At 62.9% G+C, this 46037-nt stretch carries 41 protein-coding genes; 18 read left to right on the top strand and 23 right to left on the bottom strand.

Annotated elements, in window-relative coordinates:
- Window positions 1-97: 97 nt before the first annotated feature.
- On the bottom strand, window positions 98-1081 hold the full coding sequence (locus BAUR9175_RS16150; protein WP_180959265.1) for a hypothetical protein: 984 nt from the start codon (window positions 1079-1081) through the stop codon (window positions 98-100).
- A gap of 194 nt (window positions 1082-1275) precedes the next feature.
- Between BAUR9175_RS16150 and galE the strand changes: the two genes are divergently transcribed.
- A complete protein-coding gene (gene galE, locus BAUR9175_RS16145) occupies window positions 1276-2274 on the top strand; it encodes a UDP-glucose 4-epimerase GalE (RefSeq protein WP_096157438.1) in 999 nt (332 codons plus the stop codon).
- 45 nt (window positions 2275-2319) lie between these two features.
- On the opposite strand, the gene BAUR9175_RS16140 is transcribed toward galE, so the two are convergent.
- The 4 genes from BAUR9175_RS16140 to BAUR9175_RS16125 are packed head-to-tail and all read right to left on the bottom strand — an operon-like array spanning window position 2320 to window position 6167.
- Window positions 2320-2997, bottom strand: coding sequence for a DUF6320 domain-containing protein (locus tag BAUR9175_RS16140; RefSeq protein ID WP_009883302.1), 678 nt, complete (start codon window positions 2995-2997; stop codon window positions 2320-2322).
- Window positions 2994-4397 (bottom strand): alcohol acetyltransferase, encoded by a 1404-nt coding sequence (locus BAUR9175_RS16135; RefSeq protein WP_101584494.1) that lies wholly within the window; start codon window positions 4395-4397, stop codon window positions 2994-2996. Before BAUR9175_RS16135 ends, BAUR9175_RS16140 begins: the two co-directional genes overlap by 4 nt.
- Complete coding sequence (locus BAUR9175_RS16130) at window positions 4394-5359, bottom strand: alpha/beta hydrolase (RefSeq protein ID WP_257944356.1); 966 nt, start codon at window positions 5357-5359, stop codon at window positions 4394-4396. Before BAUR9175_RS16130 ends, BAUR9175_RS16135 begins: the two co-directional genes overlap by 4 nt.
- Before the next feature lie 55 nt (window positions 5360-5414).
- Window positions 5415-6167, bottom strand: coding sequence for a class I SAM-dependent methyltransferase (locus BAUR9175_RS16125; RefSeq protein WP_101584492.1), 753 nt, complete (start codon window positions 6165-6167; stop codon window positions 5415-5417).
- Between the two features lie 231 nt (window positions 6168-6398).
- Here BAUR9175_RS16125 and BAUR9175_RS16120 point away from each other — a divergent pair, with 231 nt between their 5' ends.
- Entirely contained in the window at window positions 6399-8192 is a 1794-nt protein-coding gene (locus BAUR9175_RS16120) for a formate--tetrahydrofolate ligase (protein WP_101584490.1), read from the top strand.
- A 100-nt stretch (window positions 8193-8292) separates the two neighbouring features.
- On the opposite strand, the gene BAUR9175_RS16115 is transcribed toward BAUR9175_RS16120, so the two are convergent.
- The 4 genes from BAUR9175_RS16115 to BAUR9175_RS16100 all read right to left on the bottom strand — a co-directional run bounded on the left by BAUR9175_RS16115 (window position 8293) and on the right by BAUR9175_RS16100 (window position 12123).
- Window positions 8293-8856 carry an antibiotic biosynthesis monooxygenase gene (locus BAUR9175_RS16115; RefSeq protein WP_101584489.1) on the bottom strand — a complete coding sequence of 188 codons (564 nt, stop codon included), beginning with the start codon at window positions 8854-8856 and terminating at the stop codon, window positions 8293-8295.
- A 124-nt stretch (window positions 8857-8980) separates the two neighbouring features.
- Entirely contained in the window at window positions 8981-9754 is a 774-nt protein-coding gene (locus BAUR9175_RS16110) for an NAD(P)-binding domain-containing protein (protein WP_101584487.1), read from the bottom strand.
- A 92-nt stretch (window positions 9755-9846) separates the two neighbouring features.
- On the bottom strand, window positions 9847-11094 hold the full coding sequence (locus tag BAUR9175_RS16105; RefSeq protein ID WP_101584486.1) for a cytochrome P450: 1248 nt from the start codon (window positions 11092-11094) through the stop codon (window positions 9847-9849).
- A 30-nt stretch (window positions 11095-11124) separates the two neighbouring features.
- A complete protein-coding gene (locus BAUR9175_RS16100) occupies window positions 11125-12123 on the bottom strand; it encodes a PDR/VanB family oxidoreductase (protein ID WP_101584484.1) in 999 nt (332 codons plus the stop codon).
- A 147-nt stretch (window positions 12124-12270) separates the two neighbouring features.
- On the opposite strand from BAUR9175_RS16100, the gene BAUR9175_RS16095 reads away from it, so the two are divergent.
- A complete protein-coding gene (locus tag BAUR9175_RS16095) occupies window positions 12271-13152 on the top strand; it encodes an IclR family transcriptional regulator (RefSeq protein WP_180959264.1) in 882 nt (293 codons plus the stop codon).
- A gap of 103 nt (window positions 13153-13255) precedes the next feature.
- Here the strand turns inward: BAUR9175_RS16095 and BAUR9175_RS16090 are convergent, their stop codons facing one another.
- Window positions 13256-13723, bottom strand: a complete 468-nt coding sequence (locus tag BAUR9175_RS16090; RefSeq protein WP_101584505.1) for an SRPBCC family protein — start codon at window positions 13721-13723, stop codon at window positions 13256-13258.
- 115 nt (window positions 13724-13838) lie between these two features.
- Window positions 13839-14753 carry a class A beta-lactamase gene (bla, locus tag BAUR9175_RS16085; RefSeq protein ID WP_101584481.1) on the bottom strand — a complete coding sequence of 305 codons (915 nt, stop codon included), beginning with the start codon at window positions 14751-14753 and terminating at the stop codon, window positions 13839-13841.
- A 147-nt stretch (window positions 14754-14900) separates the two neighbouring features.
- Between bla and BAUR9175_RS19760 the strand changes: the two genes are divergently transcribed.
- Window positions 14901-15839, top strand: coding sequence for a LysR family transcriptional regulator (locus BAUR9175_RS19760; protein ID WP_101584480.1), 939 nt, complete (start codon window positions 14901-14903; stop codon window positions 15837-15839).
- Window positions 15840-15871: 32 nt separating this feature from the next.
- On the top strand, window positions 15872-16771 hold the full coding sequence (locus BAUR9175_RS16075; RefSeq protein WP_101584504.1) for a serine hydrolase: 900 nt from the start codon (window positions 15872-15874) through the stop codon (window positions 16769-16771).
- A gap of 10 nt (window positions 16772-16781) precedes the next feature.
- On the opposite strand, the gene BAUR9175_RS16070 is transcribed toward BAUR9175_RS16075, so the two are convergent.
- Window positions 16782-17768: a helix-turn-helix transcriptional regulator gene (locus BAUR9175_RS16070; protein ID WP_101584478.1), complete on the bottom strand. Its 987-nt coding sequence runs from the start codon at window positions 17766-17768 to the stop codon at window positions 16782-16784.
- A gap of 108 nt (window positions 17769-17876) precedes the next feature.
- Between BAUR9175_RS16070 and BAUR9175_RS16065 the strand changes: the two genes are divergently transcribed.
- The gene (locus BAUR9175_RS16065) at window positions 17877-18293 is read left to right on the top strand and encodes a VOC family protein (RefSeq protein WP_101584476.1); all 417 of its coding nucleotides are present in this window, start codon (window positions 17877-17879) and stop codon (window positions 18291-18293) included.
- A 51-nt stretch (window positions 18294-18344) separates the two neighbouring features.
- Here BAUR9175_RS16065 and BAUR9175_RS16060 read toward each other — a convergent pair whose 3' ends face one another.
- Together BAUR9175_RS16060 and BAUR9175_RS16055 are read right to left on the bottom strand one after the other, a co-directional pair.
- Window positions 18345-19133, bottom strand: coding sequence for an ABC-2 transporter permease (locus BAUR9175_RS16060; RefSeq protein WP_101584474.1), 789 nt, complete (start codon window positions 19131-19133; stop codon window positions 18345-18347).
- On the bottom strand, window positions 19130-20104 hold the full coding sequence (locus tag BAUR9175_RS16055; RefSeq protein ID WP_101584472.1) for an ABC transporter ATP-binding protein: 975 nt from the start codon (window positions 20102-20104) through the stop codon (window positions 19130-19132). Before BAUR9175_RS16055 ends, BAUR9175_RS16060 begins: the two co-directional genes overlap by 4 nt.
- A 241-nt stretch (window positions 20105-20345) precedes the next feature.
- On the opposite strand from BAUR9175_RS16055, the gene BAUR9175_RS16050 reads away from it, so the two are divergent.
- Both BAUR9175_RS16050 and BAUR9175_RS16045 read left to right on the top strand, forming a co-directional pair.
- The gene (locus BAUR9175_RS16050; protein WP_101584471.1) at window positions 20346-21749 is read left to right on the top strand and encodes a sensor histidine kinase; all 1404 of its coding nucleotides are present in this window, start codon (window positions 20346-20348) and stop codon (window positions 21747-21749) included.
- Complete coding sequence (locus BAUR9175_RS16045) at window positions 21749-22519, top strand: response regulator (RefSeq protein ID WP_101584469.1); 771 nt, start codon at window positions 21749-21751, stop codon at window positions 22517-22519. The genes BAUR9175_RS16050 and BAUR9175_RS16045 overlap by 1 nt, the downstream gene beginning before the upstream one ends.
- A 135-nt stretch (window positions 22520-22654) precedes the next feature.
- Here BAUR9175_RS16045 and BAUR9175_RS16040 read toward each other — a convergent pair whose 3' ends face one another.
- The 4 genes from BAUR9175_RS16040 to BAUR9175_RS16025 all read right to left on the bottom strand — a co-directional run bounded on the left by BAUR9175_RS16040 (window position 22655) and on the right by BAUR9175_RS16025 (window position 26363).
- Complete coding sequence (locus BAUR9175_RS16040; RefSeq protein ID WP_101584467.1) at window positions 22655-23491, bottom strand: MetQ/NlpA family ABC transporter substrate-binding protein; 837 nt, start codon at window positions 23489-23491, stop codon at window positions 22655-22657.
- Between the two features lie 84 nt (window positions 23492-23575).
- Entirely contained in the window at window positions 23576-24250 is a 675-nt protein-coding gene (locus tag BAUR9175_RS16035; protein WP_101584466.1) for a methionine ABC transporter permease, read from the bottom strand.
- The gene (locus BAUR9175_RS16030) at window positions 24250-25305 is read right to left on the bottom strand and encodes a methionine ABC transporter ATP-binding protein (protein WP_101584464.1); all 1056 of its coding nucleotides are present in this window, start codon (window positions 25303-25305) and stop codon (window positions 24250-24252) included. Before BAUR9175_RS16030 ends, BAUR9175_RS16035 begins: the two co-directional genes overlap by 1 nt.
- A gap of 203 nt (window positions 25306-25508) precedes the next feature.
- Window positions 25509-26363 carry an NmrA family NAD(P)-binding protein gene (locus BAUR9175_RS16025; RefSeq protein ID WP_101584462.1) on the bottom strand — a complete coding sequence of 285 codons (855 nt, stop codon included), beginning with the start codon at window positions 26361-26363 and terminating at the stop codon, window positions 25509-25511.
- Window positions 26364-26487: 124 nt separating this feature from the next.
- On the opposite strand from BAUR9175_RS16025, the gene BAUR9175_RS16020 reads away from it, so the two are divergent.
- From BAUR9175_RS16020 to BAUR9175_RS16005, 4 genes are all read left to right on the top strand, one after another.
- Window positions 26488-27060: a TetR/AcrR family transcriptional regulator gene (locus tag BAUR9175_RS16020; protein ID WP_101584460.1), complete on the top strand. Its 573-nt coding sequence runs from the start codon at window positions 26488-26490 to the stop codon at window positions 27058-27060.
- Window positions 27061-27289: 229 nt separating this feature from the next.
- Window positions 27290-28303 carry a glycosyltransferase gene (locus BAUR9175_RS16015; RefSeq protein ID WP_101584459.1) on the top strand — a complete coding sequence of 338 codons (1014 nt, stop codon included), beginning with the start codon at window positions 27290-27292 and terminating at the stop codon, window positions 28301-28303.
- Window positions 28304-28365: 62 nt separating this feature from the next.
- Entirely contained in the window at window positions 28366-29988 is a 1623-nt protein-coding gene (locus BAUR9175_RS16010; protein ID WP_101584457.1) for a hypothetical protein, read from the top strand.
- Window positions 29989-30058: 70 nt separating this feature from the next.
- A complete protein-coding gene (locus BAUR9175_RS16005; RefSeq protein ID WP_257944355.1) occupies window positions 30059-30571 on the top strand; it encodes a GtrA family protein in 513 nt (170 codons plus the stop codon).
- Between the two features lie 138 nt (window positions 30572-30709).
- Here BAUR9175_RS16005 and BAUR9175_RS16000 read toward each other — a convergent pair whose 3' ends face one another.
- From BAUR9175_RS16000 to BAUR9175_RS15985, 4 genes are read right to left on the bottom strand one after another with little or no spacing between them, the layout of a single operon-like run.
- Window positions 30710-31972 carry a DUF6716 putative glycosyltransferase gene (locus tag BAUR9175_RS16000; protein ID WP_257944354.1) on the bottom strand — a complete coding sequence of 421 codons (1263 nt, stop codon included), beginning with the start codon at window positions 31970-31972 and terminating at the stop codon, window positions 30710-30712.
- Window positions 31959-33131 (bottom strand): hypothetical protein, encoded by a 1173-nt coding sequence (locus BAUR9175_RS15995; RefSeq protein ID WP_257944353.1) that lies wholly within the window; start codon window positions 33129-33131, stop codon window positions 31959-31961. Before BAUR9175_RS15995 ends, BAUR9175_RS16000 begins: the two co-directional genes overlap by 14 nt.
- Window positions 33131-34666, bottom strand: coding sequence for a polysialyltransferase family glycosyltransferase (locus tag BAUR9175_RS15990; protein ID WP_101584454.1), 1536 nt, complete (start codon window positions 34664-34666; stop codon window positions 33131-33133). The genes BAUR9175_RS15995 and BAUR9175_RS15990 overlap by 1 nt, the downstream gene beginning before the upstream one ends.
- On the bottom strand, window positions 34666-35637 hold the full coding sequence (locus tag BAUR9175_RS15985) for a glycosyltransferase family 2 protein (RefSeq protein ID WP_101584452.1): 972 nt from the start codon (window positions 35635-35637) through the stop codon (window positions 34666-34668). Before BAUR9175_RS15985 ends, BAUR9175_RS15990 begins: the two co-directional genes overlap by 1 nt.
- Before the next feature lie 226 nt (window positions 35638-35863).
- Here BAUR9175_RS15985 and BAUR9175_RS15980 point away from each other — a divergent pair, with 226 nt between their 5' ends.
- Window positions 35864-37684 (top strand): polysaccharide pyruvyl transferase family protein, encoded by a 1821-nt coding sequence (locus tag BAUR9175_RS15980; RefSeq protein ID WP_101584451.1) that lies wholly within the window; start codon window positions 35864-35866, stop codon window positions 37682-37684.
- A gap of 1120 nt (window positions 37685-38804) precedes the next feature.
- Here the strand turns inward: BAUR9175_RS15980 and BAUR9175_RS15965 are convergent.
- A complete protein-coding gene (locus BAUR9175_RS15965; RefSeq protein ID WP_180959263.1) occupies window positions 38805-40163 on the bottom strand; it encodes an aminotransferase-like domain-containing protein in 1359 nt (452 codons plus the stop codon).
- Between the two features lie 779 nt (window positions 40164-40942).
- On the opposite strand from BAUR9175_RS15965, the gene BAUR9175_RS15960 reads away from it, so the two are divergent.
- Genes BAUR9175_RS15960 through BAUR9175_RS15940 form a run of 5 tightly spaced genes read left to right on the top strand, consistent with a single transcriptional unit; the run spans window position 40943 to window position 45511 of the window.
- The gene (locus tag BAUR9175_RS15960; RefSeq protein WP_141322659.1) at window positions 40943-41917 is read left to right on the top strand and encodes an ABC transporter substrate-binding protein; all 975 of its coding nucleotides are present in this window, start codon (window positions 40943-40945) and stop codon (window positions 41915-41917) included.
- Window positions 41914-42756, top strand: coding sequence for a nitrilase-related carbon-nitrogen hydrolase (locus tag BAUR9175_RS15955; protein ID WP_219618416.1), 843 nt, complete (start codon window positions 41914-41916; stop codon window positions 42754-42756). The genes BAUR9175_RS15960 and BAUR9175_RS15955 overlap by 4 nt, the downstream gene beginning before the upstream one ends.
- An 11-nt stretch (window positions 42757-42767) precedes the next feature.
- Window positions 42768-43685, top strand: coding sequence for an ABC transporter substrate-binding protein (locus tag BAUR9175_RS15950; RefSeq protein WP_219618415.1), 918 nt, complete (start codon window positions 42768-42770; stop codon window positions 43683-43685).
- A gap of 54 nt (window positions 43686-43739) precedes the next feature.
- Window positions 43740-44708 (top strand): amino acid ABC transporter permease, encoded by a 969-nt coding sequence (locus BAUR9175_RS15945; RefSeq protein ID WP_101584444.1) that lies wholly within the window; start codon window positions 43740-43742, stop codon window positions 44706-44708.
- Window positions 44705-45511 carry an amino acid ABC transporter ATP-binding protein gene (locus BAUR9175_RS15940; protein WP_307722861.1) on the top strand — a complete coding sequence of 269 codons (807 nt, stop codon included), beginning with the start codon at window positions 44705-44707 and terminating at the stop codon, window positions 45509-45511. The genes BAUR9175_RS15945 and BAUR9175_RS15940 overlap by 4 nt, the downstream gene beginning before the upstream one ends.
- The last annotated feature ends 526 nt before the right edge of the window (window positions 45512-46037 follow it).

The following is a 46037-nucleotide window of genomic DNA, read 5'->3' as shown; positions in this document are numbered from 1 at the left end:
GACGCACTTTCGCGATGACCTGATCCGGGGTATGTCTACGTGCCATAATCTGTGAATTTCCTCCTTGCATCCATTATCGGATGCGAAACTCACATAGTCACCGGACTCCTACCCGGGGGCCCAACCAGGTGAACTTCGCCTCCGGCCGGTGGATGGTCTGGGCCATGAAGTCCGGGTCGATGACGATGAGGCTGCCCACCAGAATGCCCGCGACCAGCAGTATATAGAGGGCGCCTACGCAGATGATGAGGGTCAGGACAGTGGACAGATTGTAGTAGAAGACGACCTGGACCAGTCGCTTCCTGGACGGTCTGTCCCAGAGGCCGTTGACCGTCAGCAGCCATCCGACCATCACTGCGATCGCGATGAGTCCGATGGAGATCAGGCGCGCCGTGGACAGGTGGTGTGACATCTGCCAGATCGAACTGTAGAAGATGCCGAACGCCCCCGTCGCCGAGGCTGCGGCCAGAGCGCGCGAGAGCTTCCGTGCCATGCGCAGCGGTTCATTGGCCATGGTCATGCCCAGCACCAGGCGCGTGCCACCGGTGAATGTGTGAGCATGCAGGGTGCGGCGCCCGGAATCAGCCCGGCTCGACCATTGTCCCCACCTGGGCAGGCTGTGCTTCGGAGCCGTGTGGCCGTCGGGCAGCAGCTGATTCGTGCAGCTCATGAAGATCTTGAGCAGACGACGCCGGGTAGTCAATGCGCCGAGGGTGGGATTCGAGACCACAGCAACCTTGCGGTCCGGCAGCACCTCGGCGATGAGCGGTTTGTCCTGGGTGTGCCGAGGAATGTCGGTGAACATGATGACGAGGTCAGCGCTGGGGTACCTGTCCACGATCGAGTCGAGGGTCGACATCTCCAATTGATGATCTGCCTGCACCCGAATCGTCTCGGTGCACGTGTCGACGTGGACGTCGACAGAGAAACTCTGTCGCAGCAGCTCTTCGAACTCGTCCTTGATCGCCGCGACCCGACGACTCGGCGGGCCGGGATCAGCAATGAGGAGCAGATGCATCGCAACAAGTGCTTTCGTCCATGGTGTCCTCCACAGGGCAGGCATCGGGCGGATCGCCGACATTCTCACTCTCGCAGTGATGGGCGGCGTTGAACAGAGGCCGAGCTGACTTCGGGTATTTCCACACTGCTCATTCAGTGCGTCTTGATGTCTGGGAAGCCCTGATGTCGGGGAAGCGGGATGGTCACGTATTCTGATGTGGGTATGACGCAGCGTATCGACCGCTGTGAGAGAGCTAGTGAAAGTGAGATCGGCACATGAGTGTTCTGGTGACCGGAGGGGCCGGCTACATCGGCTCCCACGTAGTACGGCTGCTGTCCGAACGCGGTGATGAGGTCCTCGTCGTCGACGATTTCTCCACCGGCATCGAAAGCCGAGTCACCGGTCTGCCGATCGTCAGCCTCGACCTTGCCGCCGCCGATGCCGAGGACCGCCTCGTCGCTGCGATCGAGGAGCACTCGGTGGACTCGATCATCCACTTCGCCGCGAAGAAGCAGGTGGGGGAGTCCGTCGAAGAGCCCATCATGTACTACCGCCAGAACATCGGCGGACTCACGAACGTCCTCGCCGCGGCCGAACGCACCGGCATTGAATCCCTCGTCTTCTCCTCCTCGGCCGCAACCTACGGCATGCCCGATGTCGAGATGGTCGCCGAGGACCTCGACTGCCGACCGATCAACCCCTACGGCCAGACGAAGCTCATCGGCGAATGGATGATCGACAATGCGATCACCTCGGCGAAGATGCGCGGTGCGAAGTTCAACGCCGTGAAGCTGCGCTACTTCAACGTCGCCGGAGCCGGCTGGACCGAGCTCGCCGACACCGCCGTCATGAACCTCATCCCGATCGTCCTCGGACGCATCGCCGACGGCAAAGCCCCCATCATCTTCGGCGACGACTACGACACCGCCGACGGCACCTGCATCCGCGACTACGTCCACGTCAAGGACCTGGCAGAGGCGCACATCGCCGCGCTCGACTACATGAAGTCCGGCAACACCTCGGAGACGGTGTTCAACGTCGGCACCGGAACCGGAGCATCCGTGAAGGAAGTCATCGACGCCATCGCCGAGGCGACCGGACGTGACATCGTGCCCGAAATGGGCGAGCGTCGCGCAGGCGACCCACCCGCACTCGTCGCCGATGTCTCCCGCATCGGTGCGCTGTTGAGCTGGAAGGCCGAGTTCGACCTCGACGAGATCGTGCGCAGCGCGGTCGAGGCCGCGGGGATGCTGCCGGAGCAGACCAAGGACTGAACTCGCTGCCTCGGCGAGGGCCGCTCTCGACTGTGTGTGCGGCTCTCAGAGATGCAGTCGCTTGGCCAGTTCGAGGCGGACCTCCCGGCCCCGGGCAAGCTGCAGCAGCACCAGAGCGAGGATGCTGAGAGCACCGCAGACAGCCGACGGCAGGGGGTAGGTGACCCAGCCGAACGTGAGGAACCCGATGGGTGCCAGACCCAGGATTGCCGCCAATCCGCCGTAGATTATGTACTCCGTCGCTTCGAAGCGCATCGCCCTGACCATGATCAGCAGGGCGGCAATGGATGACGCACAGACGATCGGCACCGCGTACGTCAGCGACCACGCCCGCCAACCGGTGAGGTAGTCCCAGTACACGCAGACCAGGCCAATGAGGACGACGAGGTACACGGTGCCCTTGGCGACATTGCGTCGTTTGCTCACCGCCATGAGGACGACGAGCCACATGGCGGTCACCCCCAGCCAACCGGAGCGAAGCACTCCGAAGCCTTCGGGTCGGTGGCCAAACACGAGCTGGGCAGCGAAGGACACCGCGATCACGAAGAGCGATGTCAGGAACAGTCTCCTGAGCAGTCGACGCCTCGAGAACGTGAGGGGAACCGTCGGCAGCGGACTCGGCGCTGCGTCCCCCGCCGCGTCCACCTCTGCGGGTGCAGCACACAGCGGACATCGGGTCCACACACCTTCAATGGCGATCGAGCACTTGGGGCAGCGTCTCACGACAGCCCCTCCGCGATCTCATCCTCGGTGACTCGTTCCGCAGCGACCGTCACATCGATCCCTTCACTAGTGAGCATCCGAGCGAATTCCCTGATGTGATCGGTTTCGACGAACGGCGATGTGAAGCTGACGGTGAGCAGTCCTGCATGGGACGTCGCACAGAACTGAGGGCGGACTGCGGAGACGTGGAACAGGACGCGGCCCACATGTGATTCAGCCGGCTCGGGCAGGCTCAGACGACCCAGGTTCGAGACGGCGACGCTCAGACCGCGATTGCTGTGCCTGTTGGCCAGTCCAAGGATCACATCCTTGAGCGGGCGCGGCACGATCCGCAATCCCGGCATCCGCTCGACCCGGATGAACCACCGCAGCTTCTTCTCCAACGCCTCCTGGGTCACCTGGGGCAGGAATTGGCTCTCGAGCTGTTTGCAGATCGAGCCGAGATCATCCTCCCCCTGACCATAGGTGTGTTCGACGCGAACGGTGGTGAAGAAGTTCCGTGCAGACGGCGAGGGAAAGAATTGGCGCAGGTTCACCGGCACCGAGGCTGCCAGGGTGCGGGCCTTTCCCAGACCGCCCGAGGAGATGCGAATCGACTCGAAGAACAGCGCCGTCAGGTACATGGTCATCGAGACATCTGCGGCTCGCGCAAGCCCGAGCACCGCATTCGCGGGCATGGTGAGCTCGACTACGCGCGTGCGATTGTCCGGAGTGCGGATTCCTCGGACATGATGGACCTTCTTCTCCGCCGGACGGCGCAGCCGGCTGATATTCCTGTGCGCAGCAGACGACTGTGCGCTGTCATCGACGGTGAATGCGGCGGGACCGGCTGCACGACTGAAAGCGGACCCTGAAGCATGCGACTGATGCCGGCGGTGGAAGTAGTGCGCGAAGCTGTCGATGCTCAGGGCATGCTCGGGTTCGAGTGGTGCCTCGTCGGCTTCGCTCGTGTCTTCGAGCGGCAGCTTCCTGTCGGAGTCGGAGAACCGCCGCCTGCTGTATGCATTCACCAGGTCCGAGAGGAACCATGCCGCACCGGTGCCGTCGGTCAGCGCGTGGAAGACCTCGAGGCTGATCCGCCGGCGATGGTGGATCACGCGGAACAGCAGATTGCGCCGACCTGCCTGATAGATGGGGGCGCACGTGTGCTGCTCCTCTGCGGTGACGAGCGGGCGCAGTTCGCTGTCCTGCAGGTAGTACCAGAACAGACCGCTCTGCAGCACCGCGTGGTAGAGGCGGTACCGGTCATATGTTTCGTCGAGCGCCTCCTGCAGCAACTGCGGGTCCACGTCATGATCCGTCTCGGCGCTGAGTCGGAAGACTTTGGGGTCGGCAGCGCTGCGAGCAGCGAGGAAGATGTTGGAGGCGTTGTCGAGTCGCACCCAGTCCCGGTGGGTCATATCGGTTCCCGCCGGTTGCGTCGTTCGCCCTCGACCGGGTCACCGTCGAGGAATGCGTTGATCACCTCGTAGGCGTCTTGGACGGACTGGGAGATTCTGGGCAGCGAGATGAAGCCATGCAGCGCTCCCTCTACCCGATATGTCTGCGCCGTGTTCCCGGCATCGGCCAGAGCACGCCCGTAAGCCTCGCCCTCGTCGCGCAGCAGGTCCAACTCGGCAGTGATCACCAGGGTCGCCGGTTGGCTGGAGAGGTCGGGCGCCAGCAGTGGAGCGACATGAGGGTCGCGGCGCTGCTGGCGGTCGGGAACGTAGAGGTCGAAGTAGTCTTCGACTTCGGCGTTGGTGAGTCGATAGTCCCCGCCATGGCTGCGCACCGAGTCGAACGGGGAGGTCTCTGGATCATGGTCCCAATGCGTCACCGGATAGATGAGGATCTGGCGATTCGGTGGGAGATGTCCGCGTTCTCGCAGCAGCGATGAGATCACAGCAGCGAAGTTGCCTCCGGCAGAATCTCCGACCAGGATGATCTGGCCGGCATCGGCGGCCCCCACTCGATGCGGTTCGTCCAGCAGCACCCGGGCGACGTCATAGCAGTCCTCCAGACCCGCCGGGAACGGGTGCTCCGGCGCGAGCCGGTAGTTGACGGACGCGACGGCGCAGCCGGTGAGGTCCGCCATCCTGGCACACGCCGGAGTGTACGTGTCGATGTCACCGGTCACCCAGCCGCCGCCGTGGAAGAAGACGAGGACATCCTCGCGGCGCTTCACTTTAGGCTGGAAGATCCGGACAGGGACATGCAGGTGTTCGTCGCAGGGGAGGGGTTGCCAGCGCGATGTCCGATACGGCGGCATCAGCAGCGCGGCGACTCGACGCTGTATCCGACGGACCTTCTCGTAGTCCTCACGGATGTTGAGTCGGGGTGCGGCGAACAGGTGCAGCACCGCCCGAGACAGCCTGTTCACTGGCGGGGGACGGTTCGGGGAGGGGATTTTTCCATGCCCCCAGTTTAGAGGCAGGTCAGTCGGGTTTCCGAGCCACGACGAGGTGGCGAGTGGAGTGTGCGACGAATGGGTCGCCTCGGCGGAGTCGAGCATCGAGTTCTCGCAGCTGGGGCAGGTAGTCCTCGACGCTGAAGTCCGGCACCCACCAGGGGCATTTGCGCAGGATCCAGATGACGGCGCCGATATCGCGGAACTCCATGCGGCAGCGCGCAGTCCGAAGCGTTTCGAGTGCGAGTCCGGCCGCCTCGGCGTCATGGACCTCTGTGTCGGTGTGTCGGCTCCTGCGATTTGCCGGCTGGGGTCCGAGGAAGAACTCAATGAGTTCGAACGCCGAGGCCGGTCCGACGTGCTGAGCGAAGTAGGTGCCTCCGGGCACGAGGACCCGCGCGATCTCCGACCACTCGGGACGTACCGGATGGCGAGAGCTGACCAGGTCGAAGCTGCCGTTGGCGAAGGGAAGATTCTCGGGACCGGACTCGACGACATCGACCCTGCGCGGGCCCAGGCGCTTCCGGGCGCGGGCGACGTTGGGCGGGTGGGCCTCGGTTGCGGCCATGCGCGGTGGCAGCAGTGGAGCTTCGGCGATGACCTCACCACCGCCGGTGTCGATGTCGAGGGCGGCGCTTGCAGTGGACAGGCGCTGGGCGAGGAGTTGGGCGTAGCCCCACGGCGGCCGTTCTTCGGTGGCGCGGCCGTCGAGCCAGGAGAAATCCCACCCGGCGACATCGGCGGCCAGTGCCTCGGAGACCAGTGTGTCGAAGGTGCGCATAGTGCAATCGTTGCCTATGCGTCGAGTGCTTGTACAGGCGATCCTGCGAAATCGGCGGCAAGCCGGGCCCCACCTCGCGAAATGACCAGTGGTCGCCAAATCACCGGTCCATCCAATGCTCATGTCGGACCGCCTCGGCGGATGTTGCGGAGTGTGAAACTCAGCGCGCATTGCGCAGATTCTTAGCTGACGGGTGGTCACAAATCGACGCATAAGCGGCATGATGGCCTTATGACCACAGATATGGATATTGCGCTCAACGCCGAGCTCGACTCGATCATCGATATCGCCGCCGGCCTGGGCCTGGAATCACACGACATAGTGCCTTACGGGTGGACGAAAGCCAAGGTCCCCATCGACGTTCTCGACAAGGCTGCCGAGACCACAACCGACGGTCACCTCATTCTCGTCACCGCCATGAGCCCGACACCGGCGGGCGAGGGCAAGACCACGACGAGCATCGGGCTGGCCGACGGGCTCAACGAACTCGCACGGTCGAAGCCGGAGGTGGGCAAAGCGGTGCTGGCTCTGCGCGAACCCAGCATGGGCCCGGTCTTCGGAATGAAGGGCGGAGCAGCCGGCGGGGGATACGCCCAGGTCGTGCCGATGGAGGACATCAACCTCCACTTCACCGGCGATTTCGCCGCCATCGCCGCAGCGAACAATCTCGCCGCCACGATGCTCGACAACCACATCCACCACGGCAACGAACTCGACGTCGACTCGCGCCGCATCCATATCCGGCGCGTCGTCGACCTCAACGATCGTGCGCTGCGCGGCGTCGTCATCGGCCTCGGCGGACTCAACGGGGGAGCGCCGCGAGAGGACGCTTTCGACATCGTCGTCGCCAGCGAAGTCATGGCGGTCTTCTGTCTGTCCACCTCCTTGATCGACCTCAAGCAGCGGCTGGGGCGAATCGTCCTCGCCCACAACCGGAGTCGCGAACCGATCACGGTCAGTGACATCGGCGCGGCCGGGGCGATGACTGCGCTGCTGCGAAGCGCCCTGGCACCCAACCTGGTCCAGAGCCTCGAGCATTCGCCGGCGTTCATCCATGGCGGTCCCTTCGCCAACATCGCCCACGGATGCAACAGCCTGCTCGCAACGAAGGCGGCGCTGTCCCTGGGGGATTGGACGGTGACCGAGGCGGGCTTCGGCGCCGACCTGGGAGCCGAGAAGTTCCTCGACATCAAGTGCCGCACTGCGGGTATCTGGCCCTCGACCGTGGTCGTCGTGGCAACCCTGCGGGCATTGAAGTACCACGGCGGCATCGAGGTCGCCGAGGTGCAGACGCCGAACATCGATGCTGTCATCGACGGAATGAGCAACCTCGAACATCACTGCGGCAATCTGCTCAACATCTACGGACTGACCCCGGTCGTGTGCTTCAACAGGTTCCCCACCGATACGGACGAGGAGATGACCGCGGCGATCGAGCACCTGCGCTCGAAGGGCATCTCCGCGGTCGAGTCGACGCACTGGGCCGATGGCGGCAGGGGTGCGCTGGCGCTGGCCGAGGCGGTCGTTGAGGCTGCCGGTGGTGTCGGGAACGCAGGGGCAGCCGTCGACGACGGTTCGGTCTTCGTCGGAGGCGTTGCATCCGGCGACGCTGAGGCTCCTGCGGCGGGAGCGTCGTCTGAGGAATCGTCGCGGGCGCAGTACAGCTACGAACTCGACCGGCCTCTGGAGGAGAAGATTCGTACGATCGCGCAGCGAATCTACGGTGCCGCCGACGTCGACCTGCCGGCCAAGGTCACGCGCAAGCTCAAACAGTTCACCGACGAAGGCTATGGCGATGCCCCGATCTGCATTGCCAAGACCCAGTACTCCCTGAGCACGGATGCGAGCCTGCGTGGGGCGCCCAAGGACCACATCATCGAGGTCAAGGACGTGCGGCTCTCTGCCGGCGCCGGCTTCGTCGTCGTCATCGCCGGAGACATCATGACCATGCCGGGCCTGCCCAAGGAGCCCTCCGCACTGACAATCGACGTCACTGAAGACGGGAACATCACCGGTCTGTTCTGAGCCTTCTGCCTGAGACGTCGAGAACCGGTCTCTGCTCCGAGTACCGTACGCACGCACCCGATAGTCGGCTCCCCGTGCGGTTTTCGGGGCGGTCTGGCAGTCAGCGTCGGGGTTTCTGCAGCCAGGGGCGGAGCAGCCGGGTGCTCACCGGCAGGAATATGTATGTCATCAACGGCGTGAGAATGCAGATATTGAGCAGGACTGCGAGGGCGGTCGGCCAACTCTCCAGATGAGGAAGAAGGAGGAAGGTCGAGAGCAGGCTCAGCGGGAAGAACGGGAGGAAGATGCTCACCGCCTGTTTCCACCGAGGGGGAACAACCGTCTCAGGGATCGTCAGAGTCTCTTCTCCGCGAGGTTCGAACCAGCCCTCGATCCCGGTCCGATGCTCGACACGGGTGGTCTCGACGAGTTCGGCCGCGCTGTCGATCCACCACCGCCGGTCTTCGGACTCATCCCAGGCCCGCAGCGACTTCTCGTCGGCGAACCGGTAGAGCACATGCCACTCGTCCGACTCGGGCGCTGTCCTCACCCATCCGGATCCCAGGTACCCGGGTCTTTCGCGTGCCAGTTCCTGTCCCGCCTGCACCCAGGCATTGAAGCGCCGATGATGCTCGGGCAGGACTGTGCGAGTGATCGAGACTGTGATCGGGGAGTGTTGGGGCATAGGCTGATTTTAGCGAATTCAGCGCTCGCAGAATCCCATCCTGCGGGGCACCTCGGCGATCCTCGGATCCGTTCCAGCGGTGATCGCAGAGGGCCGGCGAGCACAGTGCGTTGCTGCGGAGTCCTCAGTCCTTGCCGGTCACTCGGGCGAAGACGCGGTCGAGAGAGGTCGAGAGCGCGGCAACGTTATTCTCGTCCATCCACTCTCGGTGAAGCATTTCGTTGAGTCCGCCGGGGGTCTCGTGCCCGGCGACGAGATCTGCGAACGAGGAATCGGTCGTTGAGAGCTTGTTGCCCAGGCCGGCGAACTGCCCGCGGATGATGCGATCGGCATCAACCCTGCCCCATCCCTGACTTACGAGCCAGTCGGCGATCGTTTGGAGATAGGCGTAGTAGGCTGACATCGTCGCGGTCGTAGCCGACAGCGTGCTGAAGAGCTGCTCCGTTTCCGCGACGACGGTGCCGACGAGGACGTCGAAGAACTCTTCGACCTGGGGGTGATCGGGATAAACGGCAGTGACGCCTTGGCGCTCTCGTACAGGCGGCAGGGGGATGACCCTCACGATTGAGGGCTTCTGCGGCAGCAGCGGAGACAGCGCCTCGACCGAGACGCCTGTGATCGCACTGATCAGCGTGCGGTCGGATGGAATGTCGAGTGCGGAGAGTACGGATTCGGTCTGCTGGGGCAGCACAGAGACGATGATGTGGTCGCTGCGATCGACCACGTCCTGGTTGCTCTCACAGACCTCGACCCGGTCGAAGTCACTCGCCAACCGTGCCGAACGCTCCGCATTCCTGGGGGAGAGGAAGAAGCCCGGGTGATCCCCGCTCGCACACGAGCCCTCGACAATCGCCGAGGCGATCTCGCCGACTCCGATGATCCCGATCGTTCTGCTCATGATGGTCCTCCCGCGTTCTGGTCGGTCGACGTTGCTCTGGTGCTCCTGTTCGGCATTGTTTCACCGCGTAGGTGACCGCACCAGCGGAGACTCTACGCCGGGATCAGTCTCAATGGCAGCGTCTTCCAACCGAGGAGCGTGTTGTTGATCTTCCTCTCGGGAGCAGTCGAGAATTCGATGCGCTCGATCTTCGGCACGAGCGCCTGCAGGAGGGACGCTGCCTCGAACCTGGCGACGTGCTGTCCCACGCACTGATGGATTCCCGACCCGAACGCGACATGTCCCGACGGGTCACGCCCCAAGTCGAACTCGTCGGGATTCGCCCACCGACGGGGATCTCTGTTCGCAGCACCGAGGAACATGAGCACCTTCTTGCCTTCAGGGATGACATGGCCGGAGATGGGCACATCACGAGTCGTCGTGCGGAAGAAGGTCTGCACAGGGGATTCGAGGCGCAGTGACTCTTCGATCGCAGCTCGAATCAGTTCGGGCTCATCGCGCAGCCGCTGATACTGATCCGGGTTGTCCGCGAGGTGATAGAGCACGGCGGCTATGCCGTAGACCGTGGTGTCGACCCCGGCCGTCAGCAGGGAGCGGACGATGAGTGGTGCCTGTGCCTCGGTGATATCGGTATCATCACTGGCGGCCCAGATATCTGCCCCGAGGCCGGATTCCGTGAGCGCATGCCTGGGGCACTGCTCGCCGACCCATTCCATCACTGGCCCGATCGTCTTCTGGGCTTCGGTGACGAGACGGTTCCTTGGGCCGAAGGCATTGAACGCGAAATTGCCGTAGGGGAGGAGGTTGTCCAGGCCTTCGCCGCTGAGACCGAGTGCTTCGGGGAAGACCGACAGCGGGAATGGTTCGGCGATGCTCGGCACAGCATCGATGACGACGGCCGAGTTCTCATCGCGCTCCCCATATTCAAGCAGACAGTCGACGAGCTGGTTCGCTGTCCTATCCCACTCATCCTCAAACGCTCTGATGCGGCGCGGCCCGAGGATCTTCTGCAGGACCGACCGGGGTGCGTCGTGGTGAGGTGGGTCGGCCTCGAGCAGGAGCGAGGGCGGACGCCAGGGCTCCTCATAGCGGAAGTTTGCGAGTCCGGCCCCAGCCGCACTGGAGAAGTCCTGCCAGTTCTCCAAGGTCTCGCGCACGGGTGAATAGCGCGCCACCGCGTAGATGTCGTGCTGAGCGAGGTAGACGAGGTCACCGGCATCACGGATGATCGAATGCATGTGGTGTGGCCCGGCGAGTACCTCCTCGTCGAACGGGTCGACATCGTCGAGAACAGGAACGGAGGCGTCCACCGCCGAGGTGGTCTTCGGTTGAGCAGTCATGACGGAGCCTTTCGTGGTGAGGTTTCGACCTCAGAGGTCGATGACGAGACGATCGCTGGCAGCGCGGGAGACGCAGGGGAACATACAGGTGCCTGCCGCTCGTTCCTCGTCGTCGAGAATCGTGTCGCGGTGGTCCACCTCTCCGGCGAGCACGCTCAGCTCGCAGGTTCCGCACACGCCTCGGGAGCACGAGGTGATCAGGCCGATTCCAGCGTCGCCGAGCGCCTCGGCGACGCTTTGATGCCCTTCCGCACGAACGGTCTCACCTTTGCGGTCGAGGACGATCTCATAGGGGTCGGTGCGGATCGGTGCTGAGTTCAAACTGTCGTTGGTGAAGTGTTCGACGCGGATCCTCTGGTCCGGCAGGCGATCGCATTCTGATGGGAGCGCATCGAGCAATGACTGCGGTCCGCAGGCGTAGACCATTGACGTGTCATCGACCTCGCCGAGCCATTCGCGGATGCTCGCACGTTTGCCGTGCGCGGTCGTATGGGTCCTCACCTGTGCGGGGTACCAATTCTCAAGGTCGCGGTAGGCCATGCGGAGTGGGTTGCGGCCCAGGTAGAGCAGCCGCCATTCGATGCCCATCCGCTCGGCCTGATCGATCATGGGCCTGATGGCGGTGATGCCGATTCCCCCGCAGATGAAGTGGTACTGCTCGGCCGGGGCGAGTCTGAAGTTGTTGCGGGGGCCGCCGAAGCGCACGTGGCTGCCTTCGGCGGCGACCTGATGGATCTCCTTCGACCCTCCTGTGCCGTCTTCTTCTCTCTGCACGGCGATGCGATAGCTGTGGCCATCCCACCGATCACCGCACAGCGAATACTGGCGCACCGTCCCGCTGGGAAGGATGAGGTCGATGTGTGCACCTGGTGACCAGTCCGGCAGTCGCGAACCGTCGGGTCGCCGCAGGGTCAGCTCGATGACGTTGGCGGCGACTTCACGCCGTGCCTGAATGACGAGTTCGTCGGAGTTCTCCGGGCGGCGGTTGGAACTGTCCGGGGAACGTCGGCCGACCTCGGTGACAGTCATGGGTATCTCCTTTGAGAAGCGTCGTTGCTCGTTCACGTCACTATGGCATGGGTCACGTTAAGCTTGGCGTACGCATTTCCACTCATCGGAAGTAACGGCAGGTTTGGGCAGTCAGTGTTGGACGGCAATTGTCGGGGAGGATTGATCATGAGCGGAGCCCGCACGAACGAGTCCCTGCTGTCGCGGCATCTGCGGATTCTCGATGTCTTCGAAGTCGGTGCCGCGTTCCTCAGCCTTTCCCAGATTGCAGAACGCTCCGGCCTGCCAGTGTCGACGACTCATCGGCTGCTGCGGGAGCTGGAGGGTGAGCGGCTGGTCGAACGGCTGCCGGACCGGACATATCAGCTGGGGCTGCGGCTGTGGGAGTTGGCGGCACGGACGCCCGGTGCGCTGGGGCTGCGGGAGATCGCGTTCCCGCTGATGCAGTCGGTCCAGAACTCGATTCGCCAGCACACTCAGCTGGGGGTTCGCGACGGTGTGGATGTCGTCTACCTTGAGCGGCTGTCCAGTCATGATGCCGTCATCAACGCAACCGTTATCGGCGGCCGGATCAATCTTGCGGCTTCGGCCATCGGGCACGTGCTGCTTGCTGCAATGCCCGATGAGGCAGTCCGAGCACTGGTCGACCTCGGCATCCCGCGATACACGGAGCGGACTCCGCAGACCGCCTCCGAGGTCGAGCGCATTCTCGATGCTGTTCGACGGCAGCACTATTCCTCAGGAGATGGTTTGGTCCACCGCGATGCTCGAGGAATCGCCGTGCCGGTGCGTGGACCTGATGGCGACATGGTTGCAGGCCTCGGTGTGGTGGTGCCCAACGATCGTCAACCTGTCGCTCCGACTGTCGAAGTGCTTCACCGGGCTGCAGCGGGGGTCGAGAAGTCCCTGCGCAGGGCATATGTCGCACCGGGCCATCCGCACGCGTTGCCGGGTGCTCGATACCGGCCGCTGATCAACTCGTCCTCGCTGTCGATGAAGTATTTCGACGAAACCGGGTCGGGTTACACGAACTCGGACTGGCGGGGCTGAGCCGCGGGCGGTCCTGGATCGTCAGAGTCCAAGTTGACCTTGATTCGCTGAACTGCACTTCGCCGACAGATCGATCATCTATCTCATCATTGCCGACGATGCTTTAGCGCGCTTCGATGACCCTCTTGATCGCCCTGAGGGTCTCGGGGATTCCCGAGCGCGCGGCTGAAGTTCGTTCGGCGATCTGCTCGGCGGCTTGGTCCCCGTATTTCTCGTTGAAGAATTCTTGCCCCTCCGGCAGGAACTCCCACGTTTCGGTGAGCCGTGTGCCGCCTTCTGCTTCCTTCATGCTGTATGTCCAGTGAACCCGGCCCGGCCCCACGCTCCACCCGAACGCACGCCCTTCATCGGCGACAATCACCTGACTTCGGGTCTGCCACTCACGATCCGGAGTGACGTTGCGCCCGGTGAACCAGGCTCCGACCCGCGGACCGTCGCCCTCGTCCCACCAGCACTCTGCGCAAATCGGTGACCACTCGCCAGTTCGAATCACGTCTGAAACGGTCGCGTAGACGGTTGCCGGGTCGGCTGCAACGAGGATGGAATCGGCGAAGGTGAGAGATTCGGTCATGCCGGCCACTCTACCGAGCAACCCTGCTTCCGTGCAGCCGGCGGCAGAGTCCGCACTCGGCGCCGACTCGCAGTGTGCCATCGCCGTGCGGATCGCACCACGCTGAGACGGCCCCTCATTCGAAGCTGCCGAGAACGGCCTCCGCAGCTGCCTCGACGATGGCCGGCCCGTCCTCGGACTCCGGGTCCTCGGTTTCCGTGAGCACGGTGATGACGATCGGGTCCTCATCCGGCGGATAGACGAAGGCGATGTCGTTCTGGATCGCATCGGAATGTCCCGACTTGTCCTTGACCGTCCAGCCCTCCGGCGCGCCCGCGCGGATGAGGGGGTCGCCGGTCTCATTGTCCGACATCCATTCGAGCAGCACCTTACGGTCGTCCTCGGACAGCCGCTCGGAGTCGAGCAGGCCTTGCAAATCAGCAGTGTAGGCAGCGGGTGTCGTGGTGTTGTCGGAGCTGCCGGGTTCGATGTCGTTGAGTTCCGGTTCTTCGTCGATGACCTCGGTGGTCGGGTCGCCGGCGTCTTCGAGTGCGGCATCGAGTCCCTGGGGTCCGCCGATCTCGTCGAGCACGATGTTCATCGCCGCATTGTCACTGACCCTCAGCGCGCTCTCGGCAACATCTTCCAACGGCAGTCCCGTATCGACATGCTTCTCCGTCACCGGTGTCCAGCCGGCGGCGTCGACATCGGCTTGGGTCCATGTCACCACTTCGTCGAGCTCTTCGGGCGAGGTTCCGGCAAGCAGCTCTGCCACCGCGAACACCTTGAGCGTCGATGCGAAGCCGAAGCGCTCGTCGGATCGGTAGTCCACCGATGAGCCGTCGCCGGTGTCGATCGCGCTAATTCCGACTCTCGCATCGTATTCATCCTCGACGGCTTCGAGCTGCGCGGTGATCTCCTGCTGCTGCGTTTGGTCCGGACTCGGTGTCTGACCATCCGATTCCGTCTGCGCGTCGGCGGGTGAGCAGCCGGTGGTCATGACAAGCGTCAGGGCTGCTGCGGTCAGAAGCTTCACTGGTCGTCTGTTCATATGTTTGATCCGTTCTCTCGTCGGTTCACATCTCACGCCGGGCTCGCCCCGTTGGGAACCACTGTTCACGACTTCTCCCATGCGGTCGAACACGGTTTCAGTGCATCGCATACCGAAAACGCATAACAGGACGCATACTATGGGGTGATGGACCTGATTGAGGCCTGCCGTACCTTCACCGCTGTCAGCGAATTGGGAAGCATGACGCTGGGCGCCGCAGCCAATGGAATCCCGCAACCGGTCGCGAGCAGGCGCATCGCCGGCCTGGAGGAACAGTTCGGTGCTCGTCTGCTCGATAGGACGGGCCGGGGCGTGAGCCTCACACCGTTCGGCCGTGACATGCTCGCCTCTGCGACCCACCTGGTCGAACTGGCCGATGAGATGATGCTTGATGCCGACAGAGCCAAGCTCCGGCCGGTTTCCCTCGCTGTCCCGGCATCGTGCGCGACGCGCGATCTCGCTGTGCTGGCCGCCTCGGCGAACTCTCGGGGGCTGCGCATCGACTTCCATCCGGGACCGCCCGGCCGAAGGGATGAAGACCTCACCGCTCGTCGGGTCAGAGCGGCACTGCGCTCCGTCCCCGCTCCGGAAGGGGCTTGGACGGTTCCGCTGGGGTGTGCTCACCGTTCCGGAACACTGAATCAGGTGCGCATCGCCGATCTGCGGCGGGCGCGGACACGGGTCCCCGGAGACGGCGCGAGGCTTGCAGGTCAGCGGCTCAGGCTGTTGAGCGAGGACAATGTCGCGCATGTGCGAGATCGTCTCCGCCGGTCCGCCGAAGAGTCCGGGCTTCTGCCGTATCAAGTGGTGACGGACTCCTCCGACCCCGCTGCCGTCGCTGGGGTCCTGGCAGAGGGGGACCTGCTGGTCTGCAGCGCGGACGAAGCCGCAGCACTCGAGCTGTCATGGGCCCCGCTGCTCGACCCGGTCATCGCGAGGGGATACGTCCTCGCAGCCACCTCGGCGGAAGACGTCTCGCTGCTCGGCGACCTCGACGAGGAGATCGCCGACTGCTTGGGTGCGACCTCTGGTCCGCGCGCTTCGGGCGCGACGGCCAGAGTCGAATCACCGACAGGGGCCACGTGAGCCGGATCCGAATCACCGACGGAGGTGACGCGTTGAGAACCGAAGCACGCCTGACCAGGGAGGTCAGCGACGAGCTCGAGGCCGCTGGACTGCGTGCGCGGATCGTGGTCCGCGACCTCGATTCGCAGGCTGAGATCTCGATCGCACACGACGGGCCGGTTCCGCTGGCCTCTGTCGTAAAAGTGCCGATCGCCCTCGCCATCCTCAACCGCATCGCCGATGGTCGGCTCGAAGCCGATCGCCAGGTCCACGTCGCGCCCGGCCGATTCGAAGGCGGGAGCCCGATGGGGACGAGTCGCTTCCGCCATCCCTCACGCATCGCTGTTGACGACCTGCTCATGCTCTCCGTGTGCTTCAGCGACAACACGGCTACGGACGCCCTGCTCGATCTCGTCCCCACCGAGGAGGTCCAGCGTGACCTTGACGACCTCGGGCTCGGCGGAATCCAGATCCGCCATCATCTCGATGCACTCGTCAGGACTCCGCTCGAGAGTCTTCCTCCTCCGGAAGCTCATCTTGCCTACGAACTCGCCCACGCGAACCCCACGCAGGGAGCCGGGCATCGGATCTGGCAACTCGATGTCTCGCAGGCGAATGTCGCCACAGCTGCAGGCCTGACCGATCTGCTTGCTGAACTGTGGCGTCCCGAACGGATCCAGACTTCGGCCGCCTCCCGGCTGCGGGAGCTCATGGCCGGCAACGTCGTGCGCCATCGACTGGCCCCCGACCTCATGTCGGATGCGGCCAAATGGTCGTCGAAGACCGGCACTCTGCTGCACCTCCGGCACGAAATCGGAGTCGTCGAGCATTCCGACGGGCAGACCATCGCCGTCGTGGTGCTCAGCGAATCGAGCAACTCCGCCGCTGTGCAGCCGGCTGCTGAGGCGGCTCTGGGAGCGGCCGCTCGGGCACTGCACGATCTGCTGAGGTGAGCTGATCGAGTCACCGGTCTCGGTCGTATTCGATCAACTCGGCGCCGATCCGTGCCAACTCCCGGCGAAGCTCGGGCGGTGAGATGACTTCGACTGTCCGTCCCCACCCGGCCAACTGTTCGGCCAGTGCGACGATGAGGTGGGCCCTCACCTCGGCGATGGTGAAATCTATGTCCTGGGAGACGACGGTGAAATACCTGCCGAAGTGTGCAGAGAGGATCGGAACGGTCCAGTTGGGACAGCGAATCGTCGCCGTGACGGATGAGCGACGCGCTTCCACCTCCTCGACATGCGCGGCCCAGTAGGAGGCGAGGTCGAACTCATGATCAGTCGCCGAGGCGGTAAGACGTCCCGAAGTCGTGCCGGGTTCATCGACATTCGGTTCCGCGGCCTCGGCCTCCGTGATGCGGTCAACGCGGTAGGTTCGTACCCTGTCGGTGCGGGCGACGAGGTACCAGGTGCCGGCCTTCGCCACGAGGCCGAGCGGACTCGCAGCGTGCATGTCGGTGGTTCCAGTGCGCCCGGTGTACCTGATGTCGAGGATCTGCTGATGCACGAGGGCGTCACGCAGGGTGTCGAGGAGTTCGTGTCCGTCGTCTGTTGGTGGTGCCTTTCCCCACGTGGTGTGGTCATAGTGGATTCTCGTCGCCAGCGTCTCGGCTTCGGATCGGAGTGACTCGGGGAGGGCGCGGATGAGCTTGCGGGTGGCCACGCGGGTTTCTGGACCGGATAGACCCGCGGTGCCGAGCATCCAGAACAGGGCTCGTGCCTCGTGCCCGGAGAATCCGGTGAGGTTCGTCCTGGCGCCGCCGATCAGCTGCCAGCCGCCGCCTCGGCCGGGTTGGACATAGACAGGCACGCCGGCCGTGGACAGTGCTTCGAGATCGCGGCGAGCGGTGGCGATCGAAATCTCGAGCTCCTCGGCGACCTGGGCAGCGGTGACCTTCCCGCGGGTCTGCAGGAAGAGCAGCAGGGCAAGAAGTCGGTCTGCGCGCATAGAAGAAGTCTCTCACCAAAAGTGCTCACTTGATGATCACTTTGACTGCGAGACTCGGAGATATCGCCCGCACCAGGCGGACGGAAACGCAGAGCGAAGGGCAATGACATGAGCATTCTCAAAGGGCTGACCACGATGGTTCTCACCGCAGACGACGTCGACGCCGCTGCCGAGTGGTATGCAGATTTCCTCGGGCAGTCTCCCTATTTCCGCCAGCCGCCTGAGGGACCGGCCGCCTATGTCGAATTTCGCATCGGGCCTGACGAGGACGAGCTGGGCATCATGGACCGCTCGTATTCGCCTGAGGGAACGACCGCGGGGAGCAGCTCGGTCACGCATTGGCATGTCGACGATGTGGAGAAGGCCCTCGCCGACCTGGTGGGCCGCGGCGCGACGGTGCACGCGCCGGTTACCCCGCGTGGACCGGAGTTCGTGACCGCTTCGGTGGTGGACCCGTTCGGCAATGTGCTCGGGCTCATGTACAGCCCGCACTGGTCGGGCCCGCACTGGTCGGGCCAGCACTGATCATGGCAGAACTGATCGCGTGGTGAGACCGAGGCGGCGTTGACGGCGGACTCAGGCGTCGCGGTTGCGCAGCACCAGATGCCCCAGCAGCAGCCCCGCCGCGGCCCAACCCAATAGCACCAGGACCGCGGTCGGCCAACCGTACGGGCCGGTCGTGTCGACGGCGAGCACGGTGATCGCCTGATTGGGCAGGTAGCGGACGAACTCGCTGATCGCATCACTGCCGAACAACGGCAGCAGATTGGGGATCAGATGGAGGAGGCCCAGTGTGGTGATGATGGTCAGGGATGCGCTGCGCAGGGCGGTGCCGAGACCGAGGACGAAGACACCCAAGAATCCCAGCCCGACTCCGGTGCCCACGATGGCCCTGAGCAGATCCGAGAACTCGAAGGTGCCGAATTCGGCGGCCGAGATCGCGGCCACCGGGGTACCGGCGAGAATCAATGCCGCCCCGAGCACCAGGCCGGCCGCGAATAGGACTGCAGTCTTCGACAGGAGCACGAGCCCGCGTCGGGGAACGGACTGCAAGGTGGTCATGATGGACCCGGTCGAGTACTCCCCAGTGATGGAGAAGGTGGCGAGCAGGACGATGACCATCTCGACGGCGAGCATCGTCTGGACCACGATATAGGGTGCCGGCATCGCGGAGTCCAGACCGTTGCGTCCGCTGGCCAGCGCCGAGGCACCGAACAGCCAGGTCCCGAGAAGGGTGGCAACGAGCGCGGAGGCGATGATCCACCAGGTCGAGCGGACGCTCACGGTTTTCGTCCATTCGAAGGCGATGGCGCCGGGCCAGCCTCCACCGGAGGCGGTGCGGGTGGGTGCGGCAGTGGTGTTCATCGTGTGTCCTCCATCTGCGTGGTGGTCGGCGCAGTGCTGATCGGCGCAGTGCCGGCTGGTGTGTCGGTGTGGGGCAGCGAGGCGGCCCGGTAGTCCGTGACGCCTTCTGTCAGCTGCGAATAGATGTCCTCCAGTGAGGCCCCGGTGAAGCTGAGCTCATCGATCTGCAGGTGGGATGCGTGCGCCAGTCCACCGATTGTGTCGATTCCGTCTCCGCTGACCTGCAAGTGGTCGGCAACGGTGGTCACGGTCATACCGGCTCGCTCGAGCACCTCGGCGAGGCGGGGCGCATGAGGTGAGCGGACCTGCGCCGTGCGGGTGACATCGAGCAGTTGGCGCAGCGGGGCGTCGGCGAGAAGGCGTCCGCGGGCGATGACGACGAGGTGGTCGGCGGTATCGGCCATCTCGCTGAGCAGATGGCTGGAGACGAAGACGGTGCGACCCTGCGCCGCGAGATCACGCATGAGGTGGCGGATCCAGCTCACTCCTTCGGGATCGAGGCCGTTGACCGGTTCGTCGAAGACGAGCACTTGCGGGTCACCGATAAGCGCCGAGGCGATGCCCAGACGCTGTCGCATGCCGAGTGAGAAGGTGCCGATCCGCGAGTGCGCGACGTCCTCGAGACCGACCATGCTCAGCGCCTCGTTGACACGGCGGGAGGGGATGCCGTTGCTGCGGGCCATGCCGATCAGGTGGCTGCGTGCAGACTGGCCTGGGTGGCCGGTGCGCGGTTCGAGCAGAGCTCCGACGGTGTGCAATGGGTGGCTCAACTGCTGGTAGGTGCGACCGTCGATGAGTGCCCGACCCGAGGTGGGGCGGTCGAGGCCGAGCAGCATTCGCATCGTCGTCGACTTCCCGGCTCCGTTGGGCCCGAGGAACCCGGTGACCTTGCCGGGAGCGATCTGCAGGCTGATGTCGTCGACAGCTCGTCTGTCGCCATAGACCTTGGTCAGCGATTCGAAGGTGATCATGACTGGAACCTCTCTTCTGGACATTCGGTGTCGTGGTTCTGCCGAGGTTCTGCCGAACCTCGCCGCTTCATGTCATTCAGCCTAGGAATTCTGTTCCGAAAGCGAACCGGTCGTGAGTCAGTGACCGTATCTGACCTTGGTCGGTCATCGCGGTCGCGCAGACCCTGACTTTCGTCAGTGTCGCCCTACCACGGGGCGTTGATAGCATTTTTCACAGACACCCAAGCGGGGAGGGCGACCGATGCGACGCAACGAATGGTGGCAGGCCCTCGTCATCTTCGCCTGCGCCACGACGACTGCCCTGCTCACGGACACCCCGTGGTCGCCACTGCAGCTCCTGCTCGTGGTCCCCGCATATCTCATCGGTCGCCGGTCCACGTCGATGCAGCCGGCTCTGCTCGGCTTCGGAACCGGACTCATCGCGCAGTTGGCATTGTCCTGGTTCGCGCAGCCGGCCGACTACCTCTCGATGTGGCTGACCGCAGTGGTCACCGACTTCGTCATTCTGCTCCTGCCCTGGTGGCTCGGCCGGGCCCTGCGACTGAGAAACATCCGGCAGTCCCAGGAGGACGCCATCATCACGGACCTTGCCCGGATGCGCGAACGGGCACGCATCGCGGAGGACATGCACGACCTCATCGGTCACGACCTCGCCCTCATCTCCTTGCACAGCGGGGCGCTGGAATTGCTTGCCGACGCCAGCGACGACCAGAGGGAGGCCGCCTCCCAGATCCGCGCTCGGGCCGTCGCTGCCACCGACAGGCTGCACGAGATTCTGGGAGTTCTGCGCAATGAGGAGACCGAGCCGCGACGCTCTCCTGGCGGCCTCGACCTTGATCGGATCGTGGAGTCGGCCGAGAACTCGGGAATGGACGTGAACTTATCCGTGTCGGGTCCGATCGCCGCCGAGGCGGTTGCCCGGGCCGTCGAACGCGTGGTCCAGGAGTCTCTGACGAATGCGGCCAAACACGCGTCCGGTGCACCCGTGACGATCACCGTCGACTCCCGAGCCGAGTGTGTCGACGTGCTCGTCGTCAACGAGCGGCCGGATTCCTCCCGTGCCGGGGCGGATGGTTCGCAGCCGGGCGGTATGGGACTCATCGCAGCAGAGGAACGGATCCGGCTGCTCGGCGGCACAATGTCGCCCAGGCCCCACCTCGGCGGCTTCCGGGTGTCCGCGAGCATTCCGCAGACCCCACGTACCGGTACAACGGAGGCGTGGACGAACGCCGGAGTACGGGGTGATCCGGAGACGAAGGACCGCCTCCGCAGTGTCTCTCGCGCTCAGCGCGCGAGCATGCGGCGGGCCGCCCTGGTACCCGGAGTGTGCGCGGCAGTGCTTGTCGCCGTGTTCGCGGTCCTCCAAGCGCTCACCTTCGCCAGCGTGGGACTGACATCGACAGATTTCGCGCGAATCCATGTCGGTCAGCCGGCGGCCGAGGCAGAAGCTGCGCTGCCAGACTCACACGTCGACCGTGCCGGTGTTCCGCCGACGAACCGAGTTCCCGAGGCACCACGGGGAGCCTCGTGCGAGTACTATCTGGCCAGGGAGCACGCCGTTGACTTCAGCTCCGACATATACCGCATCTGCACTCGCGACGGGGTCGTCGTGGCCGCGGACCGGCTGGCTGGGAAGGAGCAGTGATGACGAACCTCGGCAATGGTGACGAATGGCGTAGCGCCGGTGAGGGGTCGGCTGTTGGTTCCGGGCGGCGTAGCGCCGACGACGGGGCGGGCGGCGATAGGGCAAGCGAACCGACGACGGTTCTCATCGTCGATGATGAACCGCTGATCCGATCCGGCATCCGCGCCATTCTCGGCAGCGACCCGGGAATCGCTGTCTCGGGCGAGGCCGCAGATGGGCGAGAGGCGGTGTCGAAGATCGTCGCCCTGCGTCCACGGGTGGTGCTCCTCGACATTCGGATGCCGAACCTCGATGGACTCGAAGCGATCCCTGAGATTCTTCGGACGCGGCCGGAGACGAGAATCGTCATGCTCACGACTTTCGGAGAGGACGCCTATATCGCCCAGGCGCTGGAGACCGGAGCGGTCGGGTTCCTCCTCAAGGCCTCCGACCCCCGGGAGCTTCTCGACGCCGTGCACGCCGCAGCGGATGGCGCGGCCTACCTCTCTCCGCGAGTCGCGCACCGCGTGATCGACCGGTTCCGTTCCGGGCCCCGCCCCGATGCCGCGGCGCAGGAGTCCATCGCGGCACTGTCGACTCGAGAGCGCGATGTGCTTGCGCTGGTGGGAGCGGGCAGAGCGAACTCCGAGGTAGCGCGCGAGCTCTACCTCACTGAAGGCACCGTCAAAGGCTACGTCAGTGCGATCCTGAGCAAACTCGGCGCCGAGAACCGGGTGCAGGCCGCGATTCTCGCCCACAGGGCAGGAATCATCCCAGAAGTTGAGGAGTGAGCTTCGGCAGTGGCTCGCGAGGAACTTTTGGTGTGAAAACCTGACTGGATTTCACACCAAAAGTTCCTCGCGACGCGTGCTGGTCGGGTGGCGCGTGTCAGTTCGACGTCCCGTGTCAGCTGGACGACGTTGCGATCAGAAGCTGGGCAGGACCGATCCGTCGGACCACTTGTCTTCGATGAACTGCTTCACCTCGGGGGAGTGGAGGAGCTCGTCGAGCTTTTTGATGTTCTCGTCCTCCTTGTTCTCGGTGCGCACGGCGAGGAAGTTGCCGTAGGGGTTGTCCTCGGCGCCTTCGAGGAGGATGCCGTCCTTGGCCGGGTTGAGTCCGGCCTCCAGGGCGTTGTTGCCGTTGATGACCGAAGCATCGACGTCCTCGAGGGTGCGTGCCAGCTGAGCGGCATCGGCCTCGACGAACTCGACGTTCTTCGGGTTGTCCTCGACGTCGGAGAGCTTGGCGTCGACCGCGTCGACTCCGTCCTTGAGGGTGATGATCTTCGCCTTTTCGAGCATCTTCAGCGCTCGGCCCTGGTTGGCGGGATCGTTGTTGATGCCGATCTTCGCGCCCTTTGGCAGTTTCTTGACGTCCTTGACGGTCTTCGAGAACAGTGCAAAGGGTTCGAGGTTGATCGGCTTGAAGCCGGTGATCTCGTAGCCCTGGCCTTCGACCTCGGAGTCGAGGTAGGGCTTGTGCTGGAAGTAGTTGGCGTCGATGTCACCATCGGACAGGGCCTTGTTGGGCAGGGTGTAGTCCGCGTATTCGGTGACCTCGAGGTCGAGGCCGGCCTCCTCGGCGAGAGTCTTGTCGACGAAGCGCAGGATGTCGCCCTGCGGAACGGGAGTGGCGCCGATCGTGAGCTTGGTGATGTCGCCGTCCTTTTCACCGACGGTGTCGGTTCCGCCGCCCACGAGCCCGCAGCCCGACAGCAGCAGGGTTGCACTCGCAGCGATGGCGATGAGCTTGGTCTTCATGATTCTCCTTGGTTTCAGTTGATCGTCGGTGTGAAGAGTGTCGAGTGTTGGGAAGGCCCACCGGTGGCGTGCCGCAGGTAGGCCTCACCGGTGGTCGACGGCGCGGGCGATGCGGTCGCCGATGAACTGGATGAGCGTCACGATGAGCACGAGGACGATGATGCAGGCGATCATCGTGTCCGCCTGGTAGCGGTTGTAGCCGTACGAGATCGCCAGTGCGCCGAGACCGCCCCCGCCCACTGCCCCGGCCATCGCGGTGTAGGACACCAGAGTCACCGAGGTGACCGTTGCGGCACCGATCAGGCCCGGCTTCGCCTCGGGAACGTAGACCTGACGGACCACTTGCCCATTCGAGGCCCCCATCATCAATGCCGCCTCGACCTTCCCTTCCGAGACCTCACGCAGAGAGTTCTCGACGAGGCGGGCATAGAAGGGAATCGCCCCGACGGTCAGGGACACGACGGTCGCCTGCCACCCCAGAGCCGAACCCACCACGAAGCGGGCGAAGGGGATGAGGGCGATGATGAGGATGATGAAGGGGATCGAGCGCGTGATGTCGACGATGAACGACAGCACGCGGTAGAGCGCGGGACGGGCCGTGAGTCCGCCCTTCGATGTCGTGAACAGCCAGATGCCCAAGGGCAGGCCGAACAGCACCGCCAGCCCGGTGGACCAGGCGGTCATGAGCAGGGTTTCGATCGTTGCGGGCAGCATCTGCTGCGTGATCGCGGGGTTGTCGAACCACATCGGATCGTTCATCAGGCTGCCTCCTCCGCATAGATTCCCTCGGCTTCCAGGGCTGCGATGAGCTCCTTCGACTTCGCCGCCGAGGCGAGCGTGAAGCGGATCCGCCCGACCTGCCTGCCCTCAATCGTTTCGACGGCGCCGGCGAGGATGGCATCGGCGCTGACACCGACGGACTGCGCGCAGGTCAGGACCTGCGGCAGGCTGGTCCCGGCCAGCGCGACCTCGACGAGGCGGATCTGCACGCCGCTGGTGCCGGCGTCATCCGTACCGGCGTCATCCGTGCCGGCGCCATCCGCGCCGACGGCATCCGCATCAGTGGCTGGTCCGGTGTCGTCGAGACCGATGGGTGGAAGGGGGACGAGATCCTTGGCCAGGGTGGAGCCGGGCTCGGAGATCACCTCGGCGAGGGTGCCGGTCCTGGCCACTCGACCGTCGGCGAGCAGCGTCACCGAGTCACAGATCTCGCGGATGACGGACATTTCGTGGGTGATGATGAGCACTGTGATGCCCAGGCGATCGCGCAGGGAGCGGATGAGGCCGAGGATCTGATCCGTCGTCGAGGCATCCAGCGCCGAGGTGGGCTCATCACACAGCAGCACCTTGGGTTCGGCGGCCAGCGCCCGGGCGATGCCCACGCGCTGCTTCTGTCCGCCGGAGAGCTGGGCGGGGTAGTTGTCGGCCCGGTCGCCGAGTCCGACGATCTCGAGCAGCTCGTGTGCCTTGGCCAGGCGCTCGGCCTTGGAAACTCCGGCGATCTGCAGGGGATGGGCGACGTTGTGCACAGCGGTGCGCGAATCCAGGAGGTTCACGTGCTGGAAGACCATGCCGATGCTGCGGCGGGCCTCGCGCATTCCGGAGCCGGACCGGTCGGTGAGATCGGCGCCGTCGATGGACACCGTCCCCGAGCTCGGAGAATCGAGGCCAGTCAGACAGCGGATGAGTGTGGACTTGCCGGCTCCGGAACGGCCGACGATGCCATGGATCTCTCCGGCGGGGACCGACAGATCGATCTCCGCCAGAGCGACAGTGTCTCCGAAGACCTTTCGCAGACCGCGCAGCTCGATCACAGGCGTCTCCTCGCGTGGATGGTGATGTTGATTGGCGGCGTGGCACTGCGGTGCAGTGATGCCGACGATTGAGCATGCCAATACGGGAGTGCTGACCCCTAAGGAGTCGTCATAAAATGACGCACAACTGCGGATTCGTGATCAAAGACACGCCGATTCGGGGGATCGGATCCCTCAGTGTGCTGTCGAGTCGCGGTGAGGATTCAGACGGAGGTCTCCTCGGCCAGCTGCTCGGTGAGGCTGCGCGGCTTTCGCCCGAGGAGTTCGGTGAGCTTTGAGTGTGATCGGGAGAAGCGTCCGGTTCGCAACGCCTGGAACATCGAGAGGGTGAAGCGCGCTGTGGGCTCCGGGACGCCTCCTGCGACCTCATCGGCGACCCACTGTTCGTCGTCGACGACGATGCGGTCGATGTCTCGACCGGACAGCTCGGATGCCGCCGAGGCGAAATCGGCGAGAGTGACCGGCGCGGTGGCGGTCAGGTCGACCGGACCGTTGTAGGCAGCGCCCCTGGCAAGGATCTCCGCGGTTGCCTCTCCGGCATCGCGACGATCGACCCAGAAGAAGGGGCCGTCGGCCGGTCTGGCAATGGTTCCGGTCGTCTGCCATGGGCCGATGAGGTCGCCGATCGTGCCGTAGAAGCCGTGGCGCAGGGCCGTCCAGGCGACGCCCGAGGCGGCCAGGTGGTCTTCCGTTGCTGCGTGAATCGTCTGTGGCAGGTACGGAGAATCCGGGCCGACCGCGTGCTGGCTGGTGTAGAGGATGTGTCGCGCGCCGGCATCGACGGCCGCGTCGATCGCCTGTCGGTGCTGAGCGGCCACGTCCGCGGCGAGGTCATTGGACGAGACGAGAAGCACCTGGTCGGCGCCTGCGAAGGATTCGCGCAGTGCCGCGGGGTCGTCGTAGCTGCCCTGCCGCACTCTGATTCCCTGATCGGCTAAGTGTTCGGCGCGCTGAGGATTGCGAGCGCTGACTCCGATCTGGCTCGCGGGTACGCGCTTGAGGAGGTGGGCGACGGCGGCGCCGTTGAGGGTGCCGGTCGCTCCGGTGATGACGATCATGATGGGCCCTTTCGGAAGCGAAATTGACTCTCCGTGTCAATTTATGTCGATTACGATAGTGTCGAAGTTGACGCAATGTGTCAACTTGTCGATTTCGGGATCAATCAGGAGAGGCGGTGACGTGATGGCAGCCGGAGCTTCGTCGGTGCTTCGTTCCGACGCCCGTCGCAACATCGATCGGATTCGGTTCGCCGCCATCGATGTGTTCCGCGAGCAGGGTCTGTCCGCCTCGCTCGATGACGTCGCTGCGGCAGCGCAGGTGAGCAGGGCCACCATCTTCAACCGCTTCGGCGGACGGGTCGGTCTCATCGACGAGGTCATTGATGAGGTCGTCGCTGCACAGCTGCACGACGTCATCGAGGAATCTCGCTCGGTCTCAGGCGTCCGCGAACGGATCGGTGCGTACGTTCGCGCACTCCGGGACCTTCAGTACCGGCTGCCTGCTGTCAACGACGTCCTGCTGCAGGAGTTCCCCGATTCCGAAGGGCTCATGGCGCTGTGCCATGCCGGCGGGGCCTTCCACGACGAGCTTGTCGCCGACGGCCACGCCGACGGCGTCCTGGCCGCACAATTCCTGCCGAGCGATTTCCAGACTGTGGTCGCCGACAGCGCCCTCGTCCTCAAGCACCGCCCGCGACCTCCTCGCATCGACTATGACCGCCGCACCGACTTCATCCTCAACGGAATCTTTCGATAGGTGCGCGTCGAGGGCGTGAAGGCCGCTGTGGGCCCGTCCGTTGTCCCTGACGCTCGTCGCACTGTGACGAGAACATGAACTCTGGTCAAAACCGTGGGGTGGGACCGGTGCAGTTCGCACTCCCTTAACTTCATCGTCATGTGGTGCCCGTATTCCTGAGTAGCTCAAGGCCATGACCGCTTGCTGTATCGGCAGTGCGGTCGGGTGAGAACGACGAGGGGACCAGCGCATGCTCGAGGACACCACCAGGATCGCGGCGATCGTTCCCTGTCACAACGAGGAGATCACCGTGGCGACGGTGGTCGGCGATCTCAAGGCGGCCGTGCCCGGCATCATCGTCTACGTCTACGACAACTGCTCGAGTGACCTGACATCGCAGAGGGCCGCCGAGGCGGGCGCGATCGTCCGCAAGGAGAACTCCCCGGGCAAGGGCAACGTCGTCCGGCGCGCCTTCGCCGACATCGAGGCCGACATCTACGTGATGATCGACGGCGATGACACCTATGAGGCCGCGCATCTGCCCGAGATGATTGACACTCTGGTATCTGGGCCCTACGACCATGTACTCGGCGTGCGCCAGGACAACCAGGAATCGACGTCCTACCGGCCCGGTCACGAGGCCGGAAACATGATGTTCGACCGACTCACCGGCTGGCTGTTCCAGTCCCAGGTCACCGACATGCTCTCCGGATACCGCGTGTTCTCCCGCAGGTTCGTGAAGTCGTTCCCCGCGATCAGCAAGCGCTTCGAGATCGAGACGGAACTGACCGTGCACATGATGTCGCTGCGCCTGCCCAGCACCGAGGTGCCCATCGATTTCCGTGACCGTCCCGACGGCAGTGAGTCGAAGCTCTCGACGTTCAAGGACGGCTTCCGCATCCTGGGCCTGATCTCGGCGCTGGTCAGACACGAACGGCCGAGGCTATTCTACGGTGTCATCACTACGATCCTGGCCGCAGCGTCACTGCTGTTCGGGCTGCCCGTGGTCTGGGAGTTCTGGCAGACGGGTCTGGTGCCGAGGTTCCCGACCGCCATCCTCGCCGCAGCACTCATGGGTCTGGCAGCCCTGCTCGGCAGTGTGGGACTGACTTTGGATGGTCTGCGTCGAGCCCGTCGCGAAACCTCAAGGCTGGCGTACCTGGGTCTGCCGGCGGTCAGTGCTCCGGACGCGGCCTCCGGACTGGGCGTGCCCGACCAACACCACCAGCCCTCACCTGCAGCGAGGACCTCACTCGCCTCATGACGGAACCTTCACCGACGGATCGAGCGAGGGATCGAGCGACGCACGGTTCAACGAGTCGAACGATGAACGGTTCCCAGCGTCGAGGCCTCTTCGCCTCGGCCGCTTTCTGGGATGCCTTCCTCGCTCTGGTGACGATTGTGCCCGCTCTGGCCTTCACAGCGCTGTTCTTCCCGGGCCGAGCCAATGTCGACATCGCCAACCAGTACGCGCAGGCCACCGGTGACATCCCGTTCTCCGATTGGCACCCTCCGGTGATGAGCGCCGTGTGGCGAGTCCTCATCGGCCTCACCGGTGAGGCCGGCAGCCTGTTCGTCCTCCAAGTGGGCATCCTCGCGCTCGCCTGTTGGCTGCTCGGCGTGCTCGTGCACCGGTGGGGAGCACCTCGGTGGGTGTCGCTGGTCGGGCCCGCGATCATGGCGACCCCTTGGGTCGTGTCGCAGATGACGACGATGTGGAAGGACACGCAGATGGCCGTGGCCATTCTGCTGGCCGTGGTCCTGCTCGTCATCACTCGCTTCGTCCCGAAGACGTGGTTGCTCTGGATTCCGGCACTCCTGCTGCTCGTCTACGCGTTCGGTCTGCGGAAGAACGCCATCTTCGCCATCCTCCCGATCGCGGTCTATGTCGCCTGGCTGCTGGTGAAGCGGCTGCGTGACAGTCGGCAGCGCGGCAGTCGGGTGCTGTCGCGATTCGCCGCCAAGCGAGGGCTGGCCACGACCGTCGCTTCCCTGCTCGTCCTTATCGTCCTGGGCGCTGGAGTCAAGGCCACGGACCTGGCCATCGAGTCTCAGGAAAACGTGGCGGCCACCGGTCAGATCTCCCAGATCTTCCTCGACGATGTCATGTTCTCCGTGCCCGATGACGAGCTCCAAGCTTCAGATGCTCCCGCCGAGCTCAAGGACAAGATCAGCACCGCTCGGGACAAATGCCTGGAGAAGGGCGAGATCTGGGACGCCTACTGGAACTGCTACGACATGGGGGCGAGCGGAGAGCCGTTCTCGCCGATCGCCCACCAGGACGAACTCAGGGATCTCTGGCTGTCCGAGGTCATCACCCACCCCCTGCGCTATGCGGAGTACCGAGCCGCGGTGTTCTCCTTCTACTTCTTCTCCTCGGCTCTGGAATACTGGCCGGCCGATTGGCACTACGACGCAGCGAAGGTCGGCCTCGAGCAGGGCAACGACAAGGCCGACTACATCGTCAAGCCTTATGTCGAAGACTTCGCGCTCGACACATTCCCGATGCTGTTCAAGCCCTGGTTCTGGACCCTCCTCGCCGGCGCCCTGCTCGTCTTCGGGTACCGTGCCCGGCGGCGGAGCTCGACGAGCGTCAACACGGCGGTGAGAGCATCCGCTGGAACGACTTCGATGCCCGTCGAGAAGGTGATCTCGAAGACCGCCGACGCCCGAACCTTCTGGCCCGAGATCACGATGTTGGCCACCTCGGCGCTGTTCTATGTGTTCGGGTATTTACCCATCGTGCCGTCGAACCATTTCCGGTACACGTTCTGGCCGGCGCTGGCCGTCACCACCGCGCTGCTGTTCGTCCTGGCGATGTGGCGGACCAAGCGCGGGACTTCGCGGACCACGCGCGAGACGTGGCGGACCACGCGTGAAGAGGCCGACTCGGCCGGTGCGGAGGCAATGGACAGCGGGGACACCCGGGACCCGGAGGACACCCCATGATCACCGGGCACGCCGCGATCGGGGGCATTCAGCGAGTCCGAAACCTGGCCGATTAGACTCGGTGACTGTAATGAAAGAGTCATTGTCGGCCCGTATGCGGCGCCTTGCGGCGGAAGCGTTCAAGTTTCTCACTGTCGGTGGTCTGGGATACATCGTCGACGTGGGACTCTCCAATGTCCTCGCATACGGCGTGGGATCGATTCCCGCGCTGCTCGATGGCAGCCCGATCAAGTCGAAGATCGTCTCCACCATCATCTCGATGGTTGTCGTGTGGATCGGCAACAGGCTCTGGACCTACGGAGACCGGACCACCGGCTCGAATCTGCGCGGCATCTCGCTCTTCATCGCCGTCAACATGGCCGGAATGATCATCACCGTCATCCCGCTGGGTGTGACCTGGTACCTGCTCGACATGCGTGACCAGCTGACCTACAACATTTCGACGAACATCATCGGCGTCGGTCTGGCCATGATCTTCCGCTTCTACGCCTACCGCACGTGGGTGTTCAAAGAGGCATCTCCCGACGCCGAGGTGGTTGTCGAGATGGACGAGCACCACACCGTCCCCGAGGATCGGGACTGAGCTCGGACCCCGCCGAGAAACTGCTTGAGTTACGGGGCACGGGTGCACGCGCAAGGGTCTCGGCACTCAACCAGTTTCTCGGCGCGTCGTGGCCCTCAAGCGGCTTCTCGGCGCGGCCCCTCGAGCTGAGGGTCTTGTTCAGATCCCGGCCCGCAGCTTTCGGTAGGCGCGGACGACCGGGGTAGGGGCCATGGTTCGCAGCTCGGCGCGGATGAGCAGACGTTTCTGCTTCCACACAGCACTGCGCCGGTTCGGCAGCTGACCTTCCCTGGCTCGTGTGGCCAGCAGGCTCAGATGACGACGCAATCTGCCTTCGTCGGCATGGAAATAATTCTCGGCCAACCACGCCGAGGTGGGGAAGCCGATGTCCCCAGCCTCCACCTCGGCGAGGGTGCCGGTGGCGCCGGAATCGGCGAAGACCTCGTTGAGTAGGGCCCTGTCGAAGCCGAAGTCCGAGAACAGCAGGGTGGGAATGCCACGGTCGAAGGACTCCAGGGCAGCCGTCGATGACACCGTCACCAACGCGGATCCGGGCACGAGGAACTCGTCGAGAGGACCATAGCCGAGGCCGATGAGGTCGGCGCCATCAACGCCCTGCTGACGCAGAGAGTCGAGGATGTCGAAGTACGAGTGCTGTTCATGGTGCGTTTCGTGCTCCCCGGGCCTGGAACGCATTTTGATGACCACGCTCGAGCTTTGGTGATGCGAGGCGAAGCCGGCGAGAGCACGCACGATCGATTCGCGATCCTCCCGAGATTCGGGCACCTTGGCCTGCGGAGCGAAGACGAGAGTCTGGGAAACGTCGTCGTCGGAGGCGGCGAGCTGCGGAACCCCGTGTGAGCGCAGCATCGGCAGGCGGGCCAGGTAGATCTCACAGGGCACCTGCTTGCGCGCGCTGACCTCGGTGTACTGGGCCACCTCGGTGAAGGAATGGGCGATGAATGCGTCCATGAGCCGGCGGTAGTTCATTCCCTTGCCGCTGGCGGGCAGGCCCATGCCGGGCAGCCCCGAGATGAGAGCCGGTCGGTGCTCGAGCAGGTGCGCGGTGAGGAAGAGCTGGGCGACGATCGGGCCGGTGGCGGCACCGAGGACGATGTCGGCGTGATGGTCGGTGATGATCTGAGCCAGAACGGTGCGGGTCACGACGCGGATGCTGCAGCCGGCCCAGGCGGTGCCGGCGATGGCGTGGGTGATCTGCTCGTCGGTGGGCAGGATCGGGCTGTCGATGAGGTAGACGTGGGCCTCGACATCGGGCAGGGAGCTCAGCAGCTGTGTTGCCCACTTGAGGTAGGACTCGCTGTCGGAGACGGAGACGATGCGGATCGGCTCGTCGGTGCTCGCTGGATCCGTGCGCGAGAATGTGTCTTTCGCGCGTGAGGCTGGTGGATCAGGTATCGACATCTGCCTTGACCGATTGGGCGTTGAGGGACTTACGCAGACTATCGGCTGAGGCACCGGTCCACCATTCCGGCGGAATCTCGGTCACGGCGATCGTCACGTCGGGGTTGAGTGTGGCCAGGGAGATCGCTGCGGTGCTGGGCAGACTGCGGATGGTGGAGTTCGGCGGCAGGTTCACCAGGCGCAGCTCGATCGGGAGACCGACGTGTTTGATGCGCACGCGCTCGTCGCGGTCGAGCTCGGCGAGGAATTCGTCGGTCTCACGGCGGTGCGGGTAATAGGTGATGGGACCGTGGGCCATGAGCTCTTCGAGCCAGGCGCGGTAGGAGTCTTCGTGGATGAGCCCGTCGGCGACCAGGGCCGAGCCGATGACCGGGTTGTCCCTGGGGTGGCTGCCGCCGGTGGGCAGGGTCTGCAGGTGCTCGAACTTGTGGCGGGTGATCTCCGCACCGGTTTTCAAGAAGGCTTTGCGCATGGCCTTCGACACCGGCAGAGCGGTGTGCCAGCGCAGCTTTCCCGCCGGTGCCAGTCCGCGCAGACGGTCCGCGACGTGTGCGGCCATGACCGCACGTGAGGCCTTGAGCTTCTGCCGCGGCCGTACCAGAGGTCCACGTGCAGCCGTGAGGATCTCGATGGTCGAGTAGGTGGCCAGACCGTCGTCGAGGATGACGACCTCGGGCATGCGCCGCTCCAGGTAGGCCAGCGCGAGCGCCTTGTGGACCTGTCCGGAGCAGGCATCGCCGATGTAGATGCGATCGAAGTTGCGTTTGCGCAGGATCCCGGGCTTGGCTCCGACGCGTTCGAGGGAGACGTGCTTCGGCAGCCAGGCGAGGTCGAAGGCGTCGAGGAATGAGGTCATGCCCTTCGCATTTGCCCGCGCCCGAATCAGCAGGTCCTCATCGGATTCGTGTGTCTCGAGCGCGGAGAGGAACTGGAGGGGGGACTCGACGAAGGCGATCGAGGTCAGCCGAATCTTCTTCGACTGCTTCGTTTTCAGTGCTGATTTCTCGGCTGCCTGGCCTGGGGCCTGCTGTGCGGCCGCTGGGTCCGCTGCCTGTGCGGGGGCTTCTGCATCCTTCGTGACAGTCATTGTGACCTCGTCTTTCTTCGTCGAGTCCTTCTTGGCGGAGCTCTTCTTGGAAGCGCCCTGTTTGGCCATCATCACTCCGGCTCCGATCTGCGTGTCGGCCCCAACTTCGACCTCAGCCTCGACCCCACTCCTGAGTTCACGGCCGAGTTCAGTCGCGAGCTCAGCCTCGAATTCACCTGCGGGACGAGCTTCGCGCCGTCGATGGAGATCCCGTAGGTCCTCAGTGTCCGCTGAGTCCGCCTGGCCTGCGTGCGCAGGCGTCGTTTCGCCGAGCTCAACCCCCTGCGGTGCGGTGGAATCTCCAACTGTCCGGGCAGGTCCAGCTTCGTCAGGCGCTTGCGCTTGAAGTACTTCATGTCCTCCCCGCCGACGGCAGATTCGAGGAAGTCGATTGCGCTGTCTCGCAGATACGAGGCCGTTTCGGACTGCATGCAGTAGGTGACCGCATCGATGAGCGGCCTCAGGTCTTTCGTGCCGGTTGAGGCCCCACCGGCACCGGACTCCGCGTTCGCCGATCCGGGACCCACCTCGGCGAGGTCACCCGGCAGGACGTAGCCGCCTGTGTGGAGGGCATCGACGATGGTCAGCGGGATCCGGTTGCTGTTCTGGTACGGCGCCAGGGCGTGGAGCATCATCGAGGTTCCGATGGCGGCAGTGGCGGTGCCGAACAGAGCCCGAGCAGTCGCCAGCCCGGTCGAGTAGCAGGACACGACCAGCTGTGGCCGAGTGGTGGCGATGACGATCTCGGCCAACAGTGGCACGTCGGCGAGCACGAACTCCAGTCCCAGTTCGTGACTGCGCGTTCGCAGCGGTTCGGTCGTCGTCCTCGCCGAGGTGGGGTGCGGTTTGAAGATGACCGTGGACAGTCCCTGCGCTTTGACCTCATCGATCATCTGCAGGTGCAGTTCCAGCTCCTCCTCGGCGGTGATGAGGTCGATCTGGGCCAAGTACTGACCGAGGACGATCGCAGCCTCGGGGATCGGATCACCGAGTTTCGCCGCCGCCAACTCGGGGGCCACCTCGGCGGCCATGTCCTCGATGACTGATGTCAGGTCCGTAGGCGGCAGAGCCACACGATCGGGGGAGTGCTCGGCGAGCTGACGTGGTGTGATGCCCGGCAGGAGGTCCGTGTAGTAGATCGTGGTCAGGCGCTGGTACTGCGGCAGGGAGAGCGGATTGCGGATCGGGCCGTAGCTCATCAGCCCGTCGGAGTGCACCGAGATCGTGGCTGTCGTGAAGATCTGTGTGAGCACGCCGGCGGGATGGCCGGGGAGGGATTCGACGATGAGGTCGAGCGGTTCGTCGTCGATCGCCCATTCGGTGCGCAGCGACCTCGCCATGAGCGGGGCGCGTTCGCCGGAGATGCCGAAGGTCTTCGGATGGTTGGGCCAGATGGTGGCGTTCCAGTCCACGACGAGATCGAAGCTGGTCAGCAGGCCTGCCGAGCCGGGCATGGAATCCGCTGCGGGTGTGAGCTCGGGGGCGAAGGAGTTGTTGGCGATGACGAGGATCCGTCGACGGCCTGCCTCGCCGAGGCGCCCGGCCCGGATCAGGGCGACGATGTTCGCGAGCTGGTACTGGGTGGAGATCTGGATGATCTGGGTCATCAGCGGGCCCTCCTGACGATCGAATCGATCACGGGCAGTCGGTGCTCCCCGAAGTTGCGCAGAGCCTGGTCGATGACATCGGTGTCGACGCCGTTGAGCGTATTCACCGCGCCCAGGTTGAGCTTCGACCTGACCTCGTGGTTCATCGAGGAGCCGCGATTGTGGATCTGGAAGTAGAGGATGGAGAGGAAGTTGCGGACCGCCTTGCGCTCAAAGCGGTGGAACTCCGGCTTCTCCTCGAGCATCGCGAACACGGACCGGAACGCGGGAATGAAGTCGAGCTGACGCTCGTCGAAGATCGCCGTCAACGAGGTGGCGCTGCCCTTGCGATAGCACAGGCCCGCGGTGTCGACGACGGCGAAGCTGTCGGCCTCGAGGTGGTGGCGCCACGTCCAGGGGCGGTCCTCGCAGGTACGCAGGTCCGGGTTGAACTCGAGCAGCCCGCGCCGCGCCATGGAGCGGGAGTAGATGCCCGTCCAACACTCGGGGAAGTCGACCATCGTCGAGGCGTCGTGGGGGAGGATGTAGTTCCTCGGGCTGAGCGCTGTGTTGTGGGTGAAACAGGGGGCGTTGCGCAGTTTGCGGTTGAACCCGTTGACGATGAGGTAGTTGGTCTTGACGAAGTCGACGCCCAACCCGGTGATCGCATCGGTCAGGGAGCGCAGATGGCCCGGCGCGTACCAGTCGTCACCGTCGAGGTAGGTGATCGTCGAACCCGTGGCGGCCTCCAAGGCGGTGTTGCGTGCGGTGGAGACGCCGAGTGAGTCTGCATTGTGGATGGTGACGAGATTGAGCTGCTCGGCGAATTCGTCGATCACGCCCGCAGTGTCATCGGTGGATCCGTCGTTGACGACGATGACTTCCAGCTCGTCACGGGTAAAGCGCTGGTTGACCAGGCTCTTCAGGCTCCCGCCGATCGTTTCCTCGGCGTTCTTCGCGGCGATGATGACACTGACGACTGGCGCTGTCATTGGGTCCTTTCGCGGTGGTGCTCGTGACTCGTGGAGCTCAAGGCGTGTGCTTGTGCATGCACGCGTTCTCCTGGGCGGACGGGCTGTGTGGTTCGCATTCGATTGATCGTAGAATTCCTAAGCGAACGGTGGGTTGCGCCGAGGTTGACGGTTCAGACAGCGCGAATTCACCCGGTGTTCGCTTGCCGCCCACGGTCACGTCGTCAACCACTCATAGCCTGATGTGATGCCGAACCTGAAGCTCTTCCACTTCGACATCCCGACCTGGGGAAACTACGGCGACAAGGCACTGTTCCCCGTGGTCAGGGACGCGTTCCGGGTGCTGGGGGCCAGTGACGATGCGGTCGGCACCCATGTTGTATCGGGCCGAGCGCCGGGCCGGGCGTCGGACTCTTCGACGGTCGATCAGGTGGATTTCACCTCGGCGGCGGCCCTGCGACGCGAGGTGGACACGGCCCTGATCGAGCGAATCAACGCGCGGGCCGATGCTGTCGTCATCGGCGGGGGCGGGCTGTTCCTGCAGGACACGAACCCGAATCGGGCCTCGGGCTGGCAGTGGAAGATCTCCGCCGAGGCGCTCGCCGCCATTAAGGTGCCGTTGATCGTCTATGCGCTCGGCGACAATCGGTTCCCCGGCCAGCCCGAGTTCGACGAGCTGATGAGAACACATGTGAGCCAGGTCCTCGACCAGTCCGTGTTCTTCGGCCTGCGCAACACCGGCAGCATCGAGACGATGTCGCGGTTCCTGGGTGTGGACCAGACTGCGGGGCACACATCGGAATCGGAGGGATCGCAGGTGGGGAGGCTCTCGCAGTCTGGCCCGATCCGGTTCCAACCGTGCCCGACGACCATCGCGGGTCTCCTTTATGAGCCATTGATCGGCCGTCGCCCGGATCCTCGCCAGAAGGTTCTGGCGATCCAGATGCTCGTTCACCCACGCCAGATTGCTGCCGGCTTCGACGCCGAGGTCATCCACCAGGCGACTATTGATGCCGCCCGGATGCTTGTGGCCGGCGGGTGGCGGGTGCTGAGCACACCCTTTCACCCCGACGACGCCGAGGTGTCTCGACAGCTCGTCGCAGAAGTGCCGGAAGTCGAGGAAGTCAGGCTCTACGGACCAGGTGTCGGATTCTTCGCCGGCTTCGAGCTGTTCTCCTCCATTCCCTATGTGCTGGGCGGGCGCGGTCATGCGCAGATGATCCCCTTCGGTGTGGGCTCGATTCCGATCTCGCTGGACCTGCACGCGAAGCTGGGCTATTTCGCCCACGACATCGGACATCCCGAGTTTATCGTGCCTGTGGCACCTGAGGGCATGACAGTAGACGATGTAGACAGCTACAGCGATAGCACCGGCGATGACACCGACGGCAATGACACCTACAGTGCGAACCAACGGGCGCGCGCTTTGGCTCAGCGAATTGTCGACACGATCGAACAGGCGTATGCGCAGGGCAACGACTTGCAGGACGACCTTGCATCGATTCGGCAGAACTTCCTGGACATCACTCGAGAAAACCACCTTGAAATCCATGACGCGCTGCACCCCGGGTCGGGCGCGGGGAGCCTCCGGACGTATGCGCCTCGTGCTGCAACGGACGCGGTTCGCCGCACCGACGGACACCTCCGCACCGAAACGGACATCTACACCGAGGAATTCCACCTCGCGGCCGTGGCCGAAGCGGAAGGGTTCAGCACTGCCCAAACGCGAGAACTCTCGAAGGTTCGTCGCGAGCACAGGCAAGAACTCGAGAACTCCGCGTCTCTGCGACGCCAGCTCGACGACGAACGCGAGAATCTCCTCACGGAGCTCAAACAGAAGACGACACGGCTCGAGCAGAAGTCTATGGACCTGGACACCCAGACGACGGAGACGAATCGTCAGGCGGACGAAGCAATCCGTCTGCAGAGGAAGCTCGAGGAATCGAGCGTACAGCTCCGGTCGGTCAACGACCGCACTGCGATCGCCGAAGCCAAAGTTCTGATCGGAAAAACGGCCCACGGGCTGAAGTGGCGAGCCCGAAGACTCAGGCGGATGTTCAGTCGCTAAGCTGCGTCACCACCTCGGCGAGCGAGCACGCAGACGGCCTGACCACCTTGAGTTCAGAGATCATCAGCGGCATCCATAGCGACTCCTATCAGCGTTGGATTCAGATCCACAACAACGTCACCATCTCGTGGGCCCTGCTTCTCAACGGCCACGCCTATCAGAGCAAGAGTCCCTGCTCTTTGCCACGCGATCCTCGGGCGCTTCCTCTTCCAGGGTTCCTCCTTCGCCCCCGTCGCTCTGCCACGCTTTTACCGCACTTTCGGCCAGTGCTCGGGGAATGCGGACAGCGCTCCGAAGAATCTGTTGCGTTCTAAAGCTGCACCCAACTCGCCCAGGCTGTTCGCCTCTTCCAGGTTCTGATTCTCCGGTTGCGAATTCTCAGATACCATCACATCTTCGCCGAACCTCGAGTCCCTTTTTTTCGGCTCTTCTGAGTATGCCTTCAGTCAATGACACACACTGTGGCCACGAACGGTGCAGCCCTATTTATGAAGAGCCAGATAAATAGTTCCTGGGAGGGTTCTTACCCACTCGGGCTAACCGGGGCCAGGATTCCCTACGGGACCGGAGGAGCCTGCTTCGCCTCGACGTAGAGTTGACGTTGTTCAGTTTTACCAGAGACGAGTGTGCCCAATTGTTTTGGATGGCGTCGATCGCGACCGGATCAAGATCCGTTCTGCAAGCCTCGAGCTCAGCTACCTGGCTGTGATTGAGGATCCCGGATTCGAAGAGCTTTCCGAACGGGGCTCTCGGGGCGTCGTAGGCTCGCTCGCATCTGCAGACACTGTCCGTGAGGTACCCGATGGGTTTCTTCGTCGGAGTGAAGAACTTCAAACGATCGACCACGGATGAAAACGATCTTGTGGTCGGCTGCGGAGTTGATGTGGATGCAGTTAAGAATGTCGAGGTCTTTGTCGAAAACAATGCCGATGTGGGGAACGGAAACACATTCATCAAGTGTTCCAGAGCTTCAGGCACCCGCTTCGCGGCTTTGTTCTCTACCGAACGGTTCACCGTCCACCCCGTCGAAATGTCGGTCACTGTCGCTTTGGGTTACACCTCAACGCAAGTTCATCTCAGGTCGTTAGGAACTGGTTCTGCCAGTGGCCAAGATACCGACTCAGCTCGCACGCGCCGCCATGGAGTAAAGCTCTGCAATTCGTTCTGGGCGCTCCAGCTCCCTGCCGATACTCATGCGAACCATCGGCGAGTGCGAGCGGATGGCGCTGCCCGCGCCGCCAAGGGCTCCTATGCCGTGTGAGGCAAGCACGAGCAGCGCTTGTTGCTCGCTAATGACTGGCACCCAAAGACACAACCCGTCCTTACTAGACACCTCGATCCCGTACTGCGCTAAGAGCCCAGACATCGTCTTGCGACGTTCACCATATTGTTGTTTTGCCTCGGCGACCTGGTTCTTTGTCTGAGGGTCTTCAAGCATCCAGGCAAGTGCATTTTGCAGCAGACGGCTGGTCCAACCCGCGCCGAACTGACGAATACCCCAAGCACGCGCAACGGCGTCAGCGGACCCGCCGACTATCGCCAGCCGAAGATCGGGCCCATGGGACTTTGAGTAGCTCCGCACGTGCACCGTCTGATCCGGAAGTATCGTGCCAAGCCCGCAATACGGGACGGACGCAAGCTCACCTAGGCCATCATCCTCGATGATGAGCAGCTTGGACTCGCGTAACGCGGAGGCCAACTGGTCCCGACGTTCGGCATCAACAGAATCGCCGGTGCAAGAGCTCACGCTGGGTTCATAGACGAATGCGACTGGCTGCATCCGTAAGGCCAGTTCTAAGCTGTCGGGTCTTGGGCCGCTGGTATCCGTGGCGACGGGCAGGACCCTTGCCCCGACGTGTTCGAGAATATCTAGGATACGAGGCGCAGATGGATCTGCTACAGCTACGTAATCTCCCGGCACAACACAGGAACTAAGCAACAGAAGCAGCCCTTCATAACCCCCGTTCACAGCCAGCCAGGATTGCGGCTCCCATGGCCACGAAGCTTCAGCGGCTCGCTGCAGTCGAGCAGCTATGCGGGGACGTTCATAGAAGTTGAGTTCAGGGTCTTGTTCTGCTTGTTGCATGGCATGGACCGCATCGGGCAACAGCGCCGGATCCGGGGCCGCAAGCGTCAGGTCTAGCACTCCACTCTGCCAGAATTGGCGGATATTCTCGTACCTCGCGGGAGCTAATCGGCTGGGTTTATTCAGCACCCACGTGCCTTGCCGGCCCGAACCTTCAATTACCCGTTGTTTTCGGAGGGTATTCCAGGCCGCCGAAACCGTCGCCGGGCTCACACCCAGTCGAGCGGCCAATGCCCGGACCGTCGGTAACTGACTGCCACCGCCAATGACGCCGGAACGAATCAGTCGGCTCAGGGTCGATGCTATGCCTCCGGCCGAGGCTTCACTAAGTTGCTCGCACAGCCATGCTGCGGAAACTTGTTCCCGGCTCGTCGTTTCGGGGGCAGAATTCACGTAAACCTCTCTGAAGTTACGACCAGTAACATTTAACTCCATTGTGCCCTGAACTTAACTGAACGTAGCCTGAAATGGAAACCAAAAAACGCGTTTCAGGACTTCCAAATGCTCGAATGTCGGCTCTACCAGTGCCCGTCCGGGCTCCGGCTCACCGGCAGGGGGTGCCTGTAACCCATGAAACATTAGTTCCCGAGGCCCCCGGCACCTGCCTTCCCCTCACTTGTTTAGTCGCGGCGAAAGCAGTGGTGCCGTGAATGCAGCAGGAAGTGTCCCTGCACAGTTCCTTGTCCATGAAGCCGTGGTCGCCACCCCGCCAACGGTCCCGGGTAGAAGGTAATGGCGGATGACGTACTGAGTGCTCCAACGGGCGCAATTTTGAGCGTGCTGGAAGTCCACCCGCCGGTTGGCCGACGGGTGTTAAGCGACCTTGTCGGCCAGTCAGGTGGGCTGGGCATAACGGCCAGCCTGGGAGAGTCCTTCGGTGGGCTGGCCCGCGGTCCTGTATCGAGCTCTGTCCATTCCTCATCCACACAATTTCACGATCGCCTCTATTCATTGCGTTCGCAATTTCCCCGCCTGCTCTAAAGCGAACCCTCTGTCCGGCAGACGGGTCAGATTCACGAATATCTAACGGACAACACTAAATAGTTATGATCAGTAACAAAAATATGTATTGTATGTCACATCGCCTGAACATAATCTGTACTCTGTAATGAAGGCATATCCCACAAAACACCATGATGTAGCAACCACATCGCTTCGAAAGGCGTAGCACTATGGAAACGATCCGCATGGCAGCACGCCACTGGGATCATCTGAACCCCATTGCCCTGGGCGATGTGGCCGGAGCCGAGCGCTATACACTCGATCGCCGGGATCTGACCCCGGATTTGTGGACCGAGGCAGACGTTGACGTGGCCGAGACCTCCTTCAGCCGGTATATCCAGGCGCGAGCAGCCGGCGACGAGCGCGTCATCGCACTTCCTATTTTCGTCATGCGCGGTTTCCGCCATCGCTGCATCATCACCCGAGCGGACAGCCCCCTGGACACAGCCGAATCCCTGCGGGGTAAAAGAATAGGGCTGACGGGCTGGGGCGACAGTGGAAACACCTGGACCCGGGCCGTGCTGCGCGAAGCCGGCGTCGGCGTAGCCGATACCGAATGGAGAGTCGGTGCGCTGACCGCTGATCATCCGGTGATGGACCGGATTGGTTCTATCGCAGTGCCGGATAACGTCGCCGCGACGGAAAACGACGAACCGATGATGAAGATGCTCGAGCGCGGGGCCCTTGACGCCGTCATGACTCCGTTCATGCCGCCTGGATTCTACGAGAGTGGGTCGCCATTCCGGACCCTGTTCCGCAATTCGCAGCAGGCTGAGGCCGCGTATTTCACGCGGGTCGGTTTCATCCCCGGGATCCACCTGATCGGCGTGCGTGCAGAGTTGGCTGAAAACCGTCGACAGCTACAGGAGCTGATGGATTTGTTCACAACGGCGAAGAATATTAGCGCAGCACGGCGAAACAAACTGCTGGACGTCACGCCTTGGCATAACGAAGCTCTGGCGGCAACGACACAGGCCATCGGGCAGGACTGGATACCCTACGGATGGTCCGCAAACAAGGTGATGATCGACGCTTTCCAGACCGAGCTCGTCGAGCAGAGCATTATCGGATCGTGTATGGAGGCCAGCGAACTCTTTCCGCTTCAACTTGAGCCCTCACATCAACTAGAGAAAGTCTCCTCATGACCGATTTGAAAATAGCAGCTGCACAGTTCTCTGTGAGTTCTCAGTGGGAAGAGAACGCTAGAACGATTTTTCCGCTGATTGAGAAGGCAGAAGCAGACCAGGTAAATGTGTTGGTGCTTCCCGAGGGGGTGCTCGCTCGCTTTATGGGTGAGAAGGAACTTATCCGTGAGGCCGCTCAACCGCTGGACGGGCCGTTTATCAGCGAACTCCGCGCCGCGACTGTCGGACGAAAGGTCACCGTTGTCGTTGGTATCCACGAACATTTTTCCGCCTCGCAACCCTACAACACCCTAGTCGCCCTGCGCGATGGTGAAATCGTCCACATTTACCGAAAATTGCATCTTTACGACGCCTTTAGCGGTTCGGAATCCGACAATGTTCTTGCCGACGATGTGATTCCGGAGCTTTTGGAGGTCAATGGTTTCAAGCTCGGCCTCATGACCTGCTACGACGTTCGATTCCCTGAGTTGGCACGTTTGCTGACGCTACGCGGTGCTGAAGCGCTCATCCTTCCAGCCGCGTGGGCAAAAGGCCCGTTAAAAGAATTCCATTGGAGCACCCTGGTTAGCGCGCGGGCACTGGACAACACCGTATACGTGGTCGCATCCGGCGAAGCGGGGGAAAGCTGCATTGGCCGAAGTATGATCGTGGACCCTTTGGGTTTGCCTATTGTTCAAGCACTAGATGGCCCGGAGACTATTGTCGCCACGTTGACCAAGACGCGTATCACTCAGGCGCGAGAGCAGCTTCCAGTGCTAGAACACCGACGATTCGAGATTGATGCAAACCCTCGAACACCAGGGCCCGTGAACTACCCCGAACTCGCCATCACCCGATAAAGAGGAATCCCATGAGAAAGCTACGCACCCTTTCCGCGGCCATGATGATCACTGCTCTCGGCCTCACAGGCTGCACCGTTGAACCGGAGGGCGCCAACTCAAAGTCATCGTCCGACAGTGCATCTGAGACGGTCTTAGAGCCCAACCAGAAACTTCACGACGCACTGCCGGAAGACATCAAGAAAGAAGGAACCATCGCTGCCGTCAACAGCGGTTCCTTCCCCCCATACGTCGTGATTGACGCGAACAACGAAGTGACTGGCGCCACAGCGGAGGTCGGTGAAGCAATCGGCCAGATCCTCGACGTTAAAATCGAACACAACACGGTGGATGGGCTGGCCAGCGTCCTCGGCGGCATGGACGCGGACCGCTATGATCTTAGCCTCGGGCCCGTAGGCGATTATGAAGATCGTCATGCCCAGGCGACGTTCATCGACTGGGTCCAGGAATTTGTGGTGTTCGCCGTCGAGAAGGGCAACCCGAAATCAATTACAGGTCTTGACACCACCTGCGGTACCCGCATTGCAGTGCAAGCCGGTGGTTCCGCCGAGCGGGTCATCAAGGATCAGTCGAAGAAGTGCGCCGAAAGCGGTAAGGAGTCAGTCGACGTCCAAGCCTACAAAGACCAGCCCAGCGCGGTTCTGTCAGTTGAGTCCAGCCGCGCCGATGCCTTCTTCTCCTCGCAGGCACCCCTGACCTACTTCGTTGAGCAATCCGATGGTGCGCTTGAACTCACCGCAACCGGCAAGGCCAACGGATTCGATGACATTCTGCAGGGTGGCTTGGTGCCTAAAGACTCACCGTTGGAAGAGACGATGCTCGAAGCATTCAAGATTCTGTTTGAGTCCGGGCGATACGAAGAGATTATGACCGAGTACGGCCTCGAAGACAACATGCTCGAGAAGCCCGGTGTGAACATGGGCTCCTAGTTCGTCTGCTGGAACAGAAACAAATGAATCGATCAAGGTTCGAAGGGACTAGCAATGTATAAAGAGCGTTTGGACGTAGCCAACGCATCGCGCCGGAAACACCCGTGGCGGCTGCTTGCTGTGCTCGTTGTCGCCGTGCTAGCCGCGCAGCTAATCCAGCTGTTCGTGACTAACGAACGGTTCGCCTGGCCAGTTGTGGCAACTTATCTGTTTTCAAAGCAAGTCGTTGGAGCACTCGGCATCACATTGTGGCTGACAGTGGTCGCGATGTTGCTCGGTATCGTACTCGGGGTACTTCTGGCGATCTGCCGGATATCAAAGAACCCCGTCCTGCGGGCAGCGGCCAGCGTCTACATTTGGTTCTTCCGCGGCACCCCGTTGCTGGTTCAGCTAATATTCTTCTACAATCTGTCAGCGCTAATTCCGCAGCTCTCAGTTGGTATTCCCTTTGGACCCGAGTTTGTTTCTGTAGAAACCAACACTGTCATTACCCCGATGTTGGTGGCTATTCTTGGCCTGGGCCTGCACGAAGCTGCCTATATGGCCGAGATCGTTCGCGGTGGGCTACTGTCGGTTGCCGCGGGGCAGAAAGAAGCCGGACAGACACTAGGGATGACAGGTGCTCGTACGATGCGCCGAATTATCTTGCCGCAAGCCATGCGGTTCATCATCCCGCCGACGGGCAACCAGGTGATCAGTATGGTCAAGGCCACGTCGCTGGTCAGTGTCATCGCCATGGCCGACTTGTTCTACACGGTGCAAGCCATCTACAACGGCAATTTTAAGACTATTCCGCTGCTGCTGGTGGCCTCGATTTGGTATCTGATTATCACCTCGGTTATGAACATCGGGCAGTCATTCATCGAGAACTACTACGCTCGTGGCGCTAAGCAAGAGACGGAGAGCTTCTTAAAGTTTCTGGTGGGAACCAAATCACGCCGCGGTGCTGCCTCAGCAGGGGCACAGGCCCGGCTGTCCGCTGGTTCTGAAGTGCCGGTAAACGAAATTGGAGAGAAACGATGAGCCAAAATGCGACGATGAACGAGAGTGTGAAGAATGCCACGACCACCCCTCTACTGCAGGCTCAGGACGTGCGGAAGAGCTTTGGGGCCACCGAGGTGATTTCCGGAATCGACCTGGAAGTCAACCAGGGGGAAACCGTCGTCATCCTAGGTCCCTCCGGTTCGGGTAAATCCACCTTCCTACGGTGCATCAACCTTCTGGAGGATCTGAATGGCGGACGCGTCCTCGTCGACGGAGCCGACGTTGGCTTCGAAGTCCGTAACGGGCGACTGCATGAGCTGGCAGAGAACAAAATTGCGCAGCGCCGAGCCGACATTGGCATGGTGTTTCAGCAATTCAACCTCTTCGCGCATATGACGGTCCTGCAGAACATCATTGAGGCGCCAGTGGGCGTCAAGCGAGAGCCACGCCAGGAGGCCATTGCACACGCGAAGGAGCTGCTGGCACGGGTTGATCTTAACGGCCGTGAAGGTGCCTACCCACGCGAGCTTTCCGGCGGTCAGCAACAACGCGTCGCCATAGCCCGCGCGTTGGCAATGCGGCCGAAACTGATGCTCTTCGATGAGCCGACGTCCGCGCTCGACCCCGAACTGGTCGGAGAGGTGCTCGCCACGATGCGAAGTCTGGCATCTGAGGGACTAACGATGGTCGTGGTTACGCACGAGATCAGCTTCGCTCGTGAAGCGGCCGACCGCGTGGTGTTCATGGACGGCGGTGTGGTCATTGAAGAGGGCCCGCCGGAACAGGTGCTCGGTGACCCGCGTGAGGATCGAACTCGCTCTTTCCTGTCCCGCTTCCTGTAGTTAGGGAGCGAAATGTCGAGGGCCTCAGCGGCATTCTTGTCGCTGTGGCCTTCAGGCTTTATAAAACGGCGCACCATCTAAGTTTGAGAACATGCTGGTCGGGGGCTCTGGAGACCACACTCTTTGCTGTCTTCAATGACTGCTCCTGGCTAATGCTGAACAGCTTCACGCCAACTCTGTGGGATCACCAAATGTAGCGTTGGGTGGGGTAAAGTTGTGCAACAGGGACCTTGGGTCGTGATGGAGTCTTGAACACCTACATCATTGCACCCAAAGTCCCGTCCTGCTTCGAGCACGCTTCAGGTCTTCAACCGCCCTATTTATGAAGAGCCGCTACAGTCCATGCTCTCCAACCCGAACCGTTTCGGAATTGACCGAGTCCAATTTCCAGGGAACAGTGGGTTAGCGGCATAAATGTGTGTACAGGATAGGCCCCTTCCCCAGTAAACAGTAAGGCAAGACAGGATTAAACATGCTCTGGAAGCATGTTCAGTGTCTCTTCCTAGGAATCAACCCAGGTGTGGTG

The organism is Brevibacterium aurantiacum (assembly GCF_900169065.1).
GTDB classification, from domain to species: Bacteria; Actinomycetota; Actinomycetes; order Actinomycetales; family Brevibacteriaceae; genus Brevibacterium; species Brevibacterium aurantiacum.
The sequence above is the reverse complement of the archived record's forward strand: the minus strand, read 5'-3'. Positions and strand labels throughout refer to the sequence as shown.

What these genes read in the sequence shown, in the direction of transcription:
- BAUR9175_RS16150 (WP_180959265.1), bottom strand. Translation starts at nt 1,081, where the DNA reads ATGTCGGCGATCCGCCCGATGCCTGCCCTGTGGAGGACACCATGGACG.
- galE (WP_096157438.1), top strand. Translation starts at nt 1,276, where the DNA reads ATGAGTGTTCTGGTGACCGGAGGGGCCGGCTACATCGGCTCCCACGTA.
- BAUR9175_RS16135 (WP_101584494.1), bottom strand. Translation starts at nt 4,397, where the DNA reads ATGACCCACCGGGACTGGGTGCGACTCGACAACGCCTCCAACATCTTC.
- BAUR9175_RS16125 (WP_101584492.1), bottom strand. Translation starts at nt 6,167, where the DNA reads ATGCGCACCTTCGACACACTGGTCTCCGAGGCACTGGCCGCCGATGTC.
- BAUR9175_RS16120 (WP_101584490.1), top strand. Translation starts at nt 6,399, where the DNA reads ATGACCACAGATATGGATATTGCGCTCAACGCCGAGCTCGACTCGATC.
- BAUR9175_RS16115 (WP_101584489.1), bottom strand. Translation starts at nt 8,856, where the DNA reads ATGCCCCAACACTCCCCGATCACAGTCTCGATCACTCGCACAGTCCTG.
- BAUR9175_RS16110 (WP_101584487.1), bottom strand. Translation starts at nt 9,754, where the DNA reads ATGAGCAGAACGATCGGGATCATCGGAGTCGGCGAGATCGCCTCGGCG.
- BAUR9175_RS16105 (WP_101584486.1), bottom strand. Translation starts at nt 11,094, where the DNA reads ATGACTGCTCAACCGAAGACCACCTCGGCGGTGGACGCCTCCGTTCCT.
- BAUR9175_RS16100 (WP_101584484.1), bottom strand. Translation starts at nt 12,123, where the DNA reads ATGACTGTCACCGAGGTCGGCCGACGTTCCCCGGACAGTTCCAACCGC.
- BAUR9175_RS16095 (WP_180959264.1), top strand. Translation starts at nt 12,271, where the DNA reads ATGAGCGGAGCCCGCACGAACGAGTCCCTGCTGTCGCGGCATCTGCGG.
- BAUR9175_RS16090 (WP_101584505.1), bottom strand. Translation starts at nt 13,723, where the DNA reads ATGACCGAATCTCTCACCTTCGCCGATTCCATCCTCGTTGCAGCCGAC.
- bla (WP_101584481.1), bottom strand. Translation starts at nt 14,753, where the DNA reads ATGAACAGACGACCAGTGAAGCTTCTGACCGCAGCAGCCCTGACGCTT.
- BAUR9175_RS19760 (WP_101584480.1), top strand. Translation starts at nt 14,901, where the DNA reads ATGGACCTGATTGAGGCCTGCCGTACCTTCACCGCTGTCAGCGAATTG.
- BAUR9175_RS16070 (WP_101584478.1), bottom strand. Translation starts at nt 17,768, where the DNA reads ATGCGCGCAGACCGACTTCTTGCCCTGCTGCTCTTCCTGCAGACCCGC.
- BAUR9175_RS16065 (WP_101584476.1), top strand. Translation starts at nt 17,877, where the DNA reads ATGAGCATTCTCAAAGGGCTGACCACGATGGTTCTCACCGCAGACGAC.
- BAUR9175_RS16060 (WP_101584474.1), bottom strand. Translation starts at nt 19,133, where the DNA reads ATGAACACCACTGCCGCACCCACCCGCACCGCCTCCGGTGGAGGCTGG.
- BAUR9175_RS16055 (WP_101584472.1), bottom strand. Translation starts at nt 20,104, where the DNA reads ATGATCACCTTCGAATCGCTGACCAAGGTCTATGGCGACAGACGAGCT.
- BAUR9175_RS16050 (WP_101584471.1), top strand. Translation starts at nt 20,346, where the DNA reads ATGCGACGCAACGAATGGTGGCAGGCCCTCGTCATCTTCGCCTGCGCC.
- BAUR9175_RS16045 (WP_101584469.1), top strand. Translation starts at nt 21,749, where the DNA reads ATGACGAACCTCGGCAATGGTGACGAATGGCGTAGCGCCGGTGAGGGG.
- BAUR9175_RS16040 (WP_101584467.1), bottom strand. Translation starts at nt 23,491, where the DNA reads ATGAAGACCAAGCTCATCGCCATCGCTGCGAGTGCAACCCTGCTGCTG.
- BAUR9175_RS16035 (WP_101584466.1), bottom strand. Translation starts at nt 24,250, where the DNA reads ATGAACGATCCGATGTGGTTCGACAACCCCGCGATCACGCAGCAGATG.
- BAUR9175_RS16025 (WP_101584462.1), bottom strand. Translation starts at nt 26,363, where the DNA reads ATGATCGTCATCACCGGAGCGACCGGCACCCTCAACGGCGCCGCCGTC.
- BAUR9175_RS16020 (WP_101584460.1), top strand. Translation starts at nt 26,488, where the DNA reads ATGGCAGCCGGAGCTTCGTCGGTGCTTCGTTCCGACGCCCGTCGCAAC.
- BAUR9175_RS16015 (WP_101584459.1), top strand. Translation starts at nt 27,290, where the DNA reads ATGCTCGAGGACACCACCAGGATCGCGGCGATCGTTCCCTGTCACAAC.
- BAUR9175_RS16010 (WP_101584457.1), top strand. Translation starts at nt 28,366, where the DNA reads ATGAACGGTTCCCAGCGTCGAGGCCTCTTCGCCTCGGCCGCTTTCTGG.
- BAUR9175_RS16005 (WP_257944355.1), top strand. Translation starts at nt 30,059, where the DNA reads ATGAAAGAGTCATTGTCGGCCCGTATGCGGCGCCTTGCGGCGGAAGCG.
- BAUR9175_RS16000 (WP_257944354.1), bottom strand. Translation starts at nt 31,972, where the DNA reads ATGTCGATACCTGATCCACCAGCCTCACGCGCGAAAGACACATTCTCG.
- BAUR9175_RS15995 (WP_257944353.1), bottom strand. Translation starts at nt 33,131, where the DNA reads ATGATGGCCAAACAGGGCGCTTCCAAGAAGAGCTCCGCCAAGAAGGAC.
- BAUR9175_RS15990 (WP_101584454.1), bottom strand. Translation starts at nt 34,666, where the DNA reads ATGACCCAGATCATCCAGATCTCCACCCAGTACCAGCTCGCGAACATC.
- BAUR9175_RS15985 (WP_101584452.1), bottom strand. Translation starts at nt 35,637, where the DNA reads ATGACAGCGCCAGTCGTCAGTGTCATCATCGCCGCGAAGAACGCCGAG.
- BAUR9175_RS15980 (WP_101584451.1), top strand. Translation starts at nt 35,864, where the DNA reads ATGCCGAACCTGAAGCTCTTCCACTTCGACATCCCGACCTGGGGAAAC.
- BAUR9175_RS15960 (WP_141322659.1), top strand. Translation starts at nt 40,943, where the DNA reads ATGGAAACGATCCGCATGGCAGCACGCCACTGGGATCATCTGAACCCC.
- BAUR9175_RS15955 (WP_219618416.1), top strand. Translation starts at nt 41,914, where the DNA reads ATGACCGATTTGAAAATAGCAGCTGCACAGTTCTCTGTGAGTTCTCAG.
- BAUR9175_RS15950 (WP_219618415.1), top strand. Translation starts at nt 42,768, where the DNA reads ATGAGAAAGCTACGCACCCTTTCCGCGGCCATGATGATCACTGCTCTC.
- BAUR9175_RS15945 (WP_101584444.1), top strand. Translation starts at nt 43,740, where the DNA reads ATGTATAAAGAGCGTTTGGACGTAGCCAACGCATCGCGCCGGAAACAC.
- BAUR9175_RS15940 (WP_307722861.1), top strand. Translation starts at nt 44,705, where the DNA reads ATGAGCCAAAATGCGACGATGAACGAGAGTGTGAAGAATGCCACGACC.